Raw genomic sequence first — 57,671 nt, forward strand, 5'->3', positions numbered from 1 at the left:
GATTGAGACGAGAACATCAATTGAAATTAATTTGACCCGCAGTGACGAAATTGCGGTAAGCAAAATGGGGATGAGGCCGATTAAGCCAACCACCGCCATAATAACTTGATAGGGAAGATTCATCACAATTATGAAGTGGAAAAACTCCGCTAAAATTAATAAGATAGTTGTTCCCATAACGATCTGCTTGCGGTAATCCGCAAAGAAACGTTGAATTTTAACCATAAAAAGGCTCCCTCCTTACCTTGTAGTATAGGTAGGAAGGGAGCGGATTAAATTGATGGTGATCAAGTTTAGGGTAATTAATAGTTCTGATAATCATGTAGCTTGAATATATGAATGAAAGTAAAAGTCTAGCAATGATTTGTTGCAATGCTGATAACTGTAGCTTTTAGGTATTTGCTAATGCTTAAATTGAAAAAAGGTAAGAATAATAACTACAATTATTCCAATCCCAATATATAGTAATCCCAACGCACGGTGATGAAGCTTAATGTAATTATCTTTATCCTTTTTGCTAAGGAGCTGACCGTACAATAATTGAAAATAAGCTGAATTTCCTTTATAAATTTGCAAGCCGGCATAAATAATTCCTACTGCAATGAGGAGAAACACAAAGTAAACAACTAACATAGCCATCACCTCGAAAATGTATATTATTAATTAAGTATAACAAAAAAGGCCACCGATAAATCGATGACCTTTTATATAAGATGGGCAGTCAGGGGATCGAACCCTGGACCCACGGATTAAGAGTCCGTTGCTCTGCCAGCTGAGCTAACTGCCCATGTCTTTGACAACAGATATTATAATATCAATCTTTAATTGAATTTGCAAGACTTTTTTGAAGGAAATAAAGTTAAAGTGAGAATAAGGAGAAATAGAAAATGATTGAAGATTCATGTCCGTATCTGTAAAGTAGGAGTTAAGAATAATTAATTGATAAAGGGATGAAAAATAATGAAGGGTGCAATTTTAAGCCTCAATCAAATTATCTTAGATACCGATGAATTACAATTTGAAGCATGGCGTAATTTAGCGATGTACGAATTTGGCATGGGGCTGCCAGGAAAGATGGCTCATCAATTAGCCGGACTAGATCGACACCAAGCGTTAGAAGTTGTTCTAAGTCACTTTAACCAAACGGACGCCGACAAGGATGAACTGTTAAATGAGCAATACGAAATGTATACTAAGGTTATTGAAGGAATCGGCGAAGATAAACTTTACCCGAATGCTAAGCGATTACTAAATAACTTCTACGATCACTACGTTGACATGGCTGTTAACGATGTTGATGGGCATGCAAAAGAGATTCTCCAGAAATTAAAGGTCGATGATTTCTTTGATGCCTTTGTTTCTCCAGTAGATAGTGATGACCCGTACCTAAAGGCAAGTCAGGAGTTAAATGTTCAACCAGCTGCATGTATTGGGATTGGTTCTAATGCCAAGCAAGTTGCATTAATGAACGATACAGGTGTTGTTTCAATTGGGGTTGGTGATGCAACTGAATTGAAAGCTGCTAAGTATCAAGTAAGTCAAGTTGGCGATCTGAAGTATCCAATGATTCGTAAAGTTTGGGAAGACAATGAATTAGATGAGTAAAAATAATAATCCCCGAGTGTCAGATTTAAGGCATTCGGGGATTAATTTGTCATTCCCTAATGACACCGATTAACAATTAAGAAAAAATTTAAAAAATAAAAAAGACCACCGAAATGGTGATCTTGTAAACCTCTGATGGGCAGTCAGGGGATCGAACCCTGGACCCACGGATTAAGAGTCCGTTGCTCTGCCAGCTGAGCTAACTGCCCATATAACTTGTTCAATCAGAACATATATAAACATATCATCTTTCTTTCCCGGTGTCAACAATTTCTTTGAAATTAAATTGAACTATCACTCTTGTGTTATAATGTTAAAAGAGAAAAAGGCGATGATTTAGCAACATTCACCTTTAATAACGTACTAATTTAATCGTAAATAAAATTAATAATCAACTGTACCCACATGGGAGGTAAGGATTGATATGGCTAAAAAAATTTTAGTTGTTGATGATGAAAAGCCAATCTCTGACATCATTAAGTTTAACCTTGAAAAAGAAGGCTATGAAGTTGTGGTCGCCTTTGATGGCGAGGAAGCCTTGGAAAAGGTTGAAAGTGAAAGTCCAGACTTGATCATCCTGGATTTGATGTTGCCAAAGATTGATGGACTTGAGGTAGCTAAGCGAGTTCGGGCAAAGCATACTACACCAATTATCATGGTTACCGCAAAAGACTCTGAACTGGATAAGGTTCTAGGGCTTGAACTCGGTGCTGATGATTATGTTACCAAGCCATTCTCTAACCGTGAATTAGTTGCTCGAGTAAAGGCAAACCTTCGTCGGCAAGCGGCTGTTAAGGCACCGGCAGAGGAAGAAAATACTGATATTCAAGTTGGCGACTTAGTAATTCACCCTGAGGCATACACGGTTTCTAAACGTGGTGAGAATATCAATCTTACTCACCGGGAGTTTGAACTTCTTCACTATCTTGCAGAACACATTGGACAAGTAATTAACCGTGAGCACTTGTTACAAACGGTTTGGGGCTATGATTACTTCGGTGATGTTCGGACCGTTGATGTTACCGTTCGACGGTTGCGGGAAAAGATTGAAGATAATCCAAGCCACCCGCAATGGTTGATTACCCGTCGTGGTGTTGGTTACTACTTAGCAAATCCTGATCAAAATTAGAGGCTAGCCAGTTGTGAACAGCAAATTAAAATTTTACCAATCAATTCGCTTTAAAATCGCTCTCGTTTTCGCGTTAATGCTAATGTTAACGCTGGAATGCGTTGGGGCGGTTTTTGTGCGTCAATTGGAACATCAAAACTTAAATACGTTTAAGCAGACAATCGAACTGCCATCATACGTTGATAGTTCATTAAGTGAGCAGCTTGTAAATTCCAACCACAAAAAGGCCGACAAAAAGATCCGTCAAATATTATCTGAGGTCAATAATAATAATATTTCAGAAATTCGGGTGATTGACAGCCAGGGTGTCGTTCGGGGAACCAGTAACTTTGATAACCGGAACATGATCGGTCAAAAGACAACCGACCAGATGGTTAAGACGACCCTAGTAAATAATCGTTCGCATACGGAAAATGTTTATGATAATAGCAATCATACACGTTACTACATTAACGTTATTCCGCTGGTAGATAATAGCAACAATAACGTCGTTGGTGTTGTTTACCTTCGTGCCAGCCTAGAGAGTGTTTATTCAAACATTAATAGTATTACCCTGATTTACTTATCGGCGGCCTTGATTACAATCGTGATTGGGTTACTACTTGCGATTATTATTTCCCAGGAAATAACCCGACCAATTGAAGAGATGCGGAAACAGACGCTTCGAATTGCCCGTGGTGACTTTTCTGGTCAAGTTCGGGTGATGGGAAATGATGAATTGGGACAATTAGCTGGGGCGGTTAATAACTTATCTGTCCGAGTTGAAGAGGCTCAAGAGTCAAGTGATTCTGAACGGCGGCGTCTTGATAGTGTCCTTTCACACATGTCTGATGGGGTCCTAGCGACAGATCGCCGGGGAAACGTCACGATTGTTAATAATATGACCCTTCAATTACTTGGAATTGATCATGAGGATGAATTAATTGGCAAGTCGATTATTGATGTCCTTGATATTCGTCATGATTATACTGTTCGTCAACTAGTGAACAGCGAGCAAAAAGAAATGATTCTTGACATGTCCAATTCCGGAAATAACTTGATCCTGAATGCCTACTTTTCACCAATCCAGCGTGAATCAGGCTTTGTCAGTGGTCTAGTTTGTGTCCTTCATGACGTTACTAGTCAGCAAAAGGAAGAACAGGAACGGAAGGAATTCGTTTCAAACGTCTCACACGAACTCCGAACTCCACTAACGAGTGTCAAGAGTTATGTTGAAGCGCTAAGTGATGGTGCATGGCAGGATAAGGAGATTGCTCCACAATTCTTAAAGGTTGTTCAGGATGAAACTGAACGGATGATTCGAATGATCAATGACCTGTTAAGTCTATCAAGAATGGATGCCGGAACAACAAAGTTAAATCTTGAATACGTCAATATTAATGAACTATTTAATTATATTTTGAACCGGTTTGATATGATCATTAAGAAAGAGGAAGACCCGAAAAAGAAGAAGTACACAATTGAACGCTTCTTTACGAAGAAGGACCTTTGGGTTGAGATTGATACTGATAAGTTCACTCAAGTGATTGATAACATCATGAACAACGCGATTAAATATTCTCCAGATGGTGGAGTCATTACGGCCCGCCTTTTGGAAACCCATAATCACGTTATTATGAGTATTTCTGACCAGGGACTGGGAATTCCGCGGAAAGACCTAGGCCATATCTTTGACCGTTTCTTCCGGGTTGACAAGGCCCGAAGCCGAAAGCAGGGTGGTACGGGTCTTGGACTCGCCATCTCTAAGGAAGTCGTCAACATGCTTGGCGGTCAGATTTGGGTTGATAGTGTAGAAGGTAAGGGTTCAACATTCTATATTTCCTTGCCATACGTACCATATGAAGAGGGGGATGAATGGGATGATCAAAAAGCTGAAGACTAATTGGTTAGCGATTGCGTTAACGATTGTGGTTGTGATCAGCCTGTTTCTAACTGCAGTAATATGGTCTAACCCTGCTCAATACGAACGAACAAGGGATAATTCGAGTTCGCGGAACCTTAATACAACTCAGTCGATTGGAGACTTATACCTGCCAACTCAGGTAGTCCATGTTGGTGCAGGTCAGCAGCAGTCGTTACTTTACAGTTCACGGAAGAATTTGATTGCTGTTGTTCAGAAGCAGTTACGAATCTATCAACTTGGACGGGCTAGTCTGGTTAAAAGTAATAATAGTGATGTTTATTTGAGTTACCTACATCAACCTAACTCGCTAATCATAAGTTATCCAGATAGTGTTACAGGAACGATCTTTAACGAGACGTTTTCACAGTCGATTGATACGAGTCGGGTTAAGCAAATTGATCATATATTAATTCCATTAAAGAGTCCCCGAAACATTTATTTACTGACGGATCACGGTTATAAAGTGTACCGAACACGAATTAGTCGTTCAAAGGGTTCGAATAGTTTGCTCTCACTGACTAAGGGGACAAGTAAAGTAGCCGTCGACTATAAACTAATTCATGGGCAGACGATGCTACTTTACCCGAAAGGCTTTAAGCTCCCAGTTTTTGGTTATCAGGTAACCTCCCAGAATGTTGATACTTTAAGTCAAAACCTCATTAGTACCAATAAGCAATCTTCAATTTCGACCGAGCATAAGGGTAACACAACCGTTTATCGTGACGGTGAAAATAAACGGGTAGTTTACAACCATCAAGACGGTACAATCCGTTATGAGAATTACGTCAGTCGTGACGCTGTGCCAAAGGAAAGTCAACTATATAGCTACTTCTTTAACCGAATAGCTAAAACTGGAATCCCAATGGATAATCTTCGCTATGACGGAATAAGTAATCAGCACCGGACGATTAGCTACCGGAGTTATGTTGAAGGTTTTCCAATTTTTAATTCCAATGGCTACGGTGAAATTCGGATGTCATCAAAGGTCAGTGGGATGAATAAAACATGGCTAAGCCTTTATAGTATTCAAGTTCCATTACCAATTGATCAAAGAATGGAACGGCTCCCATCTACAACGACCGTTTTTAACCAGTTGCGTGCAAGTAACCATCTAAAGGATGTTGAAGGGATTCGTGCTGGTTATCTTTGGAAGGAAAATACGAATAATAATAGTACTGTTAAGTTAACGCCAACCTACTTTGTTAATTACCATGGAAACTGGGTTGACTATACTGATTTGCAAAAGTAAGGGGGAAATAGAAAATGAATTTTAAGAGAATTCAGTGGATCTTTTTCTTAGCCTTCTTGCTGTTTGACGTGATTATTGCAGGTTCATTATTGGTTGAAAATCGGTTTATTGTAACGAACAATCAGAGTAATCGTTCTTCTCTAGTCCTAAAGGAAATGAAGGATGATTCCATTAACTATGGAAAATTAAGTAGCGCTCATCAGAACGGCTATTATCTTTCTGGTTACCGTTCGGCTGAAAACGGTCAGTTAGATGCAGCATCATCGCGCCTGCATGGTCAGGAGGCTCACTTTGCGGATAATACATTAACAAGTGAATTTAACGAGCCATTTAATGTTAATATTGAAACGCCAAATGTCCGTTTAAATGAGCTAGTACGAAATGATCATCAAATCGCTTTGGGACGTTATTATCAATATAACCCCAACCTTTCGACTAAGCGGATGATTGTGTATACGCAAAATGTTGAGGGACGTCCCGTGATGAATGGTGATGGTCAGATCCGGTTTCGGGTAAATTCTAATCACGAAGTTACTGGGTACACTCAAACCTTCTTGGAGGGGGTTCGGATTCTTCGTCCCGAGACAACAACGATTAGTCAGAAACGGGCGGTAATTTGGCTGTATAAACATAACCAAATTCCTAATAACTCACGAATTCGTTGGGTTCAATTAGGTTATTCACGGTTACTCAGTACAAACACGGATAACCGAAATGTTTATATTCCAACTTGGGTTGCTGAAATTAAAACTAAGAACTCGGGGGCAGTTGATCGAATCCCAATCAATGCCTTTAACAGTACCATAATGAAGAACACAACAACGAGTGTGAATACTGAAGCACTAAATCGAAAATAAAGGAGAGTAGTTCGGGGTGACAGAACAGAATCCATTACGTTATAGCATTTTAGCAAGCGGAAGTACGGGAAATGTAACCTACTTAGAGACTGATGAGCATCGAATCCTAATTGATGCTGGTCTTAGTGGGAAACGGATTGAAAATTTAATGGCCAAAATCGACCGGTCCCTAGCGAACGTTGACGCGATTTTTGTTACGCATGAGCATACCGATCACTGTCATGGTGTCGGCGTCCTTGCCCGGCGTTACGGGATGGATGTTTACGCTAATAAGGGGACATGGGATGCAATGGCAAGCAAGGTCGGTAAGATTCCTTTAGAGCAAAAGCACATCATTGCACCTAATAGTGTCAAAGATCTTGGCGACATTGATGTTGAGAGTTTCGCTGTTTCTCATGATGCCGCCGAACCTCAATTTTATCAGGTTCACCATAATAACAAGACGATTTGCATTATCACCGATACTGGTTACGTTTCTGATCGTGTTGAAGGAACAATTCGAAATGCTGATGCTTATTTAATGGAATGTAATCATGATACAGAGATGCTTCGAATGGGTCCTTACTCGTGGCCATTGAAGCAACGGATCTTAAGTGATACGGGTCACCTTTCAAATGAAGAGGGGGCCGATGCCTTGATGGATGTCTTGGGTCCCCGGACAAAGCGAATCTTTTTGGGTCACCGGAGTCAGCATAACAATATGCGTTCATTGGCACACCTCACTGTTGCAACGATGATGGAAAAGCATGACTTTGGTGTTAACCATGATTTTCAACTTGCTGACGCTGAGCCAGATAAGCCAAGTAAGTTATTGACGCTGTAAGAGTCATTAAATCACAAAAAAATTTTCGCTAAAATTTCATAATTTAACGGTATATTGATAATAATGATTATGAGATTGGGGGAGTCAACCGATGAGTGAACAAGACCAAAAAGCAAGGAAAACAAAAAATAAATTCTGGCTAAAAGTAGCAGGAGTCGGCTTAGTAGCCGGTTTGATTGGTGGTGGCCTTTCGTTAGGAATTGGCAATGTAATTGAAAACCATGTCCAAACCACTAGTACAAATGTTCCTGCTGGTTCTAATAAGTCAGGTGGGACTAAAGTAAACAAAAATAAGGCTAATTTGAATAATCAATCGACGAAAGCCTATAACGCAACAAAAGACGCTGTTGTTAGTGTTATTAATAAGCAGGAAGTTCAGTCGTCTGATCAAGGAATTATGGGAATTTTTGGCGGCCAGATTAATGGTGGCTCCTCTAGTTCCGATAACTCACAGAATTCTGGTAAATTGCAGACAGCGAGCGAGGGTTCCGGTGTGATTTACAAGAAGAGTGGTAGGACCGCATATATTGTTACTAATAACCACGTTGTTAAGGATTCAAATGCCTTGCAAGTAATTTTAAGTAATGGTCGAAAGGTTAACGCTAGCTTGGTTGGTTCAGATGCCGCAACTGATTTAGCTGTATTGAAGATTAACTCAGCAAACGTTAAAACAGTTGCCGAATTTGGTAATTCAAATTCAATCGCAGCGGGACAAGATGTTCTTGCGATCGGTTCACCAATGGGTAGCGAATATGCCAATACGGTTACTAAGGGAATTATTTCTGCTAAGAACCGGACATTGAAGAGTGGGACTGACGGTACATTAACGTCCGTTATCCAAACTGATGCCGCAATTAATTCCGGGAACTCTGGTGGTCCACTGATTAACATGGCCGGACAGGTAATTGGAATTAATTCTATGAAGTTAGCCGGTAGCAATGATGGCTCTTCAGTTGAAGGGATGGGCTTTGCTATTCCAAGTAACGAAGTAGTCAAAATTATTAACCAGTTAATTAAGAACGGGAAAATTTCTCGACCATCTCTAGGAATTAGTATGATTGATTTAAGCCGGGTAACAACGGATCAACAGAAGTCTGTTCTAAAACTTCCATCAAGTGTTACTAGGGGTGTCGTAATCATGGACGTTCAAGATGGATCAAATGCCCAAACTGCTGGCCTACAGCAATATGACGTGATTACTAAGCTTGGCGATACTAAGATTACAAATACCAGCTCACTGAAGTCAGCATTGTACAAATACAAGATTGGTGACACGGCTAAAGTAACTTATTATCGTGATGGTCAACCGCACACAGCAACATTGAAATTAGCTAAGTAAATAATTAAATAACAAATCCGCAGATTCCTAATGAACCAAGTTAGGAATCTGCGGATTTCGCATTATAATAGTATTATTATTAAGAGCAGGGAGAAGTTAATATGAACAATCCAAAGTTTAAATATCCAGACACGAAAGCCTATAACTTTGTCGTAAATCGGCTTAAAGATCGTGGTGTAACGCAAGCTGATTTAGCTAAAATCGTTTACGAAACACAACATCAGTATGAACCAGCGGTGACATTAAAGGAATGTGAAGCGGCCGTTGTTGATGTGATGCATAAGCGGGAATTAATGAACAATGCAATGGTAATGTTAGAGTTAGATCGTCTAACGGAAAAGGGAGAGGTTGAAGAACCCCTTGCTTCCATTATTAAGAATGATGTCGGCGTTTTCGGCGTTGATGAAACGATTGCTCTCCAGATAGCGACGATTTACGGAACAATTGGAACTACTAATTTTGGCTATTTTGATCGGGTAAAGACAGGAATTATGAAGAAATTCGATACGTCTGATGCACATGTGAACACCTTTATCGATGATTTACTTTCAGCAATCGTAGCAGCAGTTTGTGGAAAAATAGCTCATAAATATGCTTAAGGGAGGTAAATAGCGAATAATTCAGAAAGTTAAGTAATTAATCATTCAGCTAACCACGGATTGTGATATAACGACCACAATTCGTGTTATTTTTTGACGAAAAATAGCTGTGAATTGTCCTGTGGAAAAGTCGGTGGAAAAATGGCTCAAAATATTTTACTATTGTAAATGTGTTGAATTATCAGTGATCGTGAATGTGTAAAACTTATCCACAATAGAGTGAGCAAGATGTGGATAAGTGGATTAATCAAAAATCGATCAGCTATAAATGTTGATATATCAATGGCTTGGATAGAAGGTAACGAACGACTGTTTCTGTTGATAACTGTGGATAAGTTAAAATTCAGAAAGCGATTACAGATTGATTTTACTGCCGAACATTCGGAAAAATAGGGCATTATCGTAATTGCTTGTGGATAACTCTGTGGATAAATTGTTGAAAGTGGTGGAAAAATGAATATCAAAATTATCGGAGTGGGAAAGTTAAAAGAAAAGTATTTTAAGGCGGGAATTGCGGAGTATGCTAAACGCCTTAGTCGGTTCTGCAAGTTCCAGATTGTGGAAGTAGCGGATGAAAAAGCTCCAGAGTCATTAAGCCAAGCTGAAATGGATGAGGTGATGGCCAAAGAGGGGGAGCGAATCCTTGAGAAGATTAAGGACAAGGAATATGTTTATGCCCTTGCCATCAAGGGGAAGGAACGGTCATCTGAGGAATTTGCTAAGGAGATTAACCAGTTAACAACGTATGGTCACAGCGATATTACGTTTGTAATTGGTGGTTCCCTTGGGTTAAGTCCTGAAGTTCTAAAGCGGGCCAATACGCAAATTTCATTTGGTCGCTTCACGTTACCTCACCAGCTGATGCGCTTAGTTTTAACTGAGCAGGTTTACCGGGCGTTTACGATTATTAATGGATTGCCATATCATAAATAAAAACGAGTTCACAAATGCTTAAAATTACATTTGTGAACTTTTTTTGTTTAAATACTTAAGGAAAATTATGATCCGGAATGATGGTATTCCCCCTGAATTAGCAATATTGTATTATTATGTTACAAAAAGATTACGTAAATATTACAAAAGTATCTAAAAGCAGGTTGAATTAGGTCTAACCCCCTATGAATGTTGCAGATAGATAAGAAGTAACTTTGTAATAATGCTACTTTTTACTACAAACTCACAGGAGGAATAATAAATGTTGTCAAAGAAAAATATTCAAATGATGAATCGCAAAGGCCAACCGCAAAAGCAGCGATTTGGTCTCCGTAAATTAAGTATCGGCGTTGCTTCTGTCCTTTTAGGACTAACTTTTCTCGGCGCGAGTAATGTCTCAGCTGATGAAAGAGTAAACCAAGAAGCACAGGTAGCTCAAACCGAATTAACGACCGTTGAACCAGCGGAAATAGTAAGTAACGAAGATACTGACCAAATTAATAATGAAGAGGTAGTCAGTAGTGCAACAGAAGCGACACCAGTTTCGAGCGAAGCTACTTCGCAAGTGGTGGCCGACTCAGCAGCCACGGTTCAAACCCCGGTGGCACCTACCGTTCAGCCAGAATCAAGCACTGCCCCTGAAAGTAATGGACAAGTAGGTTCAGCTAGTAACCAACCTAGTTCCTCAGCAGTAAATCAGGAAAGTGCAAAAGTGGAAATTAAATTCCACGATAAAGATAATAACAATAAATACATTACTAGCATAAACTATAGTGGAGTTGTTGGTGGTACGTTTAAGTTAGCGGATATTCTAGAATACTTACCAGCAAACCTTGAATTCGATGTTGATCAAGCTCAGGAATATGTGTTCACTGGTGAGTTGAACCAGAGTATTGATATTTATGTTCGGCATAAGAAAGCCACTGAAGAAGAAGTACGGAAAGTCGAACAAATTATCTTGGGATTTTACGGGACTCAGGAGGAAGAATTATCCCGACAGACGGTAGAATTTAAGCGTTCAGTCGTTCGTGACCTTTACACTGGCGAGATCGTTAGCTACGGTGAATGGGAAGAGGCAACGAAGAAGTTCCAAGACTACACAGTGGTTCCTAAGGATGGCTACTCTGTAAATCCAGATCAGGCAACTGTAATTGGTGCAACCGTTACACCAGATTCAGGTCTAGTTAAAGTCAATGTTCAGATGAAGAAGAATGAAGTAAGGACAGAAAGTAAGACGATTACTAGAACAATCATTCTGTACCTACCTGATGGAACAACTAGGAAAATCGTTCAAGAAGTAACGTTTACTCGGGACATTATTATAAACCCGTGGACAGAAGTAGAAACGAAAGGTCAATGGCAAACGGATAAGGATACTTTCGATGCATACCATGCTAATAAAGTTGATGGTGTAGCGCCAGATCGTTCTGAGATTAGCCAAGTTAAGGTATCTCCAGAAATGGGTAACCAGGTTGAAGAAATTCGTTACCCTCAAAATGAGGTCACAACTGAAACCAGAACAGTAACGCGGACGATTAAATTAATTTTGCCTGACGGTAATGTTGAATATGTTCGTCAAACAGCGACATTCACTCGTCAGGTAACTAAGAAAGCTAATGGTGAAGTTATCTACGGCGAATGGAACGACACGGGAATTCTCCTTGATGATTATCGACCAGCAGAAATTAACGGAAAGAAGCCAGATAAAACATATATTCCGCGAGTAGTGGTAAACCCGGATACTAAAGATTTTGAAGTCGAAGTTCGTTATGAAGCAGACTATAAGACTGAAACAGAAACTAAGGACGTTAACCGTGTGATTAATATTCACCATCCAGACGGGAGGGTTGAAAAGATCACCCATACGGTAACTCTACACCGGACAAAGACTACTAATTTGCAAACAAAGGAAGTAACTTATAGTGACTGGTCAACGGGCCACTTCTTCCAAGAATTCGTAATCCCGTCACATGATGGCTATGCTTCCGTTACACCAACGCAGGATGGGAAGCATGTTGGTATCGATAAAATTGAGCAATCAGAAGTTACCAGTGGATCAGGAGATCAAGAGCATCATATTCACTACCTTGCACATCAAGTGGAAGCCGAAACAAAGACCGTTAACCGGATAATTAAAGTGGCAATGCCAGATGGTTCATTGAAGACGGTTATTCAAACGGTAACGTTCAAGAAGCATGTAACGAAGCACCCAGTTAATGGTGAAATTATCAGTGAAACCGAATGGGTTGCAGAAGGCGATACAACATGGGGTGAGTTTACTACTCCAAAGCTTGACGGATATACTCCAGATACTGAAAAGCTTGATGCCGTGACTCCAGATGCTAATGCGGATGATAAACATGTTTACATTAGCTACCGTCAAAACAAGGTTGAAACTAGTAAAAAGACGATTAACCGTGTAATTAAATTAATTCTTCCAGACGGAACGATTAAAGAGATTCCACAAAAGGTTACTTTCAATTACGAAAAAGTTATTAATCCATGGAATGGAAAAGTTATTTCTGAAGGCTGGCGTGAAGAAGAACTGTCATTTGAAGAGGAAGCAATTCCAGAAATTGATGGCAAGAAACCTTCCGTAAGCGTAGTCCCTGGATTAACAGTGACTCCAGACGATGAAGACTCAGTAGTTGAAATTCGTTATGAAGCGGCTTACAAGACCGAGACAGAAAAGAAGGATGTCAACCGTGAAATCCACCTTCACCATCCAGACGGAAGGGTTGAAACAATTACTCACACTGTTACTTTAACTCGCGAGGTAACGACTAACTTGCAAACTGGAGATAAGCAATATGGAGATTGGTCAACGGGTCAATTTGAAGAGTATGCTATCCCAACATTGGATGGACATGTTTCAGACGTTGAAAAAATTGAATTAATGGAAGTTAACGGAGAAACTGAACATCAAATCCACCATGTTAACTACCTTGCTCATCAAGTAGATGCTGAAAGAAAAGAAGTTGTACGGGAAATTAAGGTAATGATGCCTGATGGAACCACTAAGACAATTACTCAGAAAGTGACATTTGTAAAGCACGTAACGAAGCACCCGGTTAATGGTGAGATTATCAGTGAAACTGAATGGGTTGTTGAAGGTAACAATACATGGGATGAATATATTCCAGATAAGGTTAATGGTTACACACCAAGTCTAGACAAGGTTGAGGCTGTAACACCAGATGAAAATTCTGAAAATGTATCGGTAGAAATTACCTACAACAAGAATGAAAGTCCAACACCGGATCCAGAGCCAACGCCGGATCCAGAGCCGACGCCGGATCCAGAGCCAACGCCGGATCCAGAGCCAACGCCGGATCCAGAGCCAACGCCGGATCCAGAGCCAACGCCAGATCCAGAACCGACACCGAATCCAGAGCCAACACCAGATCCGGAACCGACGCCGGATCCAGAGCCAACACCAGATTCAGGTCAACCAGGTGGTCCTGGCTCAGCATCTGCAACAACTAGTGGCGGTCATGCAGCAGCTACTCGCCCTGCAGAAACACCAGGTTCTCAGGCAACACCAGCTGTAACAGATACAGTTGAAAAAGTGAAAGTGGTAAGTCATGTAACAGCTAAGACTGCTCAAACTATCGCAAATGACGGTAAGAATAACGCTAGTCAAAGCTCACCAGATAATCAACAATTACCACAGACCGGTGAGAAACAAAATTCAGGAGTTATTGCAGGAACAATGCTTGTTCTGGTAACACTACTTCTTCAATTGCTAACATTTGGCTTGGTAAAAAAGAAGGGAAAAACTGAATAATTAAATACTCAACCCTAGCAAAGAAATTCTGCTAGGGTTGTTTTTGCTTTCAAGAGAAAATTAGTTATGATAAAGCTGAATAAGATATAAGGAGCGACAGTAACAGCGACAGTAACGAAGAAGGTTGTCATTATTATTCAGTGGCTACAGGAGATCACGAGCACAAATTGCAGTTAGTAACTACAGGGTTTCACATGAAACAAATGGCGATTAACCCACAGTTAAATATTAGTCCTGCTGATTCAATTGCGGAAGTTGACCGAATCCTTCATACTTATAACCCGATTGCACAGTTGCTTCGAGCAGAATTTGAAAAGAATTTAACAAATAATGACTAAATAAATAGTTTACAAATCTCGTAATGGAACAAATGAGGATATTTGTCTTGATTCTAATCATTATTAGTCAATTATAATTTGCAATGGCCTTCACAATGCTTCATAATGAAAACGTATACAGATGATTTGAGGAGGTTATTTTAAATGAATAGACAATTTGACTTTCTGATGCCTAGTGTTAACTTCTTTGGCCCAGGAGTAATTGAAAAAATTGGTGATCGGGCAAAGATGCTTGGAATGCACAAGGTATTGGTTGTAACCCAAGATAACTTGGCTGCTATTGATAATGGTCCAGTTAAGCAAACTCTTGCATCATTGGACAAGGCAGGAGTTAACTACTCAGTCTTCACTGGTGTAGAACCAAACCCAAAGATTCGGAACATCAAGGCTGGTAAGAAGATGTACGAAGACGAAGGTTGTGACTCAATCATTACTGTTGGTGGTGGATCAGCTCACGACTGTGGTAAGGGAATCGGAATTATTTTGACTAACGGGGATGACATTACCAAGTTAGCCGGAATTGAAACCCTAGATAAGCCACTACCACCACTAATGGCTGTTAACACAACTGCTGGTACTGGTTCAGAATTAACTCGTCACGCCGTTATTACTAACGAAAAGGACCACTTAAAGTTCGTTGTTGTTTCATGGCGGAACATTCCATTGGTATCCTTCAATGACCCAATGTTAATGCTAGATGTTCCACAATCAGTTACTGCCGCTACTGGTTGTGATGCCTTTGTTCAAGCAATCGAACCATATGTTTCAGTTGACCACAATCCAATTACCGACAGTCAATGTAAGGAAGCTATTCAATTAATCCAAACTGCATTGCCAGAAGCAGTAGCTAATGGTCACAATGTTGAAGCACGGACCAAGATGGTTGAAGCAGAAATGCTTGCCGGGATGGCATTCAACAACGCTAACCTGGGTTACGTTCACGCAATGGCTCACCAACTTGGTGGTCAATACGATGCTCCACACGGTGTTTGCTGTGCATTATTGCTTTCTACCGTTGAAGAGTATAACTTAATTGCTTGCCCAGAACGGTTTGCAGAATTAGCCGAAATTATGGGTTACGACACCACTGGTTTAACCACCATGCAGGCTGCTCAAAAGTCAATTGATGGAATGAAGGAAATGTGCAAAGCTGTTGGTATTCCAGCATCAATTAAGGAAATTGGTGCTAAGCCAGAAGACTTCCCATTGATGGCTGAAAATGCTTTGAAGGATGGTAATGCATTCTCCAACCCTCGGAAGGGTACCAAGCAAGAAATCATTGACCTCTACCAAAAGGCTTACGATGGCATCTACTAATATTAGGTAAGAACAATAATTAATTAAAAACTTAAACAACTCCTAAAACGAAGAGGCGGGGGATTATCCCCAGCCTCTTCGTCTGCTTTAAAAATGTATAGATTTTTTAACTTCTAATATTACATAACCTAGTCTTTTTCGAGCTAGCCAATAGACAACATTGTTAAAACGTGCTTCGCCCGAGTTTCCTAGAGCTAGCAACCTCCTTCCTAGGCGCAAGTCGCCTTCGTCAGGAGAAATTGCTAGCTTTCCGGAAACTCTTTGGGGCGACAGCACTCTATTTAATTGTATTATCCCCGCTCATATTCTTTAAATAGATAACATTAGGTTCGTTTAGATTCTGTTTGAGAGAGCCGCCATTGCTGTGGTGTCGTTTTAACTTATTATCGCCATTTGTAGTAGTGAGCTTAGCACCGTCGATTGCTGATTTAGTGACCAAATTATCCCCGCTTTGGTTGGTAACAGTATAGTGGCCAGTGATGGTTAATCGCCGTCCTGTAAAATCACCAGAAGTCAGCGTAGAACTTCCCTTAGTTAGAGAAACTTTGGCTAACGTAATGTCACCGCTGGTTGAAGCTAATTTTGTATTCAGAAGTGAAGAGTGACTAATATCAACATCCCCACTCGTCGTTGTAACGGTACCCCGATCGAATTCACCATTAAGGATACTAATATCCCCACTGTTACTATCTAACGTCACATTTTTGGCTGAAAGCTGTTTTAGAATCAGATCGTTATTAACATGGCTCTTGATGTTAGTAAGCGTCTTTCCCTCAGGAATGGTGATGACACAGCGATCTTTATCACTACCGTTAATGATTTGGATGGGAGCCAGCTTGGAATGAGTTATTGGGGTCTGCGTTACTTTAAGCGTACCGTTTTTGATGGTGGCATGAACAGCGTGGGTCTTCTTTCCGTAATAGGAAACAGTGTAGTGTTCGCCCTGCTTGATTACCACATCGGCTGAACTAGCTGTGATGTCAACTTTATTAAATGATTTTCGGGTAAGAACGTCATGGTTAGCTTTGGATTCCTCGATTGGCGTTAATGGATCGAATGGTTGTTTATGGCCAAGGTAGGCGATTCCGGAGATAATTAGTCCGCAAAAGAAAATGATACTTCCCCACTTAATTGCTCTTTTCATTGTTGATGCCTCCCAAGCGGTATTTGATTACGTCAATTACCCATTTAACGGCTTTGATTAGCCACTTAATTCCCCAAATAAGTAGGGGGATGATAATAATCAATAGGCCAATCTCAGCAATGATTAATCCAAGGTAAAAGAAACTTGTCCAAATATTAGTTGACCAGTGTCCCATCATTTCAGTGATTACAATGTAGGCAAATGAAAAGCCAGCGAAAAGTCCAGAAAAGACAGTTACGACTATGGTAATGATTGCTGGAAGAATGGCAAGGACACCAATAATAACAAGGATTGCAATTAGGACATCCTTAACCCGTTTAGCATTTTCTTTATTCATTTTAATTCATCCCCTAAATTTAGAATATTGGTGCCAAGAGGTGGGAGAATTCTTGCTTGAACTTTAACCACCGTGACTGCTTAGCAAAGTATTCTTCGGTCATTGGGGTACATTTAAGTAGGTCATCTTCAAAGATCTTTTTCAACTCACTCGAAAGCTGAGAACTATAAGTAAAGGCGTTCACTTCAAAGTTAAGTTTATAGCTCCGGTAATCCTGGTTGGCTGAACCAACTGATGCAATGTTTGAACCAGATACCATTGTCTTGGCGTGGATAAAACCATTGTCGTAACGGTAAACTTTAACCCCGTTTTGAACAAGGTACTTAGCGTAGTATTCAGTCATTCGATAAACAAAAGGGTGATCGGGCATGCAAGGAACCATGATGCGAACATCGACACCACTTTTGGCAGCGATAATCAGTGCTTCTAGAATTGAACCTTCAGGAATTAGGTAGGGCGATTGGATGTAGACATACTTGCGGGCGGTAGCGATAATGCCTTCATACCCACGACGAATGGCGTACTTTTGGTTGTCTGGTCCTGATGAAACGATTTGCATAGGGACTTCATTGGGATCCGTTGATTGGGGATGTTCGATTGTGAAGTTCTTTAGCTCGTTATCAATTGAAATTTGCGGCATCTGGGTTTTACGGCAGGTTGTATTCCAATCCATCGCAAAACGAACTTCCATCATCATGGAAGCCTGGCCAACAACTCTTAGGTGGGTATCACGCCAGTAACCAAACTTTGGACTTTCACCAAGGTACTGATCACCAATGTTAAAACCACCGATGTAGCCAATATTATGGTCGATGATAACCAACTTTCGGTGAAGGTGGTAATTTAGTCGCGGTGAAGTATACCACTTGGAGGAGCTTGAAATGAATGCCTGTGCCTGACCGCCAAATTTCTCAAGAGGGGCAAAAAATGATGGCTTAGTTCCATGAGAACCGCTAGCATCATAAAGGACGCGAACCTTAACACCGCGCTTGGCCGCTTGGACCAAAGCATCGAGAATTCGGTTACCGAGATGATCAGCATAGAAGGTGTAGTACTCAACGTTGATCGTTGATTTTGCATGGTTGATGTCATTGACTAATTGGTCAAACTTAGCATGTCCATCAGTGAATACTTTGACACGGTTGTTAAAGGTCAACATTGCTTCATCATTGTTAAGGTTTAAATTAGCCAGCATTCGTGCCCGGGGTTTCTGCTTGATTTCCGGGAGAAGTTCGTGCTTTTCCAATAATTCATGTTGTTTTTTCAGGAAGGTGTCACGATATTTGGCTTGTTCTTCTTGAATGGTAAAGATATCGTCATGGGATAGTTGACGTCCAACAAACATGTAGAGAATAAAGCCGGCAACGGGAAATACTGATAAAACCAGTAGCCAGGCCCACGTAGCTGCAATATCGCGTCTGCTGCGGAAAACAGTCCAGATTGCAAAGCCAATATTAATTAACCAAAGAACTTCAATGATGCGTCGGATGACGTCCCATGTCCAAATCATAATTTCTCTCCTCGTTGCTTCTAAAATACGTAATTAAGCCCATTTTAGCATAATTAGGGGGTGACAGATTTTGGGACAAAAAAATAATCGCCCTAACGAAGCCTTTTAGCTAATCGTTAGGGCAATTTAGAAATGATTACTTTAAGCTTAGTTCTTCTTTAAGGATTTGCCACATTTCTGTGTGTTGATCATTAAAGAACTTCGGTGGTTCCTTTGCGAGATCAAAATATTGAACCTTGACTGTCTCATCAGGCTTAGTGGCAAAATGCTTACCATCTACCAATTTGACGAGATAGAAAGCGTTGACTGGCTGGACGCGATCACCATTGGGGTAGGTATAGAAATTCTGATCCTGGATTTTCAATAATTTAACTGGCGTAATTTCAAACCCAGCATCTTCCTTAAATTCACGTTTAACGGTATCGCTAAACGCTTCTCCATATTCCATGTAACCGCCAGGAAATCCCCAGTCGCCAGTATCAGCTCGTGCCTGTAATAGGACTTGATTGTTATCGTTTAATAATGCTCCAGAGGCACTAGTCATAATGAGTGGTTCATGGCCGACCTTTTTCCGGAGCTTTTTAATATATGGCATTAGAAGTCACTCCTAGTCTTCAACAACAAAGCCATCTTCAACAAGCTTTGTTCCGTAAGCAAGCGTGTTTTCTACGGGACACTTACGGGCAACATCAGCGAGAAACTTTTTAATATCTTCTTCAGATTCATCGCTTCTCAAGTGAGGGGTGTAGCGAATTTCCGTAAATTTATAACGGTTATCATTATCGCTGACATCTTCATGACCAAGATCACCAGAAATATCTACCCAAAAGGCTTGGAGATCAAAGTGACGCTTTCGTGCTAATTCAGTAGCAGTAATTGCCTGACAAGCACCAAATGATGTAAGGAGAATTTCTACTGGATTCATCCCAGTATTAGTGCTATTAGGTTCATCAAAGGTAATTTCAAATCCCCGTGTACCAGCAGAAACCTGCATTCCGGTGGTAGTCTTAGTTGCTTTTACTTTGTAAGTGCTCATAATTAATATCCCCCTTTTGGATAATTAGCTAATGTTATTCAACTAGCTTAAGTATGCCTGAATCGTTTAAGGGAAGCAATTAAAAAGCTTGGTTAAAATAATAGTTAGTTTAATTAAAATTCCATAAAAAGATAAAAGGCCGCCGACAAAATGTCGAGGACCTTTTACCGAATTGGAATGAGTAAAGTAGTAATTCCCAAACGCTTGGGGAACGCTTGGGAATGGAATGTTAGCACACAAAAGAAAAGGGATTACAAGGATACTAAATTATTCATTCCTCAATTGATTAAGAGATTACTAATATTCTAATTCTTTTTTAATCAAAGTCAACATCTTTTTAAATATTTTTCGAAAAAATAGATGCTTCACACTTGTGATATACCACAGATGTGATATAATAATAAATGTAAAGGGAGTGAGGATATGCGGATTGATGTAAAACATTACTTGGAGATCCATAATTTAACGATTTATCAAGTATCGAAACGTTCCGGATACGGCTACACGACTTTACACAAGTCTTTTAATAAACCTCAGTCGAGCGCCACGCCACTGAATTTAAGGGACCTAGATGCTTTAGCTCAGGCGCAACACAAGAAGATGTGGGAAGTCCTGAAAGAGTTAGAAGAACACTATCTCGAATAAGGCATTGTGATGATTAAGAAATAAACGAAGATATTAAGGGAGGAATGTACTTATGGCACAAAATCCAATGAACCCATTCGACGGAGACATGAACGACATTTTTAATTCATTAATGGGTGGAATGAATGGTTTTAATTCTGATAACCGCCGCTACCTCATTAATGGTAGAGAAGTCACTCCTGAAGAATTTGCACAATATCGTCAGACTGGTAAATTACCTGGTGGAGCTGCTCCACAGCAACCAGGACAACAGTCAAATAAAGGAAAGAACAGTATTTTAACTAAGCTAGGTCGTAACCTAACAGAAGAAGCACGTCAGCATAAACTCGATCCAGTTATTGGGCGGAACAAAGAAATTCAAGAAACTGCCGAGATCTTAAGTCGGCGGACAAAGAATAACCCAGTATTAGTTGGTGACGCCGGGGTTGGTAAGACTGCGGTTGTTGAAGGGTTAGCTCAAGCAATTGTTTCTGGAGATGTTCCAGCAGCAATTAAGGACAAGGAGATTATCAGTATTGATATTTCTAGCCTTGAAGCCGGAACCCAATACCGTGGTAGCTTTGAAGAGAACATGCAAAAGCTAATTGATGAAGTCAAAAAAGCCGGAAACATCATTCTCTTCTTCGATGAAATCCACCAAATCATCGGTGCTGGTTCTGCTGGTGATGCCGATGGTTCAAAGGGAATGTCTGACATCATGAAGCCAGCATTGTCACGGGGAGAAATTACCGTAATCGGTGCAACGACTCAGGATGAATACCGGAATACTATTATGAAGGATGCAGCCTTAGCACGGCGGTTCAACCCGGTAACAGTTAACGCCCCAAGCAAGGAAGACACACTTGCTATCTTAAAGGGATTGCGGAAGCTATACGAACAACACCACAACGTTAAGTTACCAGATGATGTCCTTAAGGCAGCTGTTGATTACTCAGTTCAATACATGCCACAACGTTCATTACCAGATAAGGCAATTGACCTTGTAGATATGACTGCTGCTCACTTGGCAGCTAAGCATCCAGCACATGATGCTAAGCAGATCGAAAAGGACATTGAGGACGAGAAGAAGAAGCAAACTGAAGCAGCCAAGAAGGAAGACTACAAGACTGCTCAAGCTGCTAAGGAGAAGATTGCTGACCTTGAAAAGCAACTCAAGGAAGGCTCCGAAAACGATAAGGTTACCGCAACTCCTGAAGATGTTGCCAATGCCGTAGAACAAATGACTGGCATCCCAGTTTCAAAGATTGGTGCTAGTGATGTCGAGCGGTTGAAGGACATGGATAAGCGGCTTGAAGGTAAGGTTATTGGTCAAGACAAGGCCGTTGAAGCTGTTGCTCGAGCTATTCGTCGTAACCGTGCAGGATTTGATGAAGGCGACTCACCAATTGGCAGTTTCCTCTTCGTTGGTCCTACTGGTGTTGGTAAGACTGAGCTTGCAAAGCAATTAGCACTCGATATGTTCGGTAGTAAGAATGATATCATCCGTTTGGACATGTCAGAATATGCTGACCGAACAGCGGTTTCTAAGTTAATCGGTGCAACTGCTGGTTACGTTGGTTATGAGGATAACGGTAATACCTTAACTGAAAAGGTTCGTCGTCACCCATACTCAATCATCTTGTTAGACGAAATTGAAAAGGCCAACCCTCAAGTAATTACCCTCTTGCTTCAAGTTCTTGACGATGGTCGGTTAACTGATGGTCAAGGAAACACTGTTGACTTCAAGAATACAATTATTATCGCTACCTCTAATGCTGGTTATTCTAACGATGCCCCAGTTAAGTTAGGTGACGATAACGATGAGGAAGATTTGATTAAGAAGTTAACCAATTACTTCCGTCCAGAATTCTTGAACCGGTTCAACGCAATTGTTGAATTCCACAGTTTAACAAAGGACGACTTGAAGAAGATCGTTGACTTAATGTTAGCTGATGTTAACAAGACTTTGGCTAAGAAGAATATGGATGTTAATGTTACTGACACTGCAAAGCAATACCTGATTGATGAAGGATACGACAAGGCAATGGGTGCCCGTCCACTTCGTCGGGTAATTGAACGTGAAATCCGTGATAAGGTTACTGACTACTACCTTGACCACCTTGACGCAAAGCACTTAGTTGCTGAAATGCAGGATGGCAAATTGGTAGTTGTTGATGCCAAGGATGCCGTTAAGGATGACAGCGATCAGTACCAACCAGCTGATGACAAAGCTAAAGACGAAACTGACAAAAGTACTGAAAACAAGTAATCAGTGAATAGAACTTAGCTAAATAACATTAAAGCATCTCCCAACTGGATGTTGAAAGCATCTGGAAGGGAGTTTGTTGTTTATAGGGCCTTTCCTGTAAATCCGTTTTTATCATATTAAAGTAACAAGGATTAGCTTAAGGAGAAAATTACCGAAATGAAGGAAAAAGAAGTAAAACGGGGAGATATTTTTTACGCCGATCTATCACCAGTAGTGGGTTCGGAACAGGGAGGGCAACGTCCCGTTCTGATCGTTCAGAATGACGTTGGCAACCACTTTAGTACGACCGTCATTGTGGCCCCCATTACGACTCACTCGCAAAAGAAAACAATGCCGACCCATGTTTTGTTAAAAAGTGAAGTAACTGGGATCCCACGGAACTCAGTTGTTCTCCTAGAACAGATCCGGACAATCGACAAACAACGATTAATGGACCGGATTGATCACCTCAGTGTTTCGGTAATGAACAAAGTTGATCGGGGACTGAAGGTAAGTCTTGATCTATAGAGTGCTTTCGCTAAAAAAATTCCCGGAAGGCTAGTAATATCATCTTTAGTACAAAAAGAGGTTGGATTTATCTCCAACCTCTTTTTGTACTAAGCAGCGTTTTCTTTTAATTGCTTAATTTTAATTTCAATTAGTCCCGCCTTTTCACCAAGCTCAAAGAATTCTTTTTGGAGCCTAAAGAAGCGGCTTTGGATTGCTGTGCTTGTGGGTAACCATTGCTGGTTTAAGTACATCTTCCAAAAGTCATCATCAGGCTTCAAACCAATTCGATTGCTAAGTTGTTCAATTTCTGGATGAATCTTTTGGATCTTGTTAACAAGTTCGTTGTGTTGACGAACAAGGTGACCAAGATCATTTTTTGCGTACTGCATAAAACCCCTCCTAATGTAAAAAGTAATTCACACTATCTATTTTAGCAGTCCTTTCATAAAGTCGTTAGTAATTCTATTGACTTTATAACCGTGTTGGAGATTTAGTTCGAAGGCAATCCGATTAGGATCATTTTTATCATCAACTTTAACTTCACCACAACGTACAAAGCCGAATTTTTTGGCAAGACTTTGCATTGGTTTATTCTTTTTGTGTGTATCGAGGCGGAAATTAGTTTGTCCCTGAAGTTGACCAACGGTGATTAAGTTACTGAAAAGAAATTTGGCAAGTCCTTGTCCACGGTAATGACTCGAAATTGCTACTCGGTGAATTGTGGCATAGGGAGCATCGGGATGGCTCCACTGACCGTTGTAAATTGTTTTGTAAGAGGGTTCGGGAGAAAGTTGGAGAGCAGCGAACCCCGCAATTTGATTGTTAACCATGAGAGCCCAACTTATTTCCTGGGAAATATCTTGAGTAATTGCATTACGATCGGGATGACCGTCTTGCCATTGGGGGTTACCGTTCTCCTTTAACATTTCACGAGCTTCTTCAATGATTTTCATAATCGCGTCTAAGTCTGTTAGTTTGGCACGGCGAAGATAAATTGTTGACATAGCTAATCCTCGTTTCATTGGAATAATTGTGTATTATTATATAGCAAAAAAAGGAATATTTTTAATGACCGCCGTTGGTTATCTAATTTGAATGAGTTAGAATTGAGGGGATAAAAAGGGGAGGTGCCGTGATGATACTGACGTGGAGTATTATTAAATGGGTATTGCTTGCGATCGTTGTTATTAACGAAATTGCGGCACTATTTACTGTGTTTAGAGAGAAGCGGGATATTGCGGCAACGTGGGCATGGTTGCTCGTGCTGCTCCTTCTTCCGGTAGTTGGTTTTATTCTTTATGCATTCTTTGGCAGAAAGTTACCACAAAGACGTTTGGAGCGAATTAGGTCCCAGACACAATTAAAGCTTAAACAGGCTGTTGAGCGGCAAAAAATCCAGTTTCAAAATATGCCGAAACCAAAGCATTCAACGGTTCAAATGTACCGACGAACAATAATGCTTTTTCAAAGTCTAGATAACGCTTTTTTGACGCGGCATAATAATGTCAAGATTTATACGGAAGGAAATAAGTTGTTCCGCCAACTCTTTGATGATATTGAAGCTGCAAAGGAAAGCATTAATATTGAATTTTATACAATTTACAATGACCAAATCGGAAATGAGTTACGGACCCTCCTAGAGCAAAAGGCTGCAGAAGGAGTCGAAATTCGGGTCCTTTATGATTCATGGGGTTCAATGGGAGTCCGCTCTAACTTTTATGATGGACTTCGTAAACGGGGCGGCTATGCAACGCCATTCTTGATGACCCATAGTAACTTTATTGATTTCCGGCTAAACTACCGTGATCACCGGAAAATTGTTGTGATTGATGGTGAAATTGGTTATATTGGTGGCTTTAATGTTGGCGATCAATACCTTGGTCGGGTTAAAAAATTCGGCCCGTGGCGTGATACCCACTTGCGCATCATTGGTGGCGGTGTATACAGCCTTCAGCAACGTTTTATTCGAGATTGGAACGCTTCAATTAAACGGAAGGAAGATCGGATCCTTCACTTTAGTCGCTTCTTTCCCGAGATTAAATTAGATAAGACCCAGCTCGCAAATGAAACCTCATTGCAGATTGTGTCTAGCGGACCAGAATCGCCCCAAGAAAACATTAAGTTAGGTTACCTCCGCTTAATTAATGCGGCAACGGATCATATTTGGATTCAAACACCATATTTAATTCCAGATGATAGTGTGATTGATGCGCTTCAAGTGGCAGCCCATTCAGGGGTAGATGTTCGGATAATGGTTCCTTGTAAGCCGGATCATGCCTTTGTTTATCGGGCCACACAATATTATGCACGAATGTTGGCAAACCATGATATTACGATTTACTTTTATGAGAAGGGCTTCTTGCACGCCAAGACAATGATGGTCGATGGAAGAATGGCAAGTGTTGGATCAGCCAATGTTGATTTTCGGAGCTTTAAACTAAACTTCGAAATTAACTCCTTTATTTATGACCGGAACATGACGGATAAGTTGGAGCAGATCTTTGTAAATGATATTCGTGATTCACGAGTGATTACTCCAGAAATGTTTGCCAGCCAATCAAGGTGGCTCCGGTTTAAACAAACATTTTCAAGGTTGTTATCGCCGATCCTTTAGAATTCGGCTAATTAAATTTTGGTGGGGAGAGAAAGATGACAAGTATTCCATCAGTTGGAATGTTAATTTACTTATTATTAGGCGGTGTTGTTGCGGGGATTTTAGCCTCTGCGGCTTCATTTGCTTCTCTAGCATCGTACCCATTACTTCTCAGTGTTGGTGTAGCACCAGTTTATGCTAATGTAACTAATGATGCAGCATTAATATGGAATAGTCTTGGTGCGGTCTTTGCGTCTGGACGAGAACTTCATGGTCACTGGCGCGAGGTATGGACATATGGCTTCTTTACCGTGGTCGGTTCAATTATAGGTTGCTTTCTCCTACTCGCATTTCCGGGAAAGGTTTTTGAACGTATTGTTCCGTTCTTTATTTTGATTGCTGGAGCAATGATCCTGATTTCTGGGAAACACCAGCCTGATTTAACCCAACAAAAACCTCAATGGTTAAAGGGACTGTATATTTTCCTCCTAGTGATTGTTGGTGGATATGCAGGATACTTTGGCGCGGCAAGTGGAATCGTAATTTTGGTCCTGTTAACATACCTAACCGATGAAAATTTCTTAGTGGTAAATGCGATTAAGAACGCGGTTTGTGGGTTTACCAACCTGATCGCCTTAATTATTTATTCGTTCACTTCGAAGATATATTGGTGGGATGCGGTTCCAATGGCGATTGGGATGTTTATTGGTGGCTACTTAGGGCCAATTGTTCTTCGCCATATTCCTGCAAAATTAATCCGGTGGGTAATTGCTTTCCTCGCACTGATTCAAGCGTTGATTTTCTTTAAGCAGGCTTACCTATAATAAAAAGTCAGAAGCTAACTAAATCCTAGAATGGTTTATTCAGGTGTTTAGTGAGTTTCTGACTTTTAAAATTAACAAAAATAGTTTATGAACATTTGTTCGATATATGATAGAATTAAACATGAATTTATATGAAAAGGATGGATCACCGTGGGAACTCTCGGCTTTGTTTTAGGTACTCGTGCAATGAATCATGAGCAAGTAATGGTAGAACAGTTGGCTGCGCAAATGAAGAACGCAACAGCAAAAGATCGTTTTTTCTATTTGGTTCCGAACCACATTAAGTTTGAAACGGAAATAAATGTTTTAGCAGGACTGCGAAAACTTGCTGGGTTTGATAGTGCCCAAAGGTTTGCTTCAGAAAAGCTCCAAGTACTGTCGTTTAGCCGACTGGCCTGGTTCCTTTTACGTGATACTCCAGCATTCCAAACACCCCGAATCTCTAAAATTGGGATGACAATGTTAGCGTCACAAGTTGCACAAGAGCACGCCGATGAACTACATCTTTACGCAAGCGAAATCAAGCGTCCAGGCTTTATTCAAAAACTGACTGAGCAACTTGAAGAACTAAAAAGCGCTAATATTTCTGCAGACGATTTTTCAACAATTTTGGATCAGATTCAGCAGGATCAGTCTTCAGGAGCTAACCGGGTTTGGCTAACTAAGATGCATGATGTTGAAGTTATCTACCATGCCTATGAGGAACAACTTCGACAAAATTTCCTGGGAAATAATGAACTTTATCTGCAATTAGTGCAGTATTTGCAAACGAATGACGAGGTTCACCATATGCACTTTTTCATTGACCGGTTTGCGCAGTTTACAGCAAGTGAGCAGCGAATTGTTGATGCACTGATAGAAAATGGTGCGGCAACAATGGTTTCGTTAGTCCTTGATCGTGGCTATCCCGATCAAAATCACCCTAATCCAAGTGAACTTCCTGCTGAAAACGATCTTTTTTATTCCTCAGCAATGGTCTACCGAAGATTGTGGAAACTTGCTCAGGCAAAGCCACAGCAGATTAAACTGCAAACTAATGTATGGTTTGCAACAAAACCGCGAGTTAACAGTGATCTTCAAACAGTCGATCGCTATTTTAAGCGCTATGCGGAAGGGCCGGTTGCAGCAATGGATACTGCAGAATTAAAGGATCCATCGGCTATTCAATTTTACACAATGGCTAACCGGCGAGAAGAATTAGAAAAGGTTGCTACCCAAATTCGTCAGCTAGTTGCTAGTGGTAAGTACCGTTACCGTGATTTTCTCGTTTTAACGAGACACCTCGATGGCTATCAAAATATGATTACGCCAATCTTTGCTAAGAACCAGGTGCCTGTTTTTGATGATCACGAACGAAAAATGGATCAGCACCCGCTAGTAATCTTGCTCAGTACCTTATTTACCGTTGAACAAAGGGGGTACCAGCTTGCTGATATAATGCAGTTGCTAAAGACTTGGCTCCTAGTACCACGGCTATCTACGGGTGACTTGATGTCAATTCACGATTTCCAGGAAGCTGTTTTTGTTACCGAGAATTGGTGTCTAAAACAGGCGATTCGGGGAAAGCAGGCCTGGGTAAACGATAAATGGATTGCAAAAGTATGGACCGTTAAGGATAGTGAAGTTACCAGGAAAGGTGCTTCTTCGCGAGTAGACAAGTTAAACCATCAACTCTCAATCGTTCGTAATTACGTTGCAAACACGATTGTACCGTTTTTTGAGCAATTAAAGCAGGTGACGTCAGGCCGGGAATTAGCAACCGTACTCTTTGATTTTTTACAACAAAATGGAGTTACAGAACGGCTACACCAGTGGCAGCAGTATCAAAGTACTCGCGACCTTGATCTTGCCCGTCGGCCTCAGCAAGTCTGGGAAAAGTTTTGCCAAATATTGCAAGAATATGTTGAGATCCTTGGAAATGATCAGTTAAGTGAAGAAAACATTGACAATTATCTTGACGAATTTAACGAGATTATTCAAGCAGGATTCTCGGCAGCACAATATTCGCAAATTCCAGCAACGCTTGACCAGGTTGTTGTTTCTGAAACTGGGATTGTGCAAAGCCAGAATAAAAAGGTTGTCTTTATGATCGGCTCAACTGATGACGTTATGCCTGAGGTACGTGAGAATAACGGTCTATTAACCGATCAAGATAAGCAGATTTTGGCGCCATACCTTGATGCAGATTATCAATATTTGCCAGCTGATATGGTAACTGAATTAAATAATGAGCCATTTGTTCATTATTTGGGGATGCTTTCCGCAAGGGATCAACTGATTTTTACCGCACCACAAGCAACGAATGATGATAAGGAATTAACAATCTCTCCTTACATGCGAGATTTAGCTAATTATCTTCAACAGCCAATTATCAATTCGCCGCTAGTAACCAGTAAAGCGGGACAGCAGAGCGCTGAACAATTTATTAGTAGTCCAGAAGCTAGTTTGAGCCAACTTGTTCGCGTAGGACGGCAAATTCGTGACGATCAAAAGACGGCTTCTAGTGTTGCTAAATTACCATCAACTTGGAAAAAAGTGGAACGCGATCTAATCTTATTAGCTCGGCAATGGCAAGCAAGTCCATCTACTGATGATCAAGCACTAGGGAATAAATTACATCAACGCTTAGAACTAGTAACGCAGGGATTTAATTACCATAATGTTGTTGATGATATTGGTGCGACACTTGCCCAAGCCTTATATCTTCATACCGCCCCTAATGAAGCTCAGCATCGGGTTTTATATGCTTCAATTTCTCAATTACAGAACTTTTATGTTAATCAGTATGAATACTTCTTGAAGTATGGCTTGCGGCTTCAAAAACGGGATCGTCTCGAAATGTCGCCGGATCGAATTGGAACGTTTTTCCATAAGGCAATGGAGACGTTTATTAATAATACTAATCAGCAACAAATTAGCTTAAAGAAACTAGCTACTGATACACAACACTTGAAAGAATTTATCAATGAGGCATTGCAAGTTGCTGAGGAGAATCAACCTGATTTGACGCGGTTAACTGAGTCGTCAGCCCAGGCAAAATTTCAGTATCAGCAATTACGGACAATTGTTACAACGATGCTAGAGACTATGTGTCAACAAGCACAGTATACTAACGCTCAACCATTCAAGACCGAAGCCCAATTTGGAAGAATCGGTGCGCCAAATCAAGTTAATTTGAAAGCCCTCAATTATCCGCTGGCTTCTGGAGACCGGATTTACTTACGGGGACGAATTGACCGAATCGATCGTCTTCCTAAGGACCAATTAAGTGATCTTCCTAAACCGAGTGATTTTCTTACCGTCGTTGACTACAAGTCAAGCAACCATACATTTGATCTCACGTCCGCTTATTACGGAATTTCATTGCAGTTATTGACCTACTTAAATGGACTTCAAAGTAATCTTCAGGAATTAGATGAGCCGACAGCCCGCCTTGCTGGTGCATTATACTTACATTTAAGTAATCCAAAATTTGATTGGAAACGAAACCAGCATAAGGAGTTAGAAGAACTACAGTTAAGCTCGCATGAATACAAGGGGATCCTTTTGAATGAGCCGGCAGTCCTTGATTCGCTTGATCAGAAACTCCAGGATAACCAATCAGTTCTGTACCCATTAAAGGTCACAAAAAAAGGTGGCATTTCGGCAAAAAAGGACGCACTTTTAGTTACTCCAGACCAATTACGGTGGCTTCAGGAATGGAATAAGCAGTTAATCATTGGTGCTGGAAATAAGATTCTTGAAGGGCAAGTGAAGTTGAATCCTTACCGTTTAATTGAAGGGAGTAAACGGTCCACGGGGTTAGACTATAGTGACTTTAAGGATATTTACCAATTCGATAATATGCTGGATCAGCAACGTTACCGGCAACTTGATCCAAAGAAGGCAAAAGACGACTTTGATAGTGCAAAGAAAGAGGGAGGCGCTGAATAGCAATGGCAACATTCAAGCCAACACCAAGTCAACAGCAAGCAATTGATGATCGAGGAAAGAATATTCTTGTTTCTGCCTCTGCAGGATCGGGGAAAACCGCGGTTCTTGTTCAACGTGCCATTAAGCTGATTAAAGAAGGGATCCATGTTGATCGGATGCTAATGGTGACCTTTACTGATGCTGCTGCGAAGAGTATGCGGGATAAAATTCGTGACGCCCTTCAAGAGGCAGTCCGTCAGCCAGCCCATAATGCAGAAGAACAGCGTCAGCAACGCCAAATGGAGAATGAAATTAACCGTTTAGCTACGGCAGATATTAGTACGATCCATGCTTTTTGCTTAAAACTAATTAAGCACTATTATTACCTAATTCACCTCGATCCCCAGTTTCGTTTACTAACCGATGATACTGAACGACTCTTACTCCAGGAAGAAATCTGGCAACAAGTTAGTGAGAAACTGTATGAATCATCGACTGACCAGACAGCAGAAAGCCAGATAAATTTTGGTGAACTAGTTACTAACTTTTCCAGTGACCGTGACGCTCAAGGTTTAGATGAACTTGTATTAAAGTTATACGAAACAGCAAACGCACAGCCAGAACCAGAACAATGGTTAAATGGACTAGCCGAAAATTATTTCCTGGGAAATAACTCGATTACAAGTACAAAATTTTACCAGGAACAGTTAAAGCCGGTTGTTAAGGATAAATTAAAGCAGTTAGTTAGCGATTATGGTGAATTGAGTTTGCGAATGGCAGATCTTGGTTATGGTAAGCCTGCCGAGATCATTAAGGGTGATCAAACGCAAATTAGGGGACTGATAGCCGTTTTAGATCAGGAAAAATGGGGAGAAATTCGTGCTGCATTCAAAGAAATCAAGTATGCCCGAATGAGTGGTGGCGCCAAAAAGAAGGATCCAGAATATGAAACCTACCAATCCCTGATAAAGGCGCGAAATGGGCTTAAAGATCAGTTAAAATCTTTGGTAGCAAATTATTTTGAATATGATGAGCAGCAGTTTAGAAAAATTGCTGACCGTTCGGCGCAGGTCTTAAGGGAGTTATCTGCGGCAACAATTAAGTTTTCACGAGCCTACCAACAAGCTAAGCTAAACCGTCATGTCTTGGAATTTAGTGATTTGGAACACTATGCTTACCAAATTTTGACACCACCTGCTGATCAACCAGATTGGAGCACCCTCGTTGATGAACTACGTAATCATTATCAGGAAATAATGATCGATGAGTACCAGGACACCAACCCGCTTCAGGAAAAAATCTTGATGAAGTTGACTAGTCCCGAACGACATAACCTCTTTATGGTGGGGGATGTCAAACAGTCGATTTATCGTTTTCGTGAAGCAGACCCAAGTCTTTTTCTTACGAAATACCAACATTATCGAAAGGGCAAGGGTGGTGAATCAATTGTCTTGGCGGAGAATTTCCGGTCAATGAGTAATGTCACTGGCTTTACAAACCTTTTATTTGAACAATTGATGGATCGCCAAGTAGGTGAGATTGATTACGATAAAGACGCCCACCTTAAGTATGCAGCAACGTACTATGATGAAAATCCAGATAATAAGATTAAGCCTGCTGAGGTATTACTTTACGATGCAAATGTTGATCCTAAAAAGCCGCAGGAAGACGATAAATTAACCGGAGAACTCCGAATGGTGGCCATGCGGATTAAGCAAATGGTAACTAATCAAGAGTTGATTTATGATAAGAATTCAAAGCAGATGCGACCGGTTCAGTATGGAGATATCGTTCTCCTAGAGCGGACGAAGAACATCAATAATACATTAATGGAACAATTCAACGAGTTAGAGGTTCCGTTGACAGTTCATGATGTAGAAAGTTATTTTCAAGCAACCGAGGTTCGGGTAATGATGTCATTACTGAAAGTCATTGATAACCCTAAGCAGGATATTCCGTTAGTTGCGGTCCTTCGCTCACCAATTGTTGGCCTTAGTAATAAAGAATTAGCATTCATTCGACTTCAAAATCGGCAAACTGATTTTTATACCGCAATGGTAACGTGTCATGATAACTTTGAACATCATCACCTTCAGCAACGGTCAGCACTGACAGCCGACCAGTTAACCCGACTTCAGCAGAAACTGGCAACTTTTATTGAGCAACTAACTGAATTCCGCCAAGTGGCTCAACAGCAAACATTGGTCGATTTAATTTGGCGAATTTACCAAGAAACTGGTTATTTGGACTATGTAGGAGCGATGCCTGGTGGTCAACAGCGCCAGGCCAACCTCCATGCATTGTATGAACGGGCACATACGTATGAGCAAAGTAGCTTTAAGGGCCTTTACCAATTCACCCGCTTTATTGAAAAAATGCAAGAACATGATCAGGATCTTGGCGTAGCACCCACCCAACTGGATACCAATACAGTTAACGTGATGACGATTCACGGAAGTAAAGGACTTCAGTTCCCAGTTGTCTTTTTAATTAACACGAACCACCACTTTAATAATTCCGCGGTGCGAGAAAATGCGGTTGTTGATCCAGATTCTGGCGTTGGTATTAAGGTGATGGATGAACAACGGTTAGTTTATGATACGCCCCAGCGCCAAGTTATCTTAAATAATATTCAGCAGGGAGAACGGGCAGAGGACTTACGGGTTCTTTACGTTGCGTTAACCCGTGCTGAGCAACGACTGATTGTTACTGCTTCTTTTAACGAAAGTCGGAAGGGGCAGAAACTAGCTGATGCGTGGAATGGTTGGCAAAAAGCTTTTCAGAGTGATCAACAGTTAATTGGTGCGCAATTACGAATTAACGCGAAGTCCTTCATGGATTGGATTGGACTAGCGCTTGCTCGGTACTCTAAGCAATTCAATGCCGCTAAGTTAAGCATTTCCGGTAAGACGGTGGAAGATGCAGGAGTCACTTTAGAACCAAGTCCACTTGATACAGGAAAGAAATTTGCGGGGATGAGTTCAGCACCAGCCTTTATTGCGCAAACATATACTGCTGAAGATGTTGAACAACAACTGGATGCAGTCACGAGGCCGGTTAATATAGCTGAGGAAGACTCTGAGACAGTTAAAACATTGTCAGCGGAAAAGATTAACCAAATTCTTGCTTTCCGGTATCCACATGAAGTTGCCACAGAGACGACGGCTTACCAGTCGGTTACAGATGTAAAACGAGTCTTTGAGGATCCGGATAATCGTGAAATGGGACAATGGGATTATGATCAGCAACGAAAAATAAAGAATCGGGGACTTTACTTAAAAAATGATTTTGCAGTACCCCAATTTATCCAACAAGATGATCAATCACCAGCAGCAACGGAAGTGGGGACCGCTACCCACTTGGTATTCCAAAAACTACCACTAAATGGTGAGCCGATAGATGATAACAAGGTTCATGATGAAATTAAGAAATTAGTTCAAGAACATTTGATTAGTCCAGCGGTTGCCGGTCACATCAACGTAGAAGGAATTGCTGCATTCTTCCAAACGGCTCTGGGACAGCAAATTATAAAAAATAACGAAAACTACCACCGTGAGGAACCGTTCGCGATGATCATGAATGGTCATGAACTTTTCAAAGAAGTTCAGGCAAAGGATGATGAAAGAATATTGATTCACGGGATTATTGATGGCTACTTAGAGACGGCAGAAGGGATCATTTTGGTTGATTATAAAACTGATCATATTGATCCAAACTATCGAGAGTTTGAATTAGCTAAAATTACGGATCGTTACCGAGGACAACTAGAGTTATATCGTCAGGCGTTAAACATCATGAAGCCAATCCCGGTTGTTCAAATGGGTCTATACCTGGTAGAATTAGGAGAGTTTATTCCATTTAAAATCGAGGGGCGGCCGTAATGGTAACAATTAAGGACATTGCAAAGAAGGCGGGAGTATCCGTTTCAACGACATCGCGGGCGTTGAATGATAATTCAAGGATTAGTGAAGAAACACGGGAACGGATTAAGAAGATCGCAGCTGAAATGGGCTACCAGCCTAACTATACAGCACGAAATCTCACACGTGGTGAATCAAATATGGTCGGTTTAATCTTTCCGGTAACAGAAGATACCGCTCCGGCGAATCCGTTTCATATTGACTTGATGCGGGGAGTTAGTGCAGCGCTCCAACCGCTCCACTACGAGATGGTAGTATCAATTGCAACGACCCAAGATGAGCTATTAGAAGAGGTTCGGTCAATGGTTGACCAATCGAAAGTTCATAATTTCCTGGTTTTTTACTCTCTAAAAAACGATCCCGTCACTGCATATTTACGAAAAAATAACCTTAATTTTGTGGTCATTGGTCACCCAACTGATCACCATCCCGATCGCTTTGTTGATAATGATAATGTAGCGGCTGGAAAGAAAGCTACAGAACATCTTTTTGAAAGCCGCCAGCTCACTTGTCCGGCATTCCTTGAATCAGTTAATCCGTGGATGTTTGAGCGAGAACGGGCTAAGGGTTATGAAGAATATATGCACGAACATGACCGCAACGGGATTATCTGGCAGTTAGGAACAAAGGCAGATTCATTGGACGAATTTCTTGATGCTCATCCTGAGGTTGATGGATTGCTATTCTCCGATGACCTATTATTCGTCCGCTTTTCTCATGAGTTGCAAAAATTATCATTACCAGTACTTTGTTTTAACAATAGCCGACTCATGGGGATGCTAACAAATAGTGACGGAAAGATTGACTTGCAGCCACGAGAATTAGGCAAAGAAGCCGTCCACCTTTTATTTGATCCAACCAAACATCATGGTTATGTTGGGTTTAAGGTAAGAGTGTGAGAGTGTGAGCCAGCAAAAAACTTGCGGAAAGCTAGCAATTTCTCCTGACGAAGGCGACTTGCGCCTAGGAAGGAGGTTGCTAGCTCTAGCAAGTTTCTGGCGAACTCATCTCGACTATGCCGTATTAGAATCAGTAACTTGAGGAAAGTCGCAGCGAACCGATCTCGACTATGCCGCATTAGCCCACCAGCTCTAGCAAGTTTCTGGCGAACACATTTCGGCAATACTGCATTAGAACCACTAACCTGAGGAAAGTCGCGGCGAACCGATCTCAACCATGCTGCATTCAGTTCCCGGCGATCCCATTTCGATAAATCTTACAACTTACGTTAAAGAGACTGATAATGAACACAGTCTCTTTTTTTGTCTTAAATGCAGAAAACCCTTACAAAAATTTGCGCAAACGGTTGCACAAGATTTTAGAATCTGGTATATTAATAATTGTAAAAAGTCATGAAGCGCTTTCATGACAAAAAGATTTAGAATATTAGGGGTGTAATTAATGAGTCAAGAAAAGCCAGCGGGCGCAGGCTTGCCAACACTTTCTAGAAGCACGATTTGGATGATCAACTTCGGCTTCCTTGGTGTTCAGACCGCCTTCACCTTGCAAAGTTCACAAATGAGTCGGATTTTCCAAACGATTGGTGCCGACCCTAATAACCTAGGATGGTTCTTTATTTTGCCACCATTAATGGGATTGGTTGTTCAACCAATTGTCGGTTATTATTCAGACCGTACTTGGGCACCAAAACTCGGTGGTCGGCGTCTTCCATACCTTCTTTTAGGGATGATTGTTGCCGTTATTGTTATGTTGCTGTTGCCTAACTCTGGTAGTTTTGGTTTCGGTTATGGATCACTAGCTGCTTTATGGTTTGGTGCAATTACCGTTGCCTTTTTGGACCTATCATCTAACGTTGCCATGCAACCATTCAAGATGATGGTTGGTGACATGGTTAATGATGACCAAAAGAGTTATGCATATGGTATTCAGAGTTTCTTATCAAACACCGGTGCCGTTTTAGCCGCAATTTTCCCATTCCTCTTTACTTGGTTTGGGGTTAAGAACATTGCTCCTAAGGGTGTTGTTCCTGATTCTGTTAAGGTTGCCTTCTATGTAGGTGCAGCATTACTGATTATCACTAGTTTGTTTACTGTTTTCCGGGTTCACGAATATGACCCAGCAACCTATGCTAAGTACCACGGTATTACTGAAGAAGATAACACTGAAGGTGGAAACTGGTTCACTCTGCTAAAGACTGCTCCTAAGGCTTTCTGGACTGTAACTCTTGTTCAATTCTTCTGCTGGTTCGCATTCCAATATCTCTGGACATACTCAGCTGGTGCAATTGCCAAGAACGTATGGGATACAACCAACGCTACTTCAGCAGGTTACCAAGCCGCTGGTAACTGGTATGGTGTTTTAGCTGCTGTTCAATCAATCGCTGCCGTTGTTTGGTCATATGTATTGGCCAAGGTTCCTAACAAGTACCACAAGTTAGGATACGCTGGTAGTTTACTTCTCGGTGCATTTGGATTTATCTCTGTCTTCTTCATTCACGATCAATGGACATTGATTATTTCATACATTCTTGTTGGTATTGCCTGGGCCGGAATGAACACTTACCCATTAACAATTGTTACTAACGCATTATCCGGTAAGCACATGGGAACTTACCTTGGACTCTTCAATGGTTCGATTTGTTTACCACAGATTGTTGCTTCATTGCTTAGTTTCGCATTGTTCCCACTCTTTGGTCACTCACAAGTTAACATGTTCATCCTTGGTGGGATTGTGTTAGCTCTCGGTGCTCTTTCAGTTGGTTCAATTAAGGAAACCTACGCTGAATAAGTCGGATAAGCTGATTAATAAAGTAAATTAATTCAAAATAGGACTGTGACGGTTATTAGCCACGGCCCTATTGTATAAAGAAGGAAGGAATTGTAATCATGAAACAAACATTTGAAATTGCTCCATGGCACGTCGCAACTCATAATTGGGATCCTGAAGATAAGCGTCTTCAAGAATCAATGACGAGTTTGGCTAATGAAAACCTTGGTATGCGTGGCTTCTTTGAAGAAGGATACTCAGCAGACCACATGCAAGGGGTCTACCTTGGTGGGGTTTGGTTCCCTGACAAGACCCGTGTTGGTTGGTGGAAGAATGGTTATCCTAAGTACTTTGGTAAGATGATCAACGCTGTTAACTTCATGAAGTTAATCATCAAAGTTAACGGTGAACAACTTGACCTTGCTAAGCAAGCACCAAAGGACTTTAAGCTTGACCTTGATATGAAGCGTGGTGTTCTTACCCGTGAATTCACTGTTGAAATCGGTGGAACTGAAATGTCATTCCACTTTGAACGGTTTGTATCTGCTGTTCAAAAGGAATTAGTTGGTCAACGTCTTCATGTTAAGAACGAAGGAAGCAACGATGCTAAGATTGAAATTACTAGCATGATTGATGCTGATGTTTACAATGAAGATGCTAACTATGATGAACAATTCTGGTTGGTTTTGAACAAGAGTGCTAATGGCGAACATGCTGAATTAACTTCTGAAACCAAGAAGAATGATTTTGGTACTCCACAATTCACTGTTGGTATGAAGACCACAACAAAGACTGACCTTGATCACGCTGGTGACGGAACGGACGAAAAGGATGCATACAACACCTTTGCCGGAATAGTTGCTGCTGGTAAGGAAATCAACTTTGAAAAGCGGACAGTTGTTGTAACTTCACGTGACTTTGATTCCCAAGAAGCAATCGAAAAGCATCTTGATGAATTAACCGCTAAGTTTGATGACCAAAGCTTTGATGATATCCTTGATCCTCATGTTCAAGAATGGGAAGATCGTTGGGCTAAGTCCGATGTTGAAATTGATGGTGATGAGGGAGCACAACAAGGGATTCGTTTTAACCTCTTCCAACTCTTCTCTACTTACTATGGCAAGGATTACCGTCTTAACATCAGTCCAAAAGGATTTACTGGTGAAAAGTACGGTGGTGCTACTTACTGGGATACTGAAGCTTACTGTATTCCCGTTTACCTTGGTGTTGCCAACCCAGAAATTGCCCGGAACTTGTTAATGTACCGTTACAAGCAATTGGATGGTGCTTACATTAACGCTAAGCAACAAGATCTTGATGGTGCATTGTTCCCAATGGTTACATTTAACGGGATCGAATGTCACAACGAATGGGAAATTACCTTTGAAGAAATTCACCGTAACGGGGATATTGCCTACGCTATCTACCTCTACACGAAGTACACTGGCGACAAGTCATACGTTCTTCATGAAGGTGCAAAGGTTCTTACCGAAATTTCTCGTTTCTGGGCCGACCGGGTTCACTACTCACAAAACAAGAACAAGTACATGCTTCACGCTGTAACTGGTCCTGATGAATATGACAACAACGTTAACAACGACTGGTACACTAACTTGCTTTGCCGTTGGACTCTTCAATACACCCTTGAAATTCTCAAGGAAGTTGATCCAGAAGTTGCTAAGAAGCTTAACGTTTCCGAGGATGAAAAGCGTCGTTGGAAGGGAATCGCAGATAACATGTACCTTCCATACGATAAGGAACGTGATATTTTCCCAGAAAACGATGGTTACATGGATAAGGACTTAACACCGGTTTCTGAAATTCCAAGTGATCAATTACCACTTAACCAACACTGGTCATGGGACCGGATCCTTCGTTCACCATACGTAAAGCAAGGTGACGTTATCCAAGGACTTTGGGACTTCATTGATGACTTTACTAAGGAACAAAAGAAGAACAACTTTGACTTCTACGAACAATACACTGTTCATGAATCAAGTCTTTCTGCTTCTGTTTACTCAATTATCGCTGCTGATATTGGTTATGAAGATAAGGCCGTTGAATTATATGAACGTTCAGCACGTCTTGACCTTGACAATTACAACAACGATACTTCAGATGGTTTACACATTACCTCAATGACTGGTTCATGGCTTGATATCGTTCAAGGATTCGCTGGTATGCGTGTACGTAATGGTGAATTACACTATGCTCCATTCCTTCCTAAGAAGTGGAACTCATACCAATTCCGTCAAATGTTCCGTGGTCGGATCTTGAAGGTTAAGGTTGATAAGAACGGTACTAAGATTGACTTGGTATCAGGTGACCCAATTACCATTGATCTTGACGGTAAGAAACTTGAATTAAAGTAATTACTGGAGGCAACCGAGAATGAATTTTGAAGATTTGAAAGGATTTGCTTTTGACCTTGATGGTGTGATTGCAGATACTGCACGGTTCCATGGACAAGCATGGCATCAGCTTGCTGATAAGGTGGGCACCGAATGGACCCCTGAACTAGCAGATAGTCTAAAGGGTGTTAGCCGAATGGATTCTCTAGAACTGATCTTAAAAGCTGGTGGTCACGAAAATGACTATACCCAAGAAGAAAAGGTTGCGTTGGCTACTGAAAAGAATGACAACTACATTAAGTTAGTTGAAACTTTAACTCCAGCCGACATTTTACCTGGAATGAAAGACTTCTTGGATGAATTAAAAGCTCACAAATACCACATTGTTTTAGCTTCTGCATCCAAAAATGCCCCAAAGGTTTTGAAGTACTTACAAATTACCGATTACTTTGAAGGAATTGTCGATCCCGCAAAGCTAACTCATGGTAAGCCAGATCCAGAAATTTACAGTGAAGCAGCAAAGTTAATGAACTTGCCTGCTAATCAAGTTGCTGGTCTGGAAGATGCCCAAGCAGGGATCGAATCAATTAACCGTGCTGGCGAATTATCAATTGGTTTCGGTGCAGACTTAAAGGATGCTGACGTTAAGTTTGACCAAACTGGTGATGTTTCACTAGCAGCAATTAAGGCACAAATGAACTAACATTAAACTCTCTATCAATAAATAATATAAATTAGTTCGGTTACATGATTGGGAATAAAGGCGGATGTTACAGAATCTGTCTTTACTAAAATGAATATTACTGTAAAAAGGGACGATATACTCTTAAACAGGAGTGCATCGTCTCTTTTTAGTTATATATAATTTGACATTTTGGATGTTTAAAAATTACCATAAAAGAGAAAAGACTATATAATAGTAAGTGATAAGGAAGTGGACAAATTGATCGAATTAACAAATATTAATTCAAAATTGAATTTAAATAATGGCACCCAAATTCCGTGTGTTGGTTATGGGACTTTCCGAACCCCAGCAGATGTTGCTGAAAAGGCAGTGGCAGATGCAATTAAGGTTGGCTACCGTCACATTGATACCGCGGCTGTATATGGTAATGAAGAGGCGGTTGGTAAAGGAATTAAGGATTCTGGAATTGACCGGAAGGATCTCTTTGTCACCAGTAAGTTGTGGAACGATAATCGGGGTTATGAATCTACAAAGAAGGCTTTCCAAGAAACGTTGGATCGTCTTCAAATGGACTACCTTGACTTATACCTGATTCACTGGCCAGCAAACCAAAAGCAATTTGGGACTGAAGCAAGTAAGATTAACGCTGAAACCTGGCGGGCAATGGAAGATTTGTACAACGAAGGTAAGATTAAGGCAATTGGTTTGAGTAACTTTATGCCTCACCATATCGTTGACCTAATGAAGACGGCAAAGGTTGCGCCGGCTGTTGACCAAATTGAGGTTCACCCCGGTTGGCCACATACAGAACAGGTTAAATATCTTCAGGCTCATAATATTCTTGTAGAAGCTTGGGCACCACTTGGCGGTCAAGGAGCCAAGGTAATGACAAATCCGACAATTCTTCAGATTGCGGATAAGCATAATAAGACCGCTGCGCAAGTTTGCTTACGGTGGATCATTCAGCAAGGAATTGTTCCACTACCAAAATCAGTTCACGAAAACCGGATGGTTCAAAATAAGGACATCTTTGACTTTACGTTGACTGATGACGAAATGAAGAAGATCAGCCTTTTGACAAACCTTGGTGGTCAATGTGCTGATCCGGACGATGTAGACTACTAATTTAATAAGTGATCCTCAATGTTAAAGTTGAGGATTATTTTTTACGTTCTTATCGACCATTTGTTCGATAAAAATGCTATAATGATAGAAAATGGAAAAGGAGAGCGTAAATGATGGGCGATCAACAACGAATCTACATGGCGATTGATTTAAAGTCTTTTTATGCATCAGTAGAGTGTGTTGAACGCCACTTAAATCCATTAAACGCTAACTTGGTGGTTGCTGATAGTTCACGAACAGATAAAACCATTTGCTTAGCTGTTTCCCCAGCCTTAAAACAGTTCGGCGTTCCTGGTCGACCACGATTATATGAAGTCCATCAGATCGTCGACCGGATTAATCGAGAACGTTCAAAGCACGCTACTTGCCATCATTTATCAAAGCACGGGTCGATTTATCGAGGAAAAATATTGAAGTCACCTAACTTACGGGTTGATTTCAAGATAGTCCCACCACGAATGCACTTCTACATGGAAAGAAGTGCGGAAGTGTACGGGATTTACTTACGCTTTATCAAGCCAGAGAACATCCATGTTTATTCGATTGATGAGGTAATGATGGATGTTACTGACTACATTATGGAACATCAAGTATCGCCACATACGCTAGCAAAGCAGATTATCCAGCAGATCCAGCTAGAAACGGGGCTTACTGCTACAGCGGGAATCGGGACGAACCTCTATCTGGCAAAAGTGGCAATGGATATTGTTGCTAAACGGATTCCTGGTGATCAGGATGGTGTTCGGATTGCCCAACTAAATGAATATCAATATCGGCGGTACCTTTGGGCGCATCAGCCACTGACCGACTTTTGGCGTATTGGCCGGGGTTACGCGAAGAGGTTGACGAAATTAGGACTGCACACGATGGGTGATGTTGCGCGGTGTTCAATCGGTAAGCTGTCTGATCCAATGAATGAAGAGGTTCTTTATCATGAGTTTGGTAAGAACGCAGAGCTTCTCATTGACCATGCCTGGGGCCACGAGACGGCGACTATTGCTGATATTAAAAACTACCATTCAGAAGAACACGGGATTTATTCCAGTCAGGTTTTAATGAAGCCGTATAAGTATCGGGAAGGGTTAGCCGCTGCGCAAGGAATGGTTGATTCGGTTGCCTTAACGATGGTGAAGCGCCATGTCGTTAGTGCTAATTTTGGAATTGTTGTCCAATACGATCCACAGAGCCTTCAATATGCCCCTAATTATCAAGGACCGGTAGTTGAGGATTTTTATGGACGGCGGACAGCCAAACCGAGTCACGCTCATCAAAAGTTAGAACTTCCTACGGCCTCAGGCTCAGAGTTAAGAAGGGTTTACAAAAATTTATATGAGCGATGCGTTAACCCTAACTTGCTAGTAAGGAAAATAACGTTGATTTCAACTCAAATGATTGATGAGGATGTTGCTGCTAAGATGACTCACTTTAAGCAGATTAACCTTTTTGAAGATCCACAAAGAGAGATTAAACAAGAGCAAGTTGCAGCAAACAAACGCCAGCGTGACCAAAAGTTACAAGCAACAATTCTTAAACTTCAACAAAAGTTAGGCGATAAGAATGTGATCCTTCACTTGGGGGACCTAAAAAAGGGATCGACAACCAAGGAACGAAATGATCAGATCGGGGGTCACCGAGCATAGTTATGGATGAAAAAGAAATCATTGAACGGGAACTATTTAGTGATACTTCTCAATATAATGACATTATTAAGCGCCCCTATCAGCAATCCAAGGGACACATGCCAATGATGAAGGAAGATCGTGCAGGTCAGTTTTCACCATTTGCGGCATTAACCGGCTTCGGGAGCTTGATTCAGAAGAAAGCAGAGATATATGCCCATAAGAAGTACCTTTCGGCAGATGAGGAGCGGACCATCTTTAACAAGCTTCAATTAGCCGTAAGATCAAAGCAACCAGTTACTATAAACTACTTTAATGACACGGTTGGTTATTATGAGGAATTTCATGATCAGGTTTCAAAAATTAAACCTGAACGCGGCCGGGTCTTTTTTAATGATCATTCATCAGTTGTAATTGCAAATATTAAGCAGGTTCGGGAATAATTAGAGCTGTATAATAAGAAAAGAATTAATAGACGACGGGGGCGTAACTTTGAGGGCAATTTGGCATAGTCTTTGTCAATATTCAAAGAATTTTTGGCAACATTGGGTATCATTCATTATTTTATTTGTGGGGATGGATCTCGTTAATCAGTTGATCTTTATCCCACTTTTTCGGTTAGTAACAACATATATTCTTCAAGCTGGTGGGATCCCGTTTATTTCCTACCAGAATATTAAAATATTGGTTACTCAGCATACCTTAGTGGTTGTTGGGTTATTAATTGAATTAATTCTTCTGTTACTGGTCATTTATTGGCAGTTTGCAATTTTATTGCTGGGTCTCCGTCTTATTTTAAGCAATCAAATGAGCTTCAGGCGGCTAATGAAAGAATCCTGGCTAGCAATGCAAAATATTCGTCCAGGTTCGCTACCGTTAATGTTACTTTACTTTGTGTTGGTTATTCCGTTTGTTGATCTAGTGTTTCGGACACCATTATTATCTAAGGTTCAAATCCCGGAATTTATTCTTGATTTTATGACCCGGAATAACACATTATTAGTGATTCTAATTGCTTTTTACGTTATCACCACGATCCTGGGAGTGCGGTTAATTTTGACGTTACCGTTGATGATCTATCAAGGACGGCGAACCCGTGATGCTTTAGTAACAAGTTGGCACCTTACCAGTGGGTTAAAATGGTGGCAATACGTAAAGAAACTGATTGTGCTAGGAATTATTGCGGCTGTTGGATTAACATGCTTTTATTTGTTGATCTATGGTTTACAAACACTGCTGGACTTATTTCCCGGGAAATTGGCTTTTGCTTCAGCGATTTTTAACCTAACCTTGGTTCAAGGGATTAGTGAGTTGTTAACGGTCTGGGCCGGCATTGTTGCTTTACAGGTTGTGATCTCTGTAGTAGATGATTTCTCTAATCAAGAAAAGACGAGAAAAAAGGCCAGTTGGTTAGGCTGGACGACCTTTGGAGTATTACTTGTGCTCCTTGGTGGCTTGGTAGTAGTTAATAATTATTATTACCTTAAGGGAAGCGGCCTGACACGACCAATTACGATCTCACACCGTGGCGTTGCTGAGGAAAATGGTGTCCAGAACACAATTCCCGCAATGGAACGGACCCATCGGCTTCACCCAGATTATATTGAAATGGATGTTCACGAGACGAAGGATCATAAATTCGTCGTCCTCCATGATGAAAACCTCAAGAAGCTAACCGGGGTTAATAAGACCCCTCATGAACTCACGCTAGCCCAGTTAACTAAATTAACGGCGCGAGAGAATGGTCATCACGCTAAACTTGCAAGCTTAGATCAATACCTAAATACAGCAGAACAACTTCATCAAAAATTATTAATTGAAGTTAAAACGACTCCAAATGATTCTAAGGCCATGCTGAAACGATTTAACCAACAGTATGGTAAACGGATTATTAGGGATCATGATCTCGTTCATTCACTTGATTACCAAGCTGTATCGGGATTGAAGAAATTGAATCCTAAATTAAAGGTGCTTTATATCCAACCGTATAACTTCTCTTATCCAAAGAGTGTTGCGGATGGGTATTCAATGGAGTACTCAACATTAAATTTTGAATTTATTCAGCAGGCACATCAGCAAAACGACAAGGTTTATTCATGGACTGTTAACGATCCCGAAGTCATGAAACAGATGATGTACGATCACGTCGACGGAATTATTACTGATAATTTGGGTGAGTTAAATTCAGCAATTACTGATTACACGGGTTCACAGAGTTATGCCAATCGGATCCTTAACTTTATCTTAGTTGTCCCAGCTGGTGGTGGACTAGAACCTTAATTATGGTAAAATTGACCAAACTTAACTGGAAGTTGGTGAAATAAGAGTGAAGGGACTATGTGATAAGGCATTTGTAATTATCGATGCCTGCGTAACCGCTCTAATGGAATTAATTTTTAGTACCCTGTAGTAGGCTATTAAAGAAACGGATATTACTAAAGAATCACCATAAAAATTGTTATAATAAAATGTGTTGAAGCAGAAGTAACTGCTGAAAGATATTGATAAGGAGTGGCGATTAATGTCAATCTATGGTCCTTATGAAGAAACATTAAATGAGATCCTCCTTGATGTAGAGGACAGGATTAAGCAACTAAACCGACGAGAACTTGATAAACACCAGCCAAAGCTGTATGAGCATTTAATTGGTCGGGTTAAAACGCCATCGAGTATGGAAGAAAAGTGTCAAAGGAAGAATTATCCATTAACAACCGAATCAGCATTACGTCGGTGTCGTGATGCTGTTGGAATCCGAATTGTTTGTAACTTTATTAGTGATATTGATCGGTGCTTGGATGTTCTTCGAAATGCTGAATGGTGTTCAGTGGTTAAGGAGAAAGACTATATTACAAAATCAAAGCCTAATGGTTACCGGAGCTATCACTTGATTTTGGACGTGGTGGAAAACTATCGGGACATTGGTGGAAACAACCCCGGACACTTTTTTGTGGAAATTCAACTACGGACAATTGCGATGGATTCCTGGGCGAGTTTAGAACATGAGATTAAGTATAAGCATCACGTTAAGAATCCAGAACGGATTGGTCGTGAGTTAAAACGTTGCGCAGATCAGTTAGCTTCATGTGATATTCAGATGGAAACAATTCGGCAGTTAATTCGAGAAGATTAGGTGGTAATTAATTATGAGAATTTTACTTGCTGAGGACGAGGAACAACTAGCTCGAGTGTTAAAGATGGCGATGGAACAAAACAATTATCAAGTTGATGCTGTTGATAATGGTCAAAAAGCAGTTGAACTATCGCAGAAGAATGCTTATGACGTAATTATTTTAGATATTATGATGCCGGTAAAGAACGGGATTGAAGCGTTAAAGGAAATTCGTGCTCGTGGTGACCGGACTTACGTTATGATGTTGACCGCAATGGCCGAAGAAGATGACCGAGTTAACGGGTTAGATTCGGGAGCCGATGACTACCTGACGAAGCCGTTTTCACTCAAAGAACTATTAGCCCGATTGCGATCATTGGAGCGACGAGCTACTCAATACAATGGCGATGATCTAAAGTTCGCTGATCTCCACCTGGATAGTAATGAACAGGTTTTAGAAAGCGATAATTCAATTAGCCTTTCACGAGAAGAGACCCGGATGCTGGAATACTTCATCTTGAATGCTGGGAAAGAACTAACGGCAGAAGACTTACTTAACCATGTTTGGAATGCTAGTGATGAGGAAGCTGACACAGAAGAAGTATGGATTAACATTGCCTATCTTCGCCAAAAGCTCCAGTCGATCCAGTCGGACGTCAAGATTCTTGGTGAAAAGGGCGGTCCGTACATCTTGAAAGGTTGATTAATAATGATTCGTCATTTTCGCAAACAATTTATTATATTTTCAACATGTGCGTTATTACTAGTCATCATTACGATTGTTGGTAGTATTAGTTCGGTTACTTATTTTCGTGCTCACCAGGAAGTTAATTCTGTATTGACGATTTTAAGTAATAATGAAGGTGAAATGCCAGCGCGGTTAGTTCCTAAGCAATCACAGTCATTTACTCAGCCGCAGTTTACTCGGGAGAGTTTAAACCAGTACCGTTACTTTAGCGCAACGGTTAATACGGGAAATAACCAAATGAAAATTGACGATGATCATATTCTTTCAGTTTCGCCAGTTGAAATTCAAAAGCTAACGCAGCGAGTATTAAAGCGTCACCGTAACGAAGGACGAGTATTCTATAATCAGACAGTTTATGCTTACCGAATTAAGAACAGTGGGAAGAGAACCAATGTTGTCTTTCTAGATGAAACATTAATGTTGTCGAAAGCTCGCGAAGTTACGTATTTGGGGATTATGTTGGGGGCAATTAGCCTGATGCTGTATACGGCCGTCCTGATCCTTTTCTCGAATGCCGCAATTCGTCCAATTATTCAAGCGGAAAAACGGCAAAAAGAGTTTATTACTAATGCCGGTCATGAACTAAAAACACCACTAAGCGTTATTTCAGCCAATACCGAAATGCAAGAACTAATGAGTGGTGAAACGGATCTTACCAAAAGTACGAAGCAGCAGGTCGCTAGGCTAACGAAATTAATTAACTACTTTGTCTCACTAGCACGACTTCAGGAAAAACCACAGTTAACAATGACTGTTGTTGATGCAAGCCAGGTCGCTAATCAAGTTGCTGATAGCTTTAAGAGTGTTATTATCCAAGACGGTAAGAACTTTAAGAAATCCGTTTCTGCTGGCTTAAAGGTTCGTGCAAATGAACACTACTTATATGAATTAATTAGCATCCTTCTTGATAATGCTACAAAGTATTGTGATCCGCATGGTGAAATTTTCTTAAACCTGAATTTGGGTAAACGGAAGCGGAATGTTATGCTTTCGGTGACTAATTCATTCGCTGCGGGAAAAGACGTTGACTATCAACGCTTCTTTGAACGATTTTATCGGGAAGATAAGGCGCGAACGATTAGTGAGAAAAAATCGGGTTATGGAATTGGTTTATCAATGGCCCAAAGTATTGTTAAGAGCTTTGGCGGACAAATTAAAGCAAGTTATTCAAACGGCAAGATTTCTTTTATCGTCACAATTAAAAGACAAATTAAAAATAAGTGATTGACATCTAGAAAAATTGGTGTAGTATTCTAATCAAGATTTAATGAAAGGAGCCAGAACAATGAAAACACGTAATCAAAACAGTTGGCAAGCTTGGTACACTTTTGATCGTATTTAGTGTTTTCACACGGGTACGGTCATTTTGAGATTTCTCAAAGCGTACCTGTGTTGGCTCGATAAATTATTAAAGACCACACAGTTCGGTGCTGCGTGGTCTTTTTGGATCTTCCAAATCATTTACGCTGCGAGATCGGTTTTTGAACAGTAACAGTAAATGATATTGGAGGATTTTTTATATGTCTGGAGTAATTTCTTTAACAATCCTGCTGGTGATTTACGCCGCCAGCGAATATGTTTCCCGAAAAACTAACGGAATTATTGACACAGTACTAACAATTTCAGTTTTAGCGTTAATCGGCTTCTGGACTGGAATCTTGCCGAAAAACCTTTTCTCAAACAGTGGGGTTGAAGAGTTTGGAATGGCAATTGTTGGATTAATGCTAACGTCACTTGGAACCACCATTAATTTAGCTGAACTAAAGCGTCAATGGAAGGTAGTTGTGATTGCGATTCTTGGCGCAATCGGTTCATGTATTTTAATTGTTGCTGTTGCTTTATTGGTAAACCATAAAAACTTTGGTGTTGTCGGTGCTCCAATCTTTGCTGGTGGAAATGCCGCAACGCTGGTCTTATTGAATGCGATGCGGGCAAAGGATATGCAAATGCTGTCCACTTACGCCTTAGCAGTGCTAACATTCCAGAATATCATTGGAATTCCGATTGCTACCTACGCAATGCGGCGGGAAGCTCATCGACTTCTTCAAGGTGGCAGCTCAGAGCTTCAAGAGAAAAAGACTGAAGTTACTACACGTCGCCGTCCATTACAATTATCAGCACTTTTTGATACGCCAATTATCAACCTTGCTAAGTTGGGCCTTGTTGCCTCACTAAGTTACGGGGTTAGTCTCGTGATTCACGGCACGATTAACTACTTAGTTCTTTGCTTTATCTTAGGCATTATTTTTAACCAATTAGGGTTCCTTAATGATCACATCATGGATAAAACAGCTTCTAGTGGGATGATCACATTCTTGGTAACCATTGTAATTTTAGCAAGCCTTGCAAATACGACGCCACAAACCGTAATGTCCGTTTTATTACCGTTATCAGTCTGCTTGATTGTCGGCACGATCGGTGTAGTAGTAACTTCATTTTTCACCGCGAAGTTCTTTAATGTTTCACGTGAAATGGCAATTGCATTAGGGATGACATGTACCTTTGGCTTCCCAACCACGATGATTTTATCTCAGGAAATAGCGGCAAGTGCTGGACAAACAGAGGCAGAACAAACAGCGCTAGAAAACTACTTCTTACCGAAAATGATTACTGCTGGGTTAGTCACAGTTACATTAGTGTCGGTGTTCTTTGCCGGCTTTGCAATCAATTATTTATAGAAACTATCAGAACAGAATTTAAATCGATTATTTGAATGGAGGAAATAACCATGAATCAAATTACGAATTACTTACAGGAACACTTTGCAGCGATGATTGAGTTAACGGAGAAAATTATTAACGTTGATAGCCCATCTAATGACGTTGCTGGCGTTCAAAAGGTTGCAGATATTCTTAGTGAAAAGATGAAAGAATTGGGGATGAAAACCCGTCAGCGAGATAGTGGAAAACAGGGAATGGTCTTAATCGGTGAACTGCCAGGAGAAGAAGAGCTTCAGCCAGTGATTCTGCTTGGTCACATGGATACCGTCTTCCCTAAAGGAACCGCAAAACAACGTCCATTTAAGATTGAGGAAGATCAAATGACGGGACCGGGGATCTTTGATATGAAGCCTGGATTGGTGATTGGCTTATTTGCAATTCAGGCTCTGGTAAAGCTGAAATTAAACCGGCGCCCGATTAAATTGATTATCGTGAGTGATGAGGAAAAGCTTCATATGGATTCAAATACGTATGACATTATTGCAGACGAGTGCCAAGGAGGTGCTTATGGATTTAACCTTGAAGGAACGAAGGATGATCCAAGTCATGTTGGAACCCATAATCGTGGTGGGATGATCGTTGATATAACCGTTCATGGTCGGGCTGCCCATTCAGGTGCCGAACCAGAAAAGGGGCGGAGTGCGATTATTGAATTAGCTCACCAGATTATTAAATTTAGTACACTCAGTGATTTACAGGCAGGCGTTCATGTGAATTGTGGAGTGATTAAAGGCGGTACTAGTGAAAATATTATTCCGGATCAAGCAACGACCAGCTTAGGCGTTCGCTTTAAGACGAATCAGCAACGGGATAAGCTATTAGAGCAGATTAAATCAATCGCCGCTACACCAACCATTCTAGATACAATAACTACGGTAAGGGTCAGAACAAAACTTGATAGTATGGAGGAAACGCCAGCAGTTAATCAGCTCTTTGATGAGCTAAATCAAGTCGCCCAACAAACTGGCTGTGGCAAGCTTCAAGCAGTTGGTGGCGGTGGGGCTTCCGATGCAGGAATTATGGTTGCCCGAGATGTACCAACGATTGATGCTTTAGGGGTTGTCGGGGATGGCGCCCATAGTGAAGAGGAACAGGCTAGTGCGAAGTCGCTTCTGACTAGGTCATCGTTGATTGCTAATTTTATTGCGCGAAAAGGTTAGAGTCAGCTTCGTTAGTTGAGAAAATAGGTTAAACTATAATTAGCAAATAAGTTAATTAGGGAGCGATCAAATTGAAGCTAACGGAAGCAATTAATTCTCGTCATTCAGTTCGGCAGTTTACCGATCAGCTTGTTGATCAGGAGCTTATTAAGAAAGTTGTGAAATTAGCACAGCGGACACCATCATGGGTTAACTCGCAGCCGTGGCAAGTTTATTGTGCAATGGGTGAGTCATTAGACAAAATTAAGGCCGCATACCATAAAGAAGATCTAGCAGGCCACCAGGGTAATTCAGATTTAGCAGTATTGGCACGTGAGGGGTGGAGCACCGAGACACAGGAAAATATGAAACAGTGGCGGCACGGCATTGTTCATCATTTTGCAACGTTCGACGAAGCTCACCAACAAATGACTGAAGCTAGTCAGACTCTCTACAATTCACCGGTAATCCTTTATATTACGATTCCCCAGGCATCTCCTGACTGGTCAATTCTGGACGCAGGAGCATTTGGTCAAACGCTAATGTTAGCGGCAACGGATCTGGGGTTAGGCTCGATTCCAACCTACAATAGTGTCCGTTTTCCCAATATCTTGCACCAGATCTTAGGCGTTCCTGATGATGAGCGCTTTATTGAGGGAATTTCGCTTGGTTACGAGAAAAAGGCGAAGATTAACTCTTATCGGTCCGAGCGACGTCCTTTGGGTGAGGTTTTGCATTTTAGTGATTGATGAAAATAAGAGATTGTGAAGAATCAGATGGTTCTTCACAATCTCTTTTGCTTTTACTAGGGTTAGCAAACGTTCTACTGTAGCATAGCGGAAACGTGCTCAGCCTAACCTTCCTCGAGCTAACGTTCTACTGCAATATAGTAGAAACGTGCTTCGCCCGAGTTCCCTAGAGCTAGCAACCTCCTTCCTAGGCGCAAGCCGCCTTCGTCAGGAGAAATTGCTAGCTTTCCGGGAACTCTTTGGAGCGAAGACACTCTACTTCTAATAATCCCCATTCATTATTGAGTTCTTAACGATTACGTAATCGACGCGGCGGATGGAGTCGAGATCGCGACCACCGGCGTAGGAAATGGAGGATTGGAGATCTTCTTGCATTTCACGGAGGGTATCCTTAATTGAACCACGGTAAGGAACAAGCATTTGTTTTCCCTCAACGTTTCGGTAGGCACCCTTTTGAACTTCGGATGCGGATCCCCAGTATTGCTTGTAACGCTTGCCGTCAATTGTGATCACGTGACCTGGTGATTCAAGGTGACCAGCAAGCATTGAACCGATCATTACCATTGAGGCACCGAAACGAACGGACTTTGCAATATCACCGTTATGACGAATACCACCATCAGCGATAATTGGCTTCCGAGCGGCCTTAGCACAAAGACGGATTGCGGCAAGTTGCCAGCCACCAGTACCAAAACCGGTCTTTAGCTTAGTAATGCAGGCTTTACCAGGACCAACACCGACCTTGGTGGCGTCAGCACCAGCATTTTCGAGATCCCGAACGGCTTCAGGAGTAGCGACGTTTCCGGCGGTCACGAAAGCATTTGGCAAATTCTTCTTAATATATTTGATCATTTTGATTACATAGTCAGAGTGACCATGCGCAACATCAATCGTGATGTATTCTGGATCTAAATGTTCGGCTTTTAGTTGATCAATGAAGTCATATTCGGCATCCTTGATTCCAACCGAAATAGAAGCAAAGAGTCCTCGCTCATGCATCCGCTTGACGAACCCAGCACGTTCTTCGGGTTCGAACCGGTGCATCACATAGAAATAGTCATTTTGAGCGAGCCAAACGGCGAGGTCTTCGTTAATGACACTCTCCATGTTCGCTGGTACTACAGGGATTTTGAACGTCTTAGGGCCAAACTTAATACTAGTATCAGCTTCTTTTCGGCTTTTAATAATACACTTGTTTGGGACTAGTTGGATGTCATCGTAATCAAATGTTTGCACGAGAACAGCTCCTTTACTTTCTTAAAAATTCCGTATGTTATTATGCACTGTTTAGTAAATATCGTCAATAAAAATATCGGACAATTATAAAAATATTCAGAAAAATTGTTCGTTATCTTCTTGACTGAATATCCGAAGTCCGGTAATATAGTGAAGTAAAAACGTCTTTTACAAATTATTAGTTTGAGGTGAAAGAATAATGTCATCAGTTGTGATTGTTGGTAGTCAGTGGGGAGACGAAGGGAAAGGTAAGATGACCGATTACCTTAGTCAAGAAGCGGATGTTGTGGTCCGTTCCCAAGGTGGAAACAATGCCGGTCACACAATTGCGTTCGACGGAAAGAAGTTTGCCTTACGTTTAATCCCATCTGGAATTTTCGGTAAGGACAAGTTAGCGGTTGTTGGTAACGGGGTTGTTATTAATCCACCGGCAATGCTTAAGGAAATGAAGTATCTGGAAGATAATGGAATCGATCTTTCTGGTTTACGGATTTCTTCACGCTCACACATTACTTTCCCTTACCACATCCTATTGGACAAGTGTCAAGAAGCTGCTAAGGGTGATCACAAGGTTGGTACCACTAAGAACGGGATTGGACCTACATATATGGATAAGGTTTCCCGTGTTGGTATCCGGATGAGTGACCTATTAGAAAAGGACACGTTCGAAATTAAGTTGAAGCGTAACTTAAAGGAAAAGAACGAATTGTTCACCAAGCTTTACCACGTTGATCCAATTAAGTTTGATGATATTTTTGAACCTTATTATGAATATGGTCAACAATTAAAGAAGTACGTTACTGATACTTCACGGGTTGTTAATGATGCCTTGGATGCCGGTAAGAAGGTTCTCTTTGAAGGTGCTCAAGGTGTAATGCTTGATGTTGATCAAGGGACCTACCCATACGTTACTGCTTCAAACCCAATCGCTGGTGGTGTTTGCACCGGTGTCGGGATCGGACCTAATAAGATTAATACCGTTGTTGGTATTTGCAAGGCTTACTCAACCCGTGTTGGTGCTGGCCCATTCCCAACAGAATTGACTGACGAAATTGGTGACCAAATTCGTGAAACTGGTCATGAATACGGAACTGTTACCGGTCGTCCACGTCGGGTTGGTTGGTTTGATACCGTTGCTATGCGGCACGCACGTCGGGTTTCAGGACTTTCTGTTTTGAGCTTGAACTTGTTGGATGTCTTGACTGGTTTGAAGACCGTTAAATTATGTAAGGCCTACAAGCTTGATGGCAAGGTAATCGATTACTACCCAGCTAGCTTAAAGGAACTTGACCGCTGCGAACCTGTTTACGAAGAAATGCCTGGTTGGGATGAAGATATTACTGGCGTTAAGAAATTTGAAGACTTACCAGTTAACGCCCAAAACTACCTCAAGCGAGTTAGTGAATTATCTCAAACCCCACTTGCTACCATCTCCGTCGGCGCCGACCGGATCCAAACCATTATTGTAAAGGATCCATGGAATTTATAGAGTGTGAGCAGGTAAAGAAGGCCCGTAAGACAACAATTTCTCCCGACTGGATGCTGAAAGCATCTGGGAGGGAGTTTGTTGTCTATAGGGGCTTCCCTGCGAGCACGTTTTGGCTCGGTTGCAGTAGAACAATACAATAACCACCCTAAAAGCCAATCACCCCGGCCTCCCGCCAGTGATTAGCTTTTTTAGTATGTTATAATTCAACCGTAAACTAGATACTGAAAAATATGGGAGATATTATGGCAAAACCAGTTTTAACAATTCAACGTCACTACCTTGATTGGCCATTAGGACAGTCGATTACTAATTCAGAATTGATTAATCAGTTTGGGATTAGGGCAACGAGTGATGGACGTGATGTTACCGACAAAATGACTTTTAATTTAACCCAGGTTAACATTAACCAACAGGGAGAGTACCCAATTGTGGTCACCGTAATGGATAGTGACGGGCAAACTGCTGCGGATCATTTAACCCTGAACGTTAAGCCCCAGAGCCAAGTTCAATCACGAACAACGACTAATGCTCAACCAGTGGCACCTAAGAAGAGTCATCGGGGATGGTTGGTAGCTTTGATTATTCTGATCGCAATCATTGTTGTATGGTGGGCGGTAGCAGCTCATAATCGTAACCAGGCTCAACAGGCAAATAATACGGAACAAAGTAGTCAGATTAGCGACAACTCCAGTAGTATTAATAAGTTGAGTTCTGACAACCAGAAGCTTGCCCAGCAGGTTGCCGCTCTTCGGGGTGCTGCCCGGCAATACGAAAAAGATCATGATCAACAGGAACTCCAGAACCACTTGAATGATATTTCAAACCAAAACCAACAAATTGAAAGTCAGTTAAATAGCAATTCCGCTAAGCAAAAATTAAATGACGTTAATCAGGTTGTTAACCAGCTTCAGCAGGATCCATCTAATGCTAGTTCAACGGTTAATAGCCTTAAAAATAAGGACGGCTTTAGTAGTATTTGGAATAACATTACCTCAATGATGGAGTCATGGTTAGATAATCATTCCTCTTCTAACAACAATTAGTGATTTTGTTGACATGGCCTGGTGAGACGCTTAAAATACTCATAATAAGAGAAAATATTGCCTTTAACCTGATTCCGTGAAATCAAGAAGGAACGAATAATTAACAAGACCCTTCTTCACAGATTCAGTGAGGAAGGGTTTTGTAAAATTGATTAAGAGGAAGTGACCATGATGGCTCATGAAATCGTTGATGGCTCAAGCATGCAGCGGGCATTAACGCGAATTACTTACGAAATTATTGAACAAAATAAAGGGGTCGAAAACCTTGTCTTTGTTGGGATTAAGACTCGAGGAGTTTACTTAGCAGAGCGGTTAGCGAAGCGGTTGAACCAACTAGAAGATGTTAAGGTTCCAGTTGGGGCTCTGGATATTACCCTATACCGTGATGATCGGCATATCCCTGATCACCATAAGGAACCAACCGTTAAGACTTCTTCACTCGGCATTGATATTAATGACAAGCATGTGATCTTGGTCGACGATGTTCTCTTTACTGGCCGGACGGTTCGGGCAGCCCTGGATGCCTTAATGGATATGGGACGTCCACAACGGATCTCACTTGCGGTATTAGTTGATCGGGGTCACCGTGAATTACCAATTCGACCTGATTTCGTTGGGAAGAATATTCCAACCGCAATGAACGAAACAGTCCACGTCGCTGTCGAAGAATACGATGGTCACGAGGATATTACAATCGAACATCACGAATAGATAGACAACCATTTAATCAGCTCCAGAGAGGGCCAAACGGTGTTAGTAGTGAATACGAAAAGGCACCAGACCCTTAAGCTAAGGAGTACTGGTGCTTTTTTAGGAGGAAAATTATGGAACGTTTTGAACCAATTGTAGCTATTGATGTCCCAGACAAACGAGAAGCTGTTCAGTTATTTGACAAACTTTCGAACGATACGGATCACATGCCGATTATTAAGATCGGGATGGAACTTTTCTATGCTTTTGGTCCCGGAATTGTTAAGCAAGCTAAGGAACGGGGCTTCCAAGTCTTCCTCGACTTGAAGTCCGATGATATTCCAAACACCGTTGAACGGGCAATGGCTCAGCTCGGACGCCTCGGAGTTTCTTTTGTTACCGTTCATGCCGTTGGTGGTAGTGAAATGATGAAGGCTGGCCTTCGCGGACTAAAGCGTGGTGCTGCTGAAGCACGGAATGCTGTTCCAAAGATGTTAGCAATTACTCAATTGACTTCGATTGATGAACAAATTCTGCATAACGAGCAACGGATTAACGGAACCGTAATGGAATCAGTTCAAAACTATGCTCGGTTAGCCGATGAAAGTGGCCTTGCGGGTGTCGTTTGTTCTGCTAAGGAAATTGAAGCTATTCGGCAAGTTACTAACCCCAACTTCCTATGCATCACACCGGGAATCCGGCTTGATTTAAATAATCATGATGATCAAAAACGGGTTGTTACCCCTAAGCAGGCTGCTGAAATGGGAAGTAACGGAATTGTTGTTGGTCGGCCAATCACTCAAAGTAGTGATCCGGTTGCTGCCTACAAGAAGATTCGTCACGAATTCTTAGGAGGGGAACACCTTGACTAATTCAGAAATCGTTGCAGAGTCACTGCTGAAAATCAATGCGGTAACTCTAAGCCCTAACAAGCCATTTACCTGGGCCAGTGGAATGAAGGCGCCAATCTACACGGATAACCGGATTACCATTTCTTACCCGGCAGTTCGTAAGGCGATTTATACCGGCTTAGCTCAATTGATTCGTGATCATTTCCCAGAAGCAGAAGTAGTCGCGGGAACGGCAACGGCTGGGATCCCACATGCTGCTTGGGTTGCTCAGCAGTTAAAGCTTCCATTGATTTATGTTCGGAAGCAACCAAAGGATCATGGTCGTGGGAAGATGATCGAAGGGATCCTTGAACCTGACCAACAGGTAGTTGTGGTTGATGATCTGATTTCAACCGGTGGCAGTGTCTTAAAGGCTGTCAAAGCAGTTCGTGAGGCTGGTGGTAATGTTGTTGGCGTTGTCTCAATCTTTACTTATCAACTTCCGGCTGCGGATACTAATTTTGGTGCTGCGGGGATTAAATATTATTCAGTTACTAACTACACTGAATTAATCAATCTTGCAATGAAGCAACACCAAATTTCTTCGGCTGACCTAGAAGTCCTTAAACAGTGGCGCGATAGCCCGTTATTGTGGTCGAAAGAACAAGCTGGAAAATAACTAAAAATAGCAAAAAGACTGAAGCTAGAAAAAGCAAAACGCTTTTTCTAGCTTCAGTCTTTTAATCTACTTTTTCAAATAATGAAATCTTTCTAGTAATTCACGCGAACGTTGGTCAGCAGGTCGGTAGCCAAGCCTGAATGAATGCTTGAAGTACATCATATTGTACAAGATAGCAAACACAAGTGAAGGCCA

At 41.2% G+C, this 57,671-nt stretch carries 48 protein-coding genes, 2 tRNA genes and 1 pseudogene (1 of these 51 running past the window's edge); 38 read left to right on the forward strand and 13 right to left on the reverse strand.

Annotated elements, in window-relative coordinates:
• The 3 genes and pseudogenes from LKJ51_RS02210 to LKJ51_RS02220 all read right to left on the reverse strand — a co-directional run.
• A pseudogene (locus tag LKJ51_RS02210) lies at nt 1–225 on the reverse strand (heavy metal translocating P-type ATPase); the annotation flags it as partial.
• 177 nt (nt 226–402) lie between these two features.
• Nucleotides 403–633, reverse strand: coding sequence for a hypothetical protein (locus tag LKJ51_RS02215; protein ID WP_291978510.1), 231 nt, complete (start codon nt 631–633; stop codon nt 403–405).
• An 81-nt stretch (nt 634–714) separates the two neighbouring features.
• Nucleotides 715–787, reverse strand: a tRNA-Lys gene (locus LKJ51_RS02220).
• Between the two features lie 173 nt (nt 788–960).
• On the opposite strand from LKJ51_RS02220, the gene LKJ51_RS02225 reads away from it, so the two are divergent.
• On the forward strand, nt 961–1,605 hold the full coding sequence (locus tag LKJ51_RS02225) for an HAD family hydrolase (protein ID WP_291978511.1): 645 nt from the start codon (nt 961–963) through the stop codon (nt 1,603–1,605).
• 136 nt (nt 1,606–1,741) lie between these two features.
• On the opposite strand, the gene LKJ51_RS02230 is transcribed toward LKJ51_RS02225, so the two are convergent.
• A tRNA-Lys gene (locus LKJ51_RS02230) sits at nt 1,742–1,814 on the reverse strand.
• Nucleotides 1,815–2,029: 215 nt separating this feature from the next.
• On the opposite strand from LKJ51_RS02230, the gene yycF reads away from it, so the two are divergent.
• The 11 genes from yycF to LKJ51_RS02285 all read left to right on the forward strand — a co-directional run bounded on the left by yycF (nt 2,030) and on the right by LKJ51_RS02285 (nt 15,879).
• Nucleotides 2,030–2,734, forward strand: coding sequence for a response regulator YycF (yycF, locus tag LKJ51_RS02235; RefSeq protein ID WP_291978512.1), 705 nt, complete (start codon nt 2,030–2,032; stop codon nt 2,732–2,734).
• A 13-nt stretch (nt 2,735–2,747) separates the two neighbouring features.
• Nucleotides 2,748–4,616 carry a cell wall metabolism sensor histidine kinase WalK gene (walK, locus tag LKJ51_RS02240; protein ID WP_291978513.1) on the forward strand — a complete coding sequence of 623 codons (1,869 nt, stop codon included), beginning with the start codon at nt 2,748–2,750 and terminating at the stop codon, nt 4,614–4,616.
• Nucleotides 4,594–5,886 (forward strand): YycH family regulatory protein, encoded by a 1,293-nt coding sequence (locus LKJ51_RS02245; RefSeq protein WP_291978514.1) that lies wholly within the window; start codon nt 4,594–4,596, stop codon nt 5,884–5,886. The genes walK and LKJ51_RS02245 overlap by 23 nt, the downstream gene beginning before the upstream one ends.
• A gap of 14 nt (nt 5,887–5,900) precedes the next feature.
• On the forward strand, nt 5,901–6,743 hold the full coding sequence (locus LKJ51_RS02250) for a two-component system regulatory protein YycI (RefSeq protein ID WP_291978515.1): 843 nt from the start codon (nt 5,901–5,903) through the stop codon (nt 6,741–6,743).
• A gap of 16 nt (nt 6,744–6,759) precedes the next feature.
• A complete protein-coding gene (locus tag LKJ51_RS02255) occupies nt 6,760–7,566 on the forward strand; it encodes an MBL fold metallo-hydrolase (RefSeq protein WP_291978516.1) in 807 nt (268 codons plus the stop codon).
• 91 nt (nt 7,567–7,657) lie between these two features.
• On the forward strand, nt 7,658–8,905 hold the full coding sequence (locus LKJ51_RS02260; RefSeq protein WP_291978517.1) for a S1C family serine protease: 1,248 nt from the start codon (nt 7,658–7,660) through the stop codon (nt 8,903–8,905).
• Between the two features lie 101 nt (nt 8,906–9,006).
• Nucleotides 9,007–9,504, forward strand: a complete 498-nt coding sequence (locus tag LKJ51_RS02265; protein ID WP_291978518.1) for a phosphatidylglycerophosphatase A family protein — start codon at nt 9,007–9,009, stop codon at nt 9,502–9,504.
• Between the two features lie 453 nt (nt 9,505–9,957).
• Nucleotides 9,958–10,437 carry a 23S rRNA (pseudouridine(1915)-N(3))-methyltransferase RlmH gene (rlmH, locus tag LKJ51_RS02270; RefSeq protein ID WP_291978519.1) on the forward strand — a complete coding sequence of 160 codons (480 nt, stop codon included), beginning with the start codon at nt 9,958–9,960 and terminating at the stop codon, nt 10,435–10,437.
• Nucleotides 10,438–10,699: 262 nt separating this feature from the next.
• The gene (locus tag LKJ51_RS02275) at nt 10,700–14,224 is read left to right on the forward strand and encodes a mucin-binding protein (RefSeq protein ID WP_291978520.1); all 3,525 of its coding nucleotides are present in this window, start codon (nt 10,700–10,702) and stop codon (nt 14,222–14,224) included.
• 140 nt (nt 14,225–14,364) lie between these two features.
• Nucleotides 14,365–14,562: a hypothetical protein gene (locus tag LKJ51_RS02280; RefSeq protein WP_291980080.1), complete on the forward strand. Its 198-nt coding sequence runs from the start codon at nt 14,365–14,367 to the stop codon at nt 14,560–14,562.
• Between the two features lie 144 nt (nt 14,563–14,706).
• Nucleotides 14,707–15,879 carry an iron-containing alcohol dehydrogenase gene (locus LKJ51_RS02285; protein ID WP_291978522.1) on the forward strand — a complete coding sequence of 391 codons (1,173 nt, stop codon included), beginning with the start codon at nt 14,707–14,709 and terminating at the stop codon, nt 15,877–15,879.
• 277 nt (nt 15,880–16,156) lie between these two features.
• Here LKJ51_RS02285 and LKJ51_RS02290 read toward each other — a convergent pair whose 3' ends face one another.
• From LKJ51_RS02290 to LKJ51_RS02310, 5 genes are all read right to left on the reverse strand, one after another.
• On the reverse strand, nt 16,157–17,023 hold the full coding sequence (locus tag LKJ51_RS02290; protein ID WP_291978523.1) for a DUF4097 family beta strand repeat-containing protein: 867 nt from the start codon (nt 17,021–17,023) through the stop codon (nt 16,157–16,159).
• Complete coding sequence (locus tag LKJ51_RS02295) at nt 17,007–17,360, reverse strand: hypothetical protein (RefSeq protein ID WP_291978524.1); 354 nt, start codon at nt 17,358–17,360, stop codon at nt 17,007–17,009. The genes LKJ51_RS02290 and LKJ51_RS02295 overlap by 17 nt, the downstream gene beginning before the upstream one ends.
• A gap of 19 nt (nt 17,361–17,379) precedes the next feature.
• Nucleotides 17,380–18,870: a cardiolipin synthase gene (gene cls / locus LKJ51_RS02300; protein ID WP_291978525.1), complete on the reverse strand. Its 1,491-nt coding sequence runs from the start codon at nt 18,868–18,870 to the stop codon at nt 17,380–17,382.
• A gap of 136 nt (nt 18,871–19,006) precedes the next feature.
• Nucleotides 19,007–19,465 carry an NUDIX hydrolase gene (locus LKJ51_RS02305; protein WP_291978526.1) on the reverse strand — a complete coding sequence of 153 codons (459 nt, stop codon included), beginning with the start codon at nt 19,463–19,465 and terminating at the stop codon, nt 19,007–19,009.
• A 12-nt stretch (nt 19,466–19,477) separates the two neighbouring features.
• Nucleotides 19,478–19,906, reverse strand: a complete 429-nt coding sequence (locus LKJ51_RS02310) for an OsmC family protein (protein ID WP_291978527.1) — start codon at nt 19,904–19,906, stop codon at nt 19,478–19,480.
• A 423-nt stretch (nt 19,907–20,329) separates the two neighbouring features.
• Between LKJ51_RS02310 and LKJ51_RS02315 the strand changes: the two genes are divergently transcribed.
• The 3 genes from LKJ51_RS02315 (at nt 20,330) to LKJ51_RS02325 (ending at nt 23,306) form a co-directional block, all read left to right on the forward strand.
• Nucleotides 20,330–20,551, forward strand: coding sequence for a transcriptional regulator (locus LKJ51_RS02315; RefSeq protein ID WP_291978528.1), 222 nt, complete (start codon nt 20,330–20,332; stop codon nt 20,549–20,551).
• A 52-nt stretch (nt 20,552–20,603) separates the two neighbouring features.
• On the forward strand, nt 20,604–22,799 hold the full coding sequence (locus LKJ51_RS02320) for an ATP-dependent Clp protease ATP-binding subunit (RefSeq protein ID WP_291978529.1): 2,196 nt from the start codon (nt 20,604–20,606) through the stop codon (nt 22,797–22,799).
• Nucleotides 22,800–22,955: 156 nt separating this feature from the next.
• Nucleotides 22,956–23,306, forward strand: coding sequence for a type II toxin-antitoxin system PemK/MazF family toxin (locus LKJ51_RS02325; protein ID WP_291978531.1), 351 nt, complete (start codon nt 22,956–22,958; stop codon nt 23,304–23,306).
• A gap of 89 nt (nt 23,307–23,395) precedes the next feature.
• Here LKJ51_RS02325 and LKJ51_RS02330 read toward each other — a convergent pair whose 3' ends face one another.
• Both LKJ51_RS02330 and LKJ51_RS02335 read right to left on the reverse strand, forming a co-directional pair.
• Nucleotides 23,396–23,677 (reverse strand): hypothetical protein, encoded by a 282-nt coding sequence (locus LKJ51_RS02330; RefSeq protein ID WP_291978532.1) that lies wholly within the window; start codon nt 23,675–23,677, stop codon nt 23,396–23,398.
• A gap of 36 nt (nt 23,678–23,713) precedes the next feature.
• Nucleotides 23,714–24,292 (reverse strand): GNAT family N-acetyltransferase, encoded by a 579-nt coding sequence (locus LKJ51_RS02335; protein ID WP_291978533.1) that lies wholly within the window; start codon nt 24,290–24,292, stop codon nt 23,714–23,716.
• Between the two features lie 131 nt (nt 24,293–24,423).
• On the opposite strand from LKJ51_RS02335, the gene cls (LKJ51_RS02340) reads away from it, so the two are divergent.
• From cls (LKJ51_RS02340) to LKJ51_RS02425, 18 genes are all read left to right on the forward strand, one after another.
• Entirely contained in the window at nt 24,424–25,902 is a 1,479-nt protein-coding gene (gene cls / locus LKJ51_RS02340) for a cardiolipin synthase (RefSeq protein WP_291978534.1), read from the forward strand.
• 35 nt (nt 25,903–25,937) lie between these two features.
• A complete protein-coding gene (locus LKJ51_RS02345; RefSeq protein ID WP_291978535.1) occupies nt 25,938–26,705 on the forward strand; it encodes a sulfite exporter TauE/SafE family protein in 768 nt (255 codons plus the stop codon).
• A gap of 150 nt (nt 26,706–26,855) precedes the next feature.
• Nucleotides 26,856–30,638, forward strand: coding sequence for a PD-(D/E)XK nuclease family protein (locus tag LKJ51_RS02350; RefSeq protein WP_291978536.1), 3,783 nt, complete (start codon nt 26,856–26,858; stop codon nt 30,636–30,638).
• A 2-nt stretch (nt 30,639–30,640) separates the two neighbouring features.
• Nucleotides 30,641–34,498 carry a helicase-exonuclease AddAB subunit AddA gene (gene addA, locus LKJ51_RS02355; RefSeq protein WP_291978537.1) on the forward strand — a complete coding sequence of 1,286 codons (3,858 nt, stop codon included), beginning with the start codon at nt 30,641–30,643 and terminating at the stop codon, nt 34,496–34,498.
• On the forward strand, nt 34,498–35,436 hold the full coding sequence (locus tag LKJ51_RS02360; protein ID WP_291978538.1) for a LacI family DNA-binding transcriptional regulator: 939 nt from the start codon (nt 34,498–34,500) through the stop codon (nt 35,434–35,436). The genes addA and LKJ51_RS02360 overlap by 1 nt, the downstream gene beginning before the upstream one ends.
• 502 nt (nt 35,437–35,938) lie before the next feature.
• Complete coding sequence (locus tag LKJ51_RS02365; protein WP_291978540.1) at nt 35,939–37,285, forward strand: SLC45 family MFS transporter; 1,347 nt, start codon at nt 35,939–35,941, stop codon at nt 37,283–37,285.
• A gap of 98 nt (nt 37,286–37,383) precedes the next feature.
• The gene (locus LKJ51_RS02370; RefSeq protein ID WP_291978541.1) at nt 37,384–39,636 is read left to right on the forward strand and encodes a glycoside hydrolase family 65 protein; all 2,253 of its coding nucleotides are present in this window, start codon (nt 37,384–37,386) and stop codon (nt 39,634–39,636) included.
• Nucleotides 39,637–39,655: 19 nt separating this feature from the next.
• Nucleotides 39,656–40,318, forward strand: coding sequence for a beta-phosphoglucomutase (gene pgmB, locus LKJ51_RS02375; RefSeq protein ID WP_291978542.1), 663 nt, complete (start codon nt 39,656–39,658; stop codon nt 40,316–40,318).
• Nucleotides 40,319–40,558: 240 nt separating this feature from the next.
• On the forward strand, nt 40,559–41,425 hold the full coding sequence (locus LKJ51_RS02380) for an aldo/keto reductase (RefSeq protein ID WP_291978543.1): 867 nt from the start codon (nt 40,559–40,561) through the stop codon (nt 41,423–41,425).
• A 110-nt stretch (nt 41,426–41,535) separates the two neighbouring features.
• Nucleotides 41,536–43,065, forward strand: coding sequence for a Y-family DNA polymerase (locus LKJ51_RS02385; RefSeq protein ID WP_434737670.1), 1,530 nt, complete (start codon nt 41,536–41,538; stop codon nt 43,063–43,065).
• A 2-nt stretch (nt 43,066–43,067) separates the two neighbouring features.
• Nucleotides 43,068–43,487 (forward strand): YolD-like family protein, encoded by a 420-nt coding sequence (locus tag LKJ51_RS02390; protein ID WP_291978544.1) that lies wholly within the window; start codon nt 43,068–43,070, stop codon nt 43,485–43,487.
• A 49-nt stretch (nt 43,488–43,536) separates the two neighbouring features.
• Nucleotides 43,537–45,324, forward strand: coding sequence for a glycerophosphodiester phosphodiesterase (locus LKJ51_RS02395; protein ID WP_291980081.1), 1,788 nt, complete (start codon nt 43,537–43,539; stop codon nt 45,322–45,324).
• Between the two features lie 241 nt (nt 45,325–45,565).
• Complete coding sequence (locus tag LKJ51_RS02400; protein ID WP_291979016.1) at nt 45,566–46,174, forward strand: GTP pyrophosphokinase; 609 nt, start codon at nt 45,566–45,568, stop codon at nt 46,172–46,174.
• A gap of 13 nt (nt 46,175–46,187) precedes the next feature.
• Nucleotides 46,188–46,856 carry a response regulator transcription factor gene (locus tag LKJ51_RS02405; protein ID WP_291979018.1) on the forward strand — a complete coding sequence of 223 codons (669 nt, stop codon included), beginning with the start codon at nt 46,188–46,190 and terminating at the stop codon, nt 46,854–46,856.
• 6 nt (nt 46,857–46,862) lie between these two features.
• The gene (locus tag LKJ51_RS02410; RefSeq protein ID WP_291979020.1) at nt 46,863–48,125 is read left to right on the forward strand and encodes a sensor histidine kinase; all 1,263 of its coding nucleotides are present in this window, start codon (nt 46,863–46,865) and stop codon (nt 48,123–48,125) included.
• 296 nt (nt 48,126–48,421) lie between these two features.
• Nucleotides 48,422–49,579, forward strand: coding sequence for a 2-hydroxycarboxylate transporter family protein (locus LKJ51_RS02415; RefSeq protein ID WP_291979021.1), 1,158 nt, complete (start codon nt 48,422–48,424; stop codon nt 49,577–49,579).
• Nucleotides 49,580–49,629: 50 nt separating this feature from the next.
• Entirely contained in the window at nt 49,630–50,781 is a 1,152-nt protein-coding gene (locus LKJ51_RS02420; protein WP_291979023.1) for a M20 family metallopeptidase, read from the forward strand.
• A gap of 71 nt (nt 50,782–50,852) precedes the next feature.
• The gene (locus LKJ51_RS02425) at nt 50,853–51,509 is read left to right on the forward strand and encodes a nitroreductase (protein ID WP_291979024.1); all 657 of its coding nucleotides are present in this window, start codon (nt 50,853–50,855) and stop codon (nt 51,507–51,509) included.
• A gap of 261 nt (nt 51,510–51,770) precedes the next feature.
• Here LKJ51_RS02425 and LKJ51_RS02430 read toward each other — a convergent pair whose 3' ends face one another.
• On the reverse strand, nt 51,771–52,745 hold the full coding sequence (locus tag LKJ51_RS02430) for a GMP reductase (protein ID WP_291979025.1): 975 nt from the start codon (nt 52,743–52,745) through the stop codon (nt 51,771–51,773).
• A 199-nt stretch (nt 52,746–52,944) separates the two neighbouring features.
• Here LKJ51_RS02430 and LKJ51_RS02435 point away from each other — a divergent pair, with 199 nt between their 5' ends.
• The 5 genes from LKJ51_RS02435 (at nt 52,945) to pyrE (ending at nt 57,476) form a co-directional block, all read left to right on the forward strand.
• Nucleotides 52,945–54,234, forward strand: a complete 1,290-nt coding sequence (locus LKJ51_RS02435) for an adenylosuccinate synthase (RefSeq protein WP_291979027.1) — start codon at nt 52,945–52,947, stop codon at nt 54,232–54,234.
• Nucleotides 54,235–54,476: 242 nt separating this feature from the next.
• Nucleotides 54,477–55,277, forward strand: a complete 801-nt coding sequence (locus LKJ51_RS02440; RefSeq protein WP_291979028.1) for a hypothetical protein — start codon at nt 54,477–54,479, stop codon at nt 55,275–55,277.
• Between the two features lie 171 nt (nt 55,278–55,448).
• Complete coding sequence (pyrR, locus tag LKJ51_RS02445; protein WP_291979062.1) at nt 55,449–55,988, forward strand: bifunctional pyr operon transcriptional regulator/uracil phosphoribosyltransferase PyrR; 540 nt, start codon at nt 55,449–55,451, stop codon at nt 55,986–55,988.
• A 113-nt stretch (nt 55,989–56,101) separates the two neighbouring features.
• Entirely contained in the window at nt 56,102–56,839 is a 738-nt protein-coding gene (pyrF, locus tag LKJ51_RS02450; RefSeq protein WP_291979030.1) for an orotidine-5'-phosphate decarboxylase, read from the forward strand.
• Nucleotides 56,832–57,476 carry an orotate phosphoribosyltransferase gene (gene pyrE / locus LKJ51_RS02455; RefSeq protein ID WP_291979032.1) on the forward strand — a complete coding sequence of 215 codons (645 nt, stop codon included), beginning with the start codon at nt 56,832–56,834 and terminating at the stop codon, nt 57,474–57,476. Before pyrF ends, pyrE begins: the two co-directional genes overlap by 8 nt.
• Before the next feature lie 66 nt (nt 57,477–57,542).
• Here pyrE and LKJ51_RS02460 read toward each other — a convergent pair whose 3' ends face one another.
• Nucleotides 57,543–57,671, reverse strand: partial view of a hypothetical protein gene (locus LKJ51_RS02460; RefSeq protein WP_291979034.1) — the 3' portion only. 273 nt of this gene lie beyond the right edge of the window; 129 of the gene's 402 nt are visible here — the last part of the coding sequence; the start codon falls outside the window, past its right edge; the stop codon is at nt 57,543–57,545.

It is taken from the genome of Limosilactobacillus sp., assembly GCF_022651205.1.
Taxonomy (GTDB): domain Bacteria; phylum Bacillota; class Bacilli; order Lactobacillales; family Lactobacillaceae; genus Limosilactobacillus.

Coding starts and splice junctions, on each gene's coding strand:
- LKJ51_RS02215 (WP_291978510.1), bottom strand. CDS start 633: ATGTTAGTTGTTTACTTTGTGTTTCTCCTCATTGCAGTAGGAATTATT.
- LKJ51_RS02225 (WP_291978511.1), top strand. CDS start 961: ATGAAGGGTGCAATTTTAAGCCTCAATCAAATTATCTTAGATACCGAT.
- yycF (WP_291978512.1), top strand. CDS start 2,030: ATGGCTAAAAAAATTTTAGTTGTTGATGATGAAAAGCCAATCTCTGAC.
- LKJ51_RS02245 (WP_291978514.1), top strand. CDS start 4,594: ATGATCAAAAAGCTGAAGACTAATTGGTTAGCGATTGCGTTAACGATT.
- LKJ51_RS02250 (WP_291978515.1), top strand. CDS start 5,901: ATGAATTTTAAGAGAATTCAGTGGATCTTTTTCTTAGCCTTCTTGCTG.
- LKJ51_RS02260 (WP_291978517.1), top strand. CDS start 7,658: ATGAGTGAACAAGACCAAAAAGCAAGGAAAACAAAAAATAAATTCTGG.
- LKJ51_RS02265 (WP_291978518.1), top strand. CDS start 9,007: ATGAACAATCCAAAGTTTAAATATCCAGACACGAAAGCCTATAACTTT.
- rlmH (WP_291978519.1), top strand. CDS start 9,958: ATGAATATCAAAATTATCGGAGTGGGAAAGTTAAAAGAAAAGTATTTT.
- LKJ51_RS02275 (WP_291978520.1), top strand. CDS start 10,700: ATGTTGTCAAAGAAAAATATTCAAATGATGAATCGCAAAGGCCAACCG.
- LKJ51_RS02285 (WP_291978522.1), top strand. CDS start 14,707: ATGAATAGACAATTTGACTTTCTGATGCCTAGTGTTAACTTCTTTGGC.
- LKJ51_RS02290 (WP_291978523.1), bottom strand. CDS start 17,023: ATGAAAAGAGCAATTAAGTGGGGAAGTATCATTTTCTTTTGCGGACTA.
- LKJ51_RS02295 (WP_291978524.1), bottom strand. CDS start 17,360: ATGAATAAAGAAAATGCTAAACGGGTTAAGGATGTCCTAATTGCAATC.
- cls (WP_291978525.1), bottom strand. CDS start 18,870: ATGATTTGGACATGGGACGTCATCCGACGCATCATTGAAGTTCTTTGG.
- LKJ51_RS02305 (WP_291978526.1), bottom strand. CDS start 19,465: ATGCCATATATTAAAAAGCTCCGGAAAAAGGTCGGCCATGAACCACTC.
- LKJ51_RS02310 (WP_291978527.1), bottom strand. CDS start 19,906: ATGAGCACTTACAAAGTAAAAGCAACTAAGACTACCACCGGAATGCAG.
- LKJ51_RS02315 (WP_291978528.1), top strand. CDS start 20,330: ATGCGGATTGATGTAAAACATTACTTGGAGATCCATAATTTAACGATT.
- LKJ51_RS02320 (WP_291978529.1), top strand. CDS start 20,604: ATGGCACAAAATCCAATGAACCCATTCGACGGAGACATGAACGACATT.
- LKJ51_RS02325 (WP_291978531.1), top strand. CDS start 22,956: ATGAAGGAAAAAGAAGTAAAACGGGGAGATATTTTTTACGCCGATCTA.
- LKJ51_RS02330 (WP_291978532.1), bottom strand. CDS start 23,677: ATGCAGTACGCAAAAAATGATCTTGGTCACCTTGTTCGTCAACACAAC.
- LKJ51_RS02335 (WP_291978533.1), bottom strand. CDS start 24,292: ATGTCAACAATTTATCTTCGCCGTGCCAAACTAACAGACTTAGACGCG.
- cls (WP_291978534.1), top strand. CDS start 24,424: ATGATACTGACGTGGAGTATTATTAAATGGGTATTGCTTGCGATCGTT.
- LKJ51_RS02345 (WP_291978535.1), top strand. CDS start 25,938: ATGACAAGTATTCCATCAGTTGGAATGTTAATTTACTTATTATTAGGC.
- addA (WP_291978537.1), top strand. CDS start 30,641: ATGGCAACATTCAAGCCAACACCAAGTCAACAGCAAGCAATTGATGAT.
- LKJ51_RS02360 (WP_291978538.1), top strand. CDS start 34,498: ATGGTAACAATTAAGGACATTGCAAAGAAGGCGGGAGTATCCGTTTCA.
- LKJ51_RS02365 (WP_291978540.1), top strand. CDS start 35,939: ATGAGTCAAGAAAAGCCAGCGGGCGCAGGCTTGCCAACACTTTCTAGA.
- LKJ51_RS02370 (WP_291978541.1), top strand. CDS start 37,384: ATGAAACAAACATTTGAAATTGCTCCATGGCACGTCGCAACTCATAAT.
- pgmB (WP_291978542.1), top strand. CDS start 39,656: ATGAATTTTGAAGATTTGAAAGGATTTGCTTTTGACCTTGATGGTGTG.
- LKJ51_RS02385 (WP_434737670.1), top strand. CDS start 41,536: ATGATGGGCGATCAACAACGAATCTACATGGCGATTGATTTAAAGTCT.
- LKJ51_RS02390 (WP_291978544.1), top strand. CDS start 43,068: ATGGATGAAAAAGAAATCATTGAACGGGAACTATTTAGTGATACTTCT.
- LKJ51_RS02400 (WP_291979016.1), top strand. CDS start 45,566: ATGTCAATCTATGGTCCTTATGAAGAAACATTAAATGAGATCCTCCTT.
- LKJ51_RS02405 (WP_291979018.1), top strand. CDS start 46,188: ATGAGAATTTTACTTGCTGAGGACGAGGAACAACTAGCTCGAGTGTTA.
- LKJ51_RS02410 (WP_291979020.1), top strand. CDS start 46,863: ATGATTCGTCATTTTCGCAAACAATTTATTATATTTTCAACATGTGCG.
- LKJ51_RS02415 (WP_291979021.1), top strand. CDS start 48,422: ATGTCTGGAGTAATTTCTTTAACAATCCTGCTGGTGATTTACGCCGCC.
- LKJ51_RS02420 (WP_291979023.1), top strand. CDS start 49,630: ATGAATCAAATTACGAATTACTTACAGGAACACTTTGCAGCGATGATT.
- LKJ51_RS02435 (WP_291979027.1), top strand. CDS start 52,945: ATGTCATCAGTTGTGATTGTTGGTAGTCAGTGGGGAGACGAAGGGAAA.
- LKJ51_RS02440 (WP_291979028.1), top strand. CDS start 54,477: ATGGCAAAACCAGTTTTAACAATTCAACGTCACTACCTTGATTGGCCA.
- pyrR (WP_291979062.1), top strand. CDS start 55,449: ATGGCTCATGAAATCGTTGATGGCTCAAGCATGCAGCGGGCATTAACG.
- pyrF (WP_291979030.1), top strand. CDS start 56,102: ATGGAACGTTTTGAACCAATTGTAGCTATTGATGTCCCAGACAAACGA.